Genomic DNA, 54,713 nt, shown 5'->3' on the forward strand with positions numbered 1-54,713 from the left:
TTCACTATGGGGAACCGATGTAGCTCCTATCTACTTCGTACATCCGCGACACAGGCGGCGAGGCCTTTTTCTAGAGTTGGCGAATTCGGAAGTCTGGATCGCAGGAAACAACCACTACAGTGGGGTCGTCGAAGATTTCTTTGAAAGCCTCATAACCGCCCTATCGTTTTGGTTATGGCAGATGTTCGAATCCAAATCGGTAGCGTTCATTGACTCGGTCGGCGAAAATCGGCAGATTTTCATAATGATCGAGATAGATGATCCAGAAAAGCTGGGGCAAGTCCTTGCAGGCGAGAGCGATGGAACTAGCGAGGATAGATCCTGGATTCGAGTTGTCGATGCTCAAGAAGGAAAAGTAAAGCTCGAAATACTATCGGATCTGTTCCGCGTCGATAGCTCTGACACCAACAGTGAGAAGTTCCTCGTTAAAGCCTTACTAGACGGGCTCAAGTTACACGTCGTAGATGGTGATCCAACTGACTTTGTCAATAGACTGTGTTCGCCGCCCCAGAAGAAGATGATGCGGACTGTCCCCCTTAACGATGTCAGGCGGTACCCCTCAGAGTCTTTCCCTCCGCGGCTTGTCCAAGAATACGATACCTCGGTCGCCATGGATGAACTAGCACACTGGTTATCCGAGCAGCAATATGACATTGGCCCTATTGCCTCTGAGAAACGCGTGGAGACCCTTGGCAAGGTCGTTGAATTCTATTTTGGCAAAGTTGTCGCATTGACCGCAGAGCTATCAGGGCGAGAAGCGCTGCAGAAGCTCCTCTCATTCCACGAGAGCCTGATCAACCAGTCCGCCGCGGTTACGGCCGATCTTCCCTATCAGATCGCGTGCTTCGGTGAATCAAGCATCAAATCCGAAGAGCTGGCTAAAAGGCGAAACAAGCTTACAGAATCGACAATTGCCATACGATTCCTCATCGAGTATGTTGCCGCAACCCAGCCAAAGGGAAATCTCGATCTGACCCTATCCAGGTTTGACCAATTGATGGCCATATCCGCCGAGCTGATCGCACGAGCATCACTATCAGACGCCATTTACCATGGTTTCGCCGAAAACGACCTTTCTATCTTACCCTCAGGCCGGCTAGGCGTGTCACGCGGAGACAGATTCGAGGCCGGAACGACCGCGCTAAGCAAGGCTATGGCCGAAGCCGCGAGAAGGATAGCCATCTCACCGCCCGGCACCGTGGGCACTCGTACACCTTCTACGGACTCCTTGGACGCGATCGACACAGCCATGCGTGCCGAGTTCGGATTCACACATTCGGATATCTCTGATGTTTTCGATGAACTCATCAACATCAGCATTGATGCAGGAGTTGGCACCGCCACATCCCTCCCCATGGAGGAAGTGATCGAACTAATGAATGAAAGGCTCGATTGGAATAGAAGCAAGTCCATTCATTTCTTCGGTCAGCTTGGCCTGAAGGCGCGCAAGAAATTTCTATCGGTTGGGTCAGATGCATGGCCTTGGCGCTACAATCGGGAATGGTCGTACCTCAGGAGACCATTTATTCTATTCAATCGAGACGATGGTAGCCACGACCTCTACTGGGGCGCCAGACACCTGATCGACTCGGCGGAATACTGGACTGGTTTGATCCGGACCGGGCGCGTGCGCGCGAAAAGCAAAGAGATGAAGATCTTGATGGGATCGATTCGCCAAGGTCAAAATCAGCAGTTTGAGACCGAGGTATCAGTGGCATTCGAGAATTCTGGTTGCACACCGGTACGCAGAGGCGTCACCAAGGTCGGCTCTAAGCGCATAACGTCAAAATCGGGTGAGGACCTGGGTGACATCGATGTCCTAGCATTCGACAAGAAGAAGCGAATTATTTTTGCAGTTGAAGCAAAGGATTTCGAGATCGCCCGCAATGCGACGGAGCTAGCAAATGAAGCCGACGATCTCGTTCGTGGTGAGAAAAGTGCCCTCAAGAAGCATCAGCGCCGGTCAGCCTGGCTGCAGGAGCACGTATCCCTAGTGCTTTCAACCTTTGGCCTCGCAGGAACAGGCTGGAAGATCGTGCCTCTGATAGTTACGAGCCGCGACCTAATAACACCGCGCGTGCTGGAAACTCCAGTTCCGATCGTCAATTTTGACTCATTGGAGGCCTGGATTCGCAACTTCAAGCCCGAGCGGAGGAAGGTCAAACGATAGCTAACACCTCATGTGAAGTAGACGTGGTCCGCACTTAATCCGTGGTCGATCCTCTTTCGAATGGATGAATGTACGGATAGAGTGTCCACTTTGTTGTGTTCTATCCAGAGAACTTCATTGCTTTCGACGCTCGTCCGGAGTGCACCACCTATAGCCCGGGCGCGGAAGCAGATAGAGAACTCTTGTCGAACCTCGCCGTCGTCGTAAGCTATGACGTGACTAGGATCGGAATATAGGCCGATCACACCCGTAATCTCGCAGTCGACGCCAGTCTCCTCGCAAACCTCGCGTACGGCAGCTTGAGCCAAGGTTTCGCCGAGTTCTAACTGGCCGCCAGGGATCGAGTACAGGTCGTTGTCCGTGCGCCTGATCATCAAGATCCGGCCATCATCGTCTTGGATGAACGCTGAGACGGCCACCGCAATGCTATTTGCCTTGGGCGCGTTCGGGTCGTTGTAGTAGTCGACTCGGGTCATGCTGCCTCCTAGAAGGTGGCTGGTTTGGCAAGGTTCCAGACTGACTCGAAGCTCTCCGAGTACGTCTCGAAGAGGTCCCCGGCGGAGAGCCGCCGCAAGTGGAGGGATGGGGCATGGGCCCCCTGGAACCCGTACACGTGCGTATTGATGATCATCTCGTCGTCGAACCGGAAGATCGAGTTGTACAGCGTCGTGTTGTGGAACCGCATCTCGATGCCTTCCACCCCGATCAGTGGCCGGTAGAACGCAAGGGCGTTGCGGATACGCGCCGGAAGCGTCCCGTCGCCAAGCTGCTCCTCCTCGCCGCGTAGCGCGACGCTGTCACCCTCCGGGTCACCAAAGGCCAGGCGGATCTTCGCGCCGGCCGCAGCCTTGGCCGTCAGGTCCTTGATGAAGCGCGGGCGCTCGACCAGGAACAGCGCGGCGTGCACCAGGACCTCAACTGTCTCCGACGCCTCCTTGATCAGCCGATCCCACAGCTCGACCGGGATGGCGTTACGGTGCGGGAAGACCCGCACGACTTCGGCGGCCGCCGTCTCGGCCTTGCGCTCCGGTGCGACCGAGTCCGGCCACAAGTACGTCTCTGACTCGCGCGCCATCGCCGCGATCTTGTGCCGGTGCTTCGGGTACGGCAGGCGCCCCTTGGTGATCCAGCGTTCAACGGTCTTCTGGTCGACGCCGACGGCCTTGGCGACCTGTTCCAAGGTCAGGCCGTTGCGCAGCAGCGCGTCACGCAGGCGTTCGTTCGGCATCAGCACCCCTTGGGACTTTTAGGGACGTCTTCGACCGTACCAGGGACGTCCCGAGATGTCCCGCCACGTGGTGATCATGTCCCGCCTTTTGCCGGAGATTGGAGGGCAGATTGCCGGGGTCCGCCCGGCGGCGAGGAGAGGAAGGCAGGCATGACGACTCGAAGCGTGGGGTCCGTGCTCGACGGCCGGTCGCGTGATGCGGGAACACGGGCGCTCCGCCGACCTGCGGCGTAGGCGCGACCGGCATGCGTGACACGGTCCAGATCCACGTCACGGCAGATCTCCCCATCCGGGTCCGCGCGCTCACGTACGCGAACCGAGCCGAAATCCGGTTCGGCAAGGCGTTCCCGGTAGTCCTGCTCGTGGATTCGGACGCCATTGCGGTGCTGAGCAGGGAACTCGAAGCGGTACGGGCCGCACTGAACTCGACAACGACACGAGTCGACGACCAGGCACCAGAAGCGACTGACTGAGAACACATCCAGGGAGCTAGCGAAATGGCTATCGCCAAGGGCTACAGGTTCGAAATTGCGTTTGACCAGGCGTTCCCGCAGGGGCTCGTCATGGTCGGAGAGGTTACGGCAGATACGGAGTACCAATCTCGCGAGGACCGGACGGCAGGCCGCCCGGCTCGGCAGCGAGTGGACGAGGTGACAGGCAAGCGGCAGTGGAAGGCGACGGTGACCGACCCGGACGAGACGAAGGCGAAGCGGGCATCGTTCGAGATCACCTTGCTGGCGGACGTCCAGCCGGTCCCGGCCACCTCCGAAGCGCTGCCGGGCATGCGTCCGATTGAGCTGGAGGGGCTGACGGCTGAGCCGAAGGTGGCGGGCCAGGGCGAGTTCAAGTACCAGTCCTACGTCTTCCGCGCGACGGGCTTCAAGGCAGCCGGGAGCGGTTCGAAGTCGGCGCGCTCCGCCACGGCTGGCGAAGCTGCGACCAAGGCGGCGTGAGCGGGATGAACGCGTCCGGGCCGGTTCGCGACGCTGCGGCGTTCAGTGAGCTGGTCCGGGCGTGGGAATCGGCGTACCGCGACTACATGGCGGCGTGGGAGCACAGCACGCGGGTCTTCTCCCCCACGTCGTCGCTCAACACGTCGAATGCGGCGCGGCGGGTGTCGCGGGCGTGGCATGAGCTGGCGCGCTCGCGGGGTCTGCCGTGGTGGTGCGTTGCGGCGTTGGAGTCGGCGGCCGAGGGGTTCGCCGAGCTGGCACGGGATTGGGCGAGTAAGGCAGACGGTGATGGTGGTTCGGGTCGACGGGTTCGGCGTGACGTGGAGGGTCGAGTCTCGGGATTCGGTGACGGTGGAGGAGACCGGGCCGCATCCGGCCAGTCCCCCGATGCTGGTCGTGACCGGAGCGACGTCGGTGGTCTCTCTCACGGTCCCGCAGGACGTGGAGCAGTGGCCGGCCTGCGTGGCATTCCTTCGCCAGCTCCGCGACGGGGTGGACGATCTGGCGGCGCTGCTGACGGCTCGCGCGGCGGCACCAGTCGGGTCTGATGGAGACGGTGACGGTGGTCAAGGCGCATGACGAGGCCGTGACGCTGGCTGATGCCCGGGAGGCGGTGTTCGTACTACGTCCCGAGGTCGACGCGAAGACCTCGGAGTGGGTGGCGTTCCACCGTGCGAACGCCGCGATGTACGAGCGGGTCGCGGAAACCGATCGGCACCACCACTGGGAAGCGCTGTACTGGGTCGGCTACGAAATGCGTCAGGTCGAGAAGCTGACCAGAAAGCCCGAATGGCGGTCGGGTTTCGGAGAAGAGAGGTGACTAGCGAGGTAGACCCGGCAGTCGTCATCGAGCTGGTCAAGCGTTATTCCGGCGGTGAGACAATTGAGTCTCTGGTGGCAGAGTATCCGTTCAGCTACCGAAAGGTGCGGACCACACTGATCAATGCCGGAGTTACGCTTCGGCCACCGAAGATCCGCCTGCCGCCGACTCCGCCGGGTCTGGTCAACGCGTACGAGCACGGCCGTTCGATCCGGCAAGTCGCCGCCCTGTATGGCATGAGCTACAACCAAACTCGCAACATCCTGCTCGCCGAGGGGGTCCAGCTCCGCTCACGCGGGCAGCCCAAGCAAGTCTGAGAAGAACAGAAGATCGAGCATTCCGCACGTGGGGACGTGTGGCGAACAAACGCGTCCCCACGTGCCCGAAAGTGTCCCTTTTAAAACGCAGAACCGGCCCTTGGCTACCAACCTGTTCCGGTTCTGCGTCTGTCCACTGGAGAAGTGAACAATGCAAACGATAAATGATGACAACCAACGCCAGTCAACCGGGGTCACCCGGATGCGCTGCGCAGAATGCAAGAAGTTCGCGCGCCTACTGCCCGGGGAGACCAAGTGCGCCCCGTGCCTGGGCATGCTCCCGCTGGTGCTTCGCACGGCCGGTGTGCGGGGTGGTCGCTGATGGACGCGCACGGCGTGATGACGCTGATGGCGGTCGGCGGCGGCCTGGCCGTTCTGCTGTGGGCGTTGGCGAAGATCGGTCGTGCTCTGGCCGGGCTGGCGGAGATGCTGGCCGCGCTCGCGGTCGTCGGGATGGTGCTCTGGGGTCTGGCACGGGCGATCGGCTGGGTTGTTCGGCAACTGGTGACGCACTGGCGGACCTGCCTCACCCTCGTAGCGGCCTGGGCCTGGTGCCGGTGGCTTGGCGGGCTCTCGCTCCTGGTGACCCTCGCCGTGCTCGGCCTGGTGCAGCTCGTCTGGTGGCGGCTGGACGCGGTGAGCTATGACCAGTGGTGCGGGCGGTGGGTGCGCTCGTGGTGGCTGCGCTGGGCGCTCTACGGCCGGAAGCTGGCCGGCTGGCTGACCGCCTGCGGCCTGGTGGTCCGGGACGCCTCGGTGCCGGTCGACGTCACGGTGTCACTGGTCGGTCGTCGACGGGGCCGAAACACCGTCTCCCGCAATCAGGACCGGTCGGCCGGGGTCGCGGTGCCCACGTTGCTGTCGGTCCGGTCCGGGGCCTCGTGGGATGAGGTCCGGGTGCGACTGGTGCCGGGACAGAAGCCGGAGGACTTCGACGAGGGTGCCCGCGCGCTGGCGGTCGCCCGGAAGGTCACCCGCTGCCAGATCCGGGAACTCGAGCCCGACGTCGTGTCGATCGACTTCATGCGCCGGGACCTGCTCGCCTCACCGGTCGCGTGCTTGCCGGTGCCGGAGATGGTCTCCGTGGACGGCACGGGTGTGGACTTGCGGGCGGTGTTCGCCGGGTCGACCGAGTACGGCAAGCCCTGGCAGCTCCCCCTCGTCGGCACCGGCGCTCACACCCTGGTCGCCGGGGCCACCGGGTCGGGCAAGAACTCGGTGATGTGGTGCCCGCTGGTCGCGGCGGCCTCGGCGATCCGGGCCGGTCTGGTGCGGGTGTCCGGGATCGATCCGAAGGCGATGGAGCTGTCCTACGGGCGCGGAATCTTCGCCCGCTACGGCCAGAGCGGGCAGGAGGCTGTCCAGGTCCTTGACGCGCTCTTGGACGAGCTGGACAGGCGCAAGCGTGAGTTCGCCGGGCACACCCGGCAGGTCCCGATCTCCACCGACTACCCGGTGGAGCTGCTGGAGTTCGACGAGATCGGCGCGCTGACCAAGTACACCGACCGCAAGACCCGCGACGCCATCGTGGAGAAGGTCGCAATCCTGACCACCCAAGGCCGAGCGCTCGGCTTCACCGTCCGGGGCTACGTGCAGGAGCCGACCAAGGACACGGTGCCGGTGCGGGAGCTGCTGCCCCGGCGGATCGCGATGCGGCTGACCTCGAAGACGCAGGTCCCGATGGTCCTCGGCGACGGCGCGTACGAGCGTGGCGCGTGGGCCAATCGCATCCCGGAATCGGCAGCCGGGGTCGGCTACGTCTGGGGCGAAGGCATCCGCGAACCCCTGCGCGTGCGGGCCGGGTGGGTGCCCGATCACACGATCAAGCAACTGGAGCACTACGTCACCAACGGCGGCGCCCAGGTGATCAGCCTGGCCGATCGACGCACGGGCGAAGGGAGGTCGGCATGACCACCACCAGCGAAGACCCGCAGTCGCAGGCGGTGCCGGCCACCCCGGTCGAGCGAATCCGCGGTGCCCTCTCCGCCGACGTCGTCAAGGCCACGGCAGAGAAGCACGGCGTGTGTACCCGGCCGTTCACGATGGAGGTCGGCGACACCGAAACCGGCGAAGTCCGCTATGTCCCCGTCCCCTGCGGCTCCACGGTGGAGTCGGTGTGCCTGCCGTGCGCCCGGAAGGCGAAGGCGCTGCGGCAGGCCCAGTGCCGGGAAGGGTGGCACCTGACCGAAGAGCCGGTGATCACCCGCGAGAAGCCCTCGGAGACCCAAACCGAGCTGCTGACCTACCGGGCCGACCTGGCGGCGCACTACCGCGACGTGATGGCGGCCGGGGACGAGGCAGAGGCCGAAGAGCTGCGGGCAGAGGTCGCGGGCGTGGACGCGGAACTGCGGGCCTCGGGCATGACCGGCCGCCTGCCTGCTCTCGACGTCCCGGAGCGCAAGGCCGTGAAGCGGTCGACCAGGCGGCGGCAGGACGCGCCGAACCTGCCTCGGCGCAAGGTCGCGAAGACGACGGTAGGGCGGGAGTTCGCGGGGAAGTTCCGGCCGTCAATGTTCGTCACGCTGACCTGCGACACCTACGGCCGTGTCCGGCCAGACGGGTCACCGGTCGACCCGGCGTCGTATGACTATCGTCGGGCGGCTCGGGATGCGGTGCACTTCGCGGCGCTGGTGGATCGGTGGTGGCAGAACCTCCGCCGCGTCGTCGGATGGGACGTGCAGTACTTCGCCACAGTCGAGCCGCAGCGACGGGCGGCCCCGCATCTGCACACGGCGTTGCGGGGCGCGATCTCGCACGAAACCATCCGGCTCGTCACCGAAGCGACCTACCACCAGGTGTGGTGGCCTGCTCACGATGAACTGGTCTATACGGATCGAAACCCTTTGTGGGATCCCGATTCCCGTTCCTTTGTGGACCCGGAGACGCGGGAGCCGTTGACGGCGTGGGATGACGCGGTGGCTGCCGTGGAGGAACCGGCTCATGTCGTGCGGTTCGGCACGCAGGTGCACTCGAAGGGCATCCTCGGCGGGACGGAGGAGGCCGGGCGGCACATCGGCTACCTGACCAAGTACCTCACGAAGTCGACCGGTGAGGTCGTCGACGCGGATACGGCCGGCCAGCGAGATCACCACGACATGCTGCACGCCCACCTGGCCGTGACGCCGTGCTCGCCGCGCTGTGCGGTGTGGCTGCTGTACGGGATCAACCCGAAGGGAGCCAACGGAAAGACCGTCCCAGGCCACTGCAAGGGACGGGCGCATCGCCGTTCGACGCTCGGGCTTCCGGGGCGGCGGGTGCTGGTGTCGCGCAAGTGGTCCGGCAAGACGGTCGCCGACCACAAGGCCGACCGCCGGGGCTTCGTGCTTTCCGCACTGGCGGCGGTCGGGATCAGCAAGCCGGAACCGGCTCCGGATCGGTTCGTGTGGCGCAAAGTCGAGCCCGGCGACACCCATTGCCCACCGAGGGACCAGCTGGTCATGCGCGCGATCTCAGAGCGCATCGCGTGGCAGGCGGAGTACTCCAGGGCAATGCTCGCTGCTGCCGGGCCGCCCGTCCAATTTACTTCGGCAACTTCGTCTCTGGCGGCCTGAGGGGGCAGACATGAGCGCACGGATCAAGGTGGTGAGCATCGAGGGCCTGTGGACGCCTGAGGACTTGGCCACCTTCCTCGGGATACCCGAGAAGACCCTGCGGGACTGGCGGTTCAAGAGCTACGGCCCCGCGTGGATTCGGATGGGCAAACACGTCCGGTACTCCCCCGAAGCGGTACGAGCTTGGATCGACCAGCTCAGCCATGACGGTGCCGCATAGAAGGTCTCGGCTACGAAACCCCATGCCCGATCAACCTCGGGCATGGGGTTAAGCCGCATCAAAACCAACTAGGATAGGAGAAAATAATGAAAGGCCACGTGCAAGACCGATGGTGGCGACAGAAGAAGGACGCGGAAGGCAAGCCGGTCTTCAATGCCAAGGGGCACCCGGTCCGCGAGAAGACCGAACTGTTCGGCAAGGGAGACCGGTACAAGGTCCGGTACTACGATCCCGAGGGCAACGAACGGAGCAAGTCCTTTCCGGACAAGCAACTTACGAAGGCCAAGACGTTCCTGACCAAGATGCAACACGACGTGCTGGCCGGTGAGTACATCTCGGCCGAGTCCGGCGAAGAGAAGTTCCGCGACTACACGGCCCAGTGGCGCAAGGGCCAGTCAGCCGACGCGGGGACGCGGCAGACCGTGAGCAACCACCCCAAGACCGGGATCTTCCCATTCCTCGGGGACAAGCCGCTCAAGGTAGCCGCGAAGACCGACACCATTCGCGATTGGCTCGACTGGCTGGAGCGGCCGAAGAGCGAAGGCGGACGCGGCCTGATGGCGTCCACCCGGGCGGTGCTGTTCGACACCGTTTCCGCGATCCTCCAGGCGGCCTACGACGACAAGAAGATCCGGACGAACCCGTGCCGGGCGAAGAGCGTCAAGCGGCCCAAGCCCGTCCAACGGAAGGTCATCCCGTGGCCGGACAGCCGGGTCCGCGCGGTGCGGCTCGCCCTGCCAGCCGAGTACACCGTCACGGTGCCGCTCGGGGCGGGCCTCGGGCTGCGGCAAATGGAGATCTTCGGGTTCGGCCCGGACGACGTCGACCGGGACGAGATGATCGTCAACGTTCAGCGTCAGATCCGGTGGATCGGCACTCAGCCGGTGTTCTCGCCTCCCAAGGGTGGCAAGACGCGGGTGGTGCCGCTCGGGCAAGGCGTGCTCGATGACATAGACGACTACATGGCCACCTTCGAGCCGGTCACGCTGACACTCCCCTGGCTCGAACCGGGTGGCCGGCCGGAGACCGTACGCGTGCTGATCAGCCGGTCAACAAAGCGCAGCGTCTACGCCGGGCAGCCGATCAGGAACGTGATCAAGGGCGCCAACTTCACGTACCACGTCTGGCGACCGGCCTTCGCGGGCGCTGGCCTGGAGTACGTCGAACGCCGAGACGGCATGCACGCCATGAGGCACTTCTTCGCGTCCACGATGCTCGCCAACGGCGTGTCGATCAAGGAGGTCGCCGAGTACCTCGGCCACCACGACCCCGGATACACGCTCCGCATCTACACCCACCTCGTCCCGTCGAGCCACAAGCGGGCTCGGGCGGCGACCAACCGCGTGTTCAAGCCCCGTCGGCCGCAGCAGACGGCCCAGGATTCCGAGACGGCCTGACGACGGCCTGACGGGGCCAGAAGCAACAAAACAGCAGGTCAGAGGCGTATCGGTTTCTTGTTCATGAACTCCTCGATCCCCAGCGGCCCCAGCTCGCGGCCGATGCCCGAGCGCTTGATGCCGCCGAACGGGAGGTCGGCCTCCGAGCCGCCGGACTTGTTGAGGTAGACCATGCCCGCCTCGATGGCGCGGGCGACGCGGGCCGCGCGTTCGCGGTTGGTGCTGAAGACGCTCGCGCCGAGGCCGAAGGGGGTGTCGTTGGCCAGTGCGATCGCCTCCTCCTCCGTCTCCGCGCGGAAGAGCAGGGCCACCGGGCCGAAGATCTCCTCGTGGTACGCCGCCATTTCCGGGGTCACGTCGGTGAGCACCGTCGCTTCCAGGTACGCGCCGGGGCCGGGGACGCGGTGGCCGCCCGCGCGCAGGGTCGCGCCGTCGCGGATCGCGCGTTCGACCTGGGCGGCCACCTCGTCCGCGGCGGCCGGTGAGGCCAGGGGCGGCAGCGTCGTCGCCGGGTCCGCCGGGTCGCCCGGGACGTAGTACGCCGCGACGCGCTTGGCGAACCGGTCGGCGAACTCGTCGTAGAGCTCGCCCAGGACGATGATCCGCTTGGGCGCGTTGCAGGACTGGCCGCAGTTGCGCATCCGGGCGGTCGCGGTCGTCTTGACCGTCTCGTCCAGGTCGTCGGTGTCCAGCACGATCAGCGGATCCGAGCCGCCGAGCTCGAGGACGCTCTTCTTGAGGTTGCGCCCGGCTTCGGCCGCGACCGCGATGCCGGCCTGCTCGCTGCCGGTCAGCGACACGCCCTGGATGCGCGGGTCGGCGAGGATCCACGGGACCTGACGGCTCGACGCGAAGACGTTCACGTACGCGTCTTCGGGCACGCCGGCGTCGCGCAGTACGCGCTCGATGGCGACCGCCGAGCGCGGGCAGATCGACGCGTGCTTGAGCAGGATCGTGTTGCCCAGCACCAGGTTCGGCGCGACGAACCGGGCGACCTGGTAACACGGGAAGTTCCACGGCATGACGCCGAGCAGCGGCCCGATCGGCTCCTTCGTCAGCACCGCCTCGCCGCCGCGGATCGGCAGCGGCTCGTCGGCCAGCAGCTCCGGGCCGCGCTCGCCGTAGTAGCGGAAGATGTCGGCGACGACGCCGACCTCGCCGCGGCCTTCGTTGATCCGCTTGCCCATTTCGAGGGTCATGATCGCGGCGAGCTCGTCGGCGCGTTCGGCGAACAGCTCGGCTGCGCGGCGCCCGATCGCGGCGCGCTCGGCGACGGGCCGGGCCCGCCAGCCCGCGTACCCGCGGTGCACCCGGCCGATGGCGGCGCGGACCTCCTCGTCGGTCGCGTTCGGGATCTCCTCGACCCGCTCCCCCGTCGCGGGGTCGGTGACTGAGTACATGGCGGCCTCCGTATCCGACGCGGCTACTGCATACTGTATACACTATCGGATCAGCGACCGACACCCGCGCGGCGGTACTCCTGGGCGCTTGATCGACTATCGTTTCCCCATGACGCTGGAGATCACCGGCGGCCACGAATTCGACGCACTGGCAACGGAAAGCGCTCGCTGGACCCGCCGCTACGCCGACGCCGAGGTGACTTTCGGCTGCCCCGCGCGCACGCCGGAACGCACCCCACGGGTCTGGAGCGGCCGCGGCCTCGGGCTGGCGGAAGCCGAGCTGCCCCGCTTCGCCCGGCAGCTCGCCCGCGTGATGAAGCACCCGGCCTACTGGGAGGCCCGGGTGCCGGGCGGGGTCCAGCGCTGGTCGCGTGGCCGCTACGACGACGAAGACGGCTTCGTGTACTTCCTGGGGCCGTGCACGCACGGCGACCCGTGGCCGGGGTACCGGCCCGCGCGGGCGTTCGCCGTCGCGCTCCCGCACGTGCGCGGGCTGCGGATCCGGGTCGCGGCGTACCTCGCGGCCGGCTGACGTCGCCCGGATGGCATGAAAGGGGCGTTCACCTCGCCTGACGACGTGAAAGGGGCGTTCACGACATCGCGCGCCGAGCCGGGCGGGGCTGGACCGACGACATGAAAGAGTCGTTCACCTCGCCTGACGACGTGAAAGGGGCGTTCATGACGTCGCGCCGCCGCCGGATCCGTCAGATCGTGCGGGCCGGGGCCGTTGCCGCCGTCGTGAGCGGGGTCCCGTCCACCGCGCACGCCCTCCTCACCGGGGGCGACCTCCTCGCCGCCACTCGCGCCGCGGGAACCATCCTCCCCGGCCGGCGCGACCGGCCCGGCGTCGCCGCCGGGCTGGTCGCGCACGTTCTCGTCGCCGCCGGGTGGACCGGGGTGCTCGCCGCGGCCGGTTGTCGCGGCGGTGCCCGGGGTGCGGTGGCCGGGCTGGCGATCGCCGCACTCGATCTCCGCGTCGCCAGCCGGGCCTTCCCCGCTGTGCAGGCGCTTCCCCGCGCCCCACAGCTGGCCGATCACCTCGTGTTCGGCGCCGTCATCGGCACTCTGCTCGACCGTCCACACCGGACGGATCAGGGCACGACCTCGACGACGTCACCCGGGTGCAAGGAGTTGTAGAACGTCACCGCGGCCGCGTGCGAAAGGTGCACGCACCCGTGGGACTTCACCTTCAGGCTGCCCTGGTGGAATGCGACCCCGGTGGTGGTGAAGAACACCGAGTACGGCATCGGCCCGTTGTACTGCTTGCTGTAGTGGTCGATGTCCTTGTACTGCACGTGGAACTTCCCCAGCGGGGTCGGGTACTTCGGCAGCCCCACGGTGATCGGGACGCCGCCGTAGGTGACGTTCCCGGCGCCGTCGGTCAACCACGCCGTATTCGAACTGCGCTGGACGCAGGCCTTCGCGTCGGCACTGCACGGCGTCGACGCCGCTTCGGCCGTTCCCGCGAACGCCACGGTCCCCGCCATCGCGGCGACCCCGCCCAGTAGTGCGATCATCCTCCGGTTCATCGCGTGCCTCCCGTTGTCGTTCGGCGACAGGAGGTAAGGTGCCCAGTTTTTGGATCTTCGAACCGGTCAGTTCCGCAGTTGCGAAAGCCGGAGGAATTCCTCCTGCTCGCGGTCGTACCGCTGGGTCAGGCCGTTCCCGTAGCGGTCCCACCAGTTCTGCGTGTGCCCGCCCTGCCGGGTGGTCGTGTCGCCGTAGATCTGGCGGTCGTATTCGACGCGGGCGTCGCGGAACTCCTGCTGGAACTGCTCCGGCGTCAGGCCCTGCACGTGCTGGATCGTCGCGTCGCTGAGCGTCCGCGAGCTGCGGACGATCTCGTCGCCGCCCATGTGGTTGAGGATCGCGCGCACGCCACCGGCACCGCGCATGTGCGCGCCGGACATGATCGCGGCCTGGGTGCCCGGGTCGGTGAAGTTGAGCGCGCCCGCCGTGCGCGCGTTCGCCGTCATCAGGTCCGAGACGACGGCGCGTTCCTCCGCGCTGCCGATGCCGTACTGCTCGCGTGCGGCGATGATCCGGTCGTAGCCGTTGTGCATGTTCTGCCGGAAGCCGTACGCCTCGGGCACGCCGCCCTGCTCGCCGGTCGCGCCTTCCGAGCGCATGATCGAGTCGACGACGCGCGGGTCCAGCTGCTGCGGCGCCGTCGCGGCCGCCGCTCCCCCGCCGCCGGCCTGGGCCTGGCCGCCGCCGTAGGCCTGCGCGACGTCGGAGTCGGCCGCGTTGTAGCGGTTCGCGGCCGTCTGGACGTTCTGGTTGACGTTCGTGATCAGGCTCAGGAACTTCTGCAGCGCGCTGCCCAGCGAGGAGTGCAGCGCCGAGTTCGCGGCGGCCACCCCGCTCCCGATCCCGGCGAACGACAACGCGTCGAGCACCAGGCTCTCCAGGTCTCGGGTCACCGAATGGAAGGACGACCCGACTTCTTCGACCGCCTTGGCGACCGTCCCCATTTCCGTGGTTTCGGCGCGGTAGGCCCCGGCACTCATGGTCTGCTCCCTCCGGACACCGGCTGTGCGGGTCGAGAATTCCGCACCGCGCGGCACCGCCCAACGGCCGAATTACCCACTGCGGTACCGGCGGGAGTGCCCACTCCGGCGCTACAGTCGGCTCATGACCACACCCGACCGCGACCCGAACGTCTTGGACGGCGAGATCGTCGACGACACCCCCACCGCCGCGATCGCGGTGCCCTCGCCACCTCTGCCGGAGCCGGACTACAGCGACGGCGGCGTGCCCAGCTTCGACTTCGTGCGCGACAAGATCGAGAACCGGTACACGACGTCGGTCGGTGCCGCCGAGGTCGCCGGGCTCGGCACCGAGCACACCGCGGACGCCCTCGACAAGAAGATCGCCGACCGCGACCAGGCGGCCAAGGACCGGCTGGCCGAGATCCGCCGGTCGATGCGCGGCGAGTAGCGCTCACCCGAAGATGGCCACCGGGTCGCCGGTGTACCAGGCGTTCTCGATGACGACCCGGCGCAGCACCCAGCGGTCGCCGTCGCGGACCAGGTCGGTGTCGTAGCGGTTCTTGAGCAGTGCGTGCGTGGCGTGGTCGGCGCTCAGCAGGTGCTGCGCCTCGACCAGCGCCGTGAGGTGCGCGGTGTCGCCGTCGACGGTGACGCGCGGGTTGGTCACCTGGTGGGTCGTGTCGACACGCCCGTCGAACAGCGCGAGGATCGTGTCGACGATCTCGTCGCGACCGGTCATCAACGGCGGCCGGGCACCCCACTTGGCGGCGGCGGGCCGGAAGTCCAGCTCGGCGTCGGCGGCGAACGAGGACGCGAACAGCGCCCGGTCCTTGAGGTCCTGGCCGAGGCCGAAGCGGTACAGCGCGTCCACGATCTCGTGCAGGTCGTTTCCGGTGGTCATGCCCCCCAGGCTGGCCCGCCCCGCGAAGCCGATCAACGCGGTTGTGTGCCACGATCGTTAAGCGAGAGTTGACGATGGGGGCGGGCATGCCGGAGTGGCGCGAGCTCGAGACGTTCCTGCGGCTGGCCGAGGAGCTGCACTTCGGCCGCACGGCGGAGCGGCTGCACGTCTCGACGGCGCAGGTCAGCCAGACGATCCGGAAGCTGGAACGGCGGATCGGCGTGCCGCTGTTCACCCGGACCAGCCGCCGCGTGGCGCTGACACCGGTGGGCCGGCAGCTCGTCGCCGACCTCGCCCCGGCTTTCTCGGCGGTCGGGGCGGCGCTGGACCGGGCGGTCGAGGCCGGTCGCGGGATCACCGGCACGCTGCGGGTCGCGTTCGGCGACGCGGCGGGCGGTCAGCTCCTGGCCGGCGTGGCCGAGCGGTTCCGTGAGCGGGAGCCCGGCTGCCGCGTCGAGTTCCGCGAGGTGCGACCGGCCGAGGTCCTGCCCTGGCTGCGCGAAGGCGAGGTGGACGTCGTGCTGGCCGGGCTCCCGCTGGCGGCGCCGGACCTGGTCACCGGCCCGGTGCTGGTGCGGGAGCCGCGCTTCCTCGCGGTCGCGGCGGGCCACCCGTTCGCCCGGCACGGCTCGGTGACGGTCGCGGACCTGGCGCGCGTCCCGGTGCTGCGCTGCGCGCTGCCGGACCCGTGGCTCGACGAGCACGCCCCGGCCGCCGCGATCCGGCCGCGGGCCGGGCTGCAGGAGCTGCTCACCCTGGCCGGCGCGGGCGAGGGCGCGCTGCCGGTCGGGGCCCACATCCGGCGGTACTACCCGCGGCCCGACGTGGCTTACGTGCCGATCACCGACGCGCCCCGCCTCGAGTGGGGCCTCGTCTGGCCGGCCGCCACGGCGACGGCCCGGGTACGGGGCTTCGCGGAGGCGGCGGCCGAGCTGGTGCGCGAGCCTGCTTGACGCGGCCGCGGCGGCAGCACACGTGCGCCCGCACCGAAGCCGAAGGGTCGGGGCGGGGCCACGAAAACCATGCGTCACAACACAAGCCACCGCCGAACCCCGGCGAAATTCCGCCCGGCGACACGAAAACCCGCGCGCGACCGCTCCCCTCAGCTGGGCAGCCAGCGCATCTCCGTCGGCTGGTACGCGGCGATCGCCGCCAGCCGGTGCGGGAAGAGGGGGACCCGTCCGGTCAGTCCGGCGAGCCGGATCACCCGCTCCACCGCGCTGCCCGGCGTGGCGATCAGGCAGCCCGAAATCCCCCGCTCCCAGCACAGCTCGAACGCCCGCAGCAGACCGCGGATCCCGCGGACGGAAAGGAATTCCAGCTGCCCGAGGTCGAGTACCAGCAGGTGCGGCCCCGGCAGTTCGCAGATGGTGTCCTCGATCACCTTCGTCCACTGCCCCACGGTGTCGATGTCGAGCTCGCCGGACACCTCGACGACCAATACCCCGCTGGTCCGTTCGGGGGCGATCCCCTCGTGGTCGCGCATCGCGCGCCTCCTCGGGGCCGTGTCGGAGGCCGGCCCCGGACCATCGTCCCACCGCCGTCCGGTCGCGTCGCGCCGAAGCGCGGGGAGAGTCCCGTTTTCCTGACATCCGGGCGAACCCGGCACCGCCGTCCGGTCTAGAGTCCACTGTGGAGGGTCAGGTGGGCCCGCCCGCTCCCGCGGCAGCGCCACCTCGCGCAGGCGGGCGACACCACCAGGCACTATCATCGGTATCAACCAGGTGATACCACCGTTCCAGTGACGTCAGCCTTCCGTAACACCGGCGTGGAATCATCAGTGGCCGACGAAAGTTGTACCTGCCGGAAGCACCGCACGAAGAGAAGGAGTGACGCCGTGACCACGTCAACCGAAAGGGCCGTCCTGGCCGGCGGCTGCTTCTGGGGCATGCAGGAGCTGTTCCGCCGCCTGCCCGGGGTCGTTTCGACCCGGGTCGGTTACAGCGGCGGCGACGTCCCCAACGCCACCTACCGCAACCACGGCACGCACGCCGAGGCCATCGAGGTGGTCTACGACCCCGCACGGACGACGTTCCGCGACCTGCTCGAGTTCTTCTTCCAGGTGCACGACCCGACGACGAAGAACCGCCAGGGCAACGACATCGGCCTGAGTTACCGTTCGGCGATCTTCTTCGAGGACGACGAGCAGCGGCGGGTCGCCGAGGACACCATCGCCGACGTCGACGCGTCGGGCCTGTGGCCGGGCAAGGTCGTCACCGAGCTCAGCCCGGTGGGTGACTTCTGGGAGGCGGAACCGGAGCACCAGGACTACCTGCAGCGCATTCCGAACGGGTACACCTGCCACTTCGTGCGCCCGGGCTGGAAGCTCCCGAAGCGCGAGACGACCGCCTGACGGTCCGCAGCACCGAGAGGCCCCTTCGCCGATCCCCGGCGGAGGGGCCTTTCGCCGTTTCCGCGGCGGCAAAGATCACCCGAACGGCGGTGATCCCCCTCCGGTCCTGAGTGGACGGACCGGAATCGCATCCCAATGGCGGGAAATGTCCTTTTTGGGAAGTATTGCGTCCGGTAGATAAGACCGTACGTTAGTCGCTTGTTCACGAGCCTTCGGCGCCGGATCCTGATTTCCGCCAAGCAGCACCGTTTTTCCCGTCCCCCGTTCTCGGCCCGGCCTGCACCGGGCCGAGATCGCCCTGCCCGGAGGAGATCCTTCGATGCACCTGAGACGTCCCATCGTCTTGGCCGCGAGCGGCGCGCTGATAGCCGCGATGTGCACGACCACCGCCGCCCAGGCCCAGCCCGCCACCCCGAACGCCACCGCCGACGCCCAGACCCTGGCCGTCAACGCGGCGGCCGGCCTGGTCGCCAGCAAGCCGGCCGCGCTGCACGCCAGCGCGGACGACGTTTTCCTCGCCCAGAAAGCGATTTCCTCGACCAACGGGCTCAAGTACGTCCCCTACGAGCGCAGCTACAAGGGCCTGCCGGTCGTCGGCGGCGACTTCGTCGTGGCGACCGACTCGACGGGCCAGGTGCTCGGCACCTCCGTCGCGCAGGACCAGACCATCGACCTCGCCTCCACCACCGCCAAGGTGTCGAAGGCCGCGGCCGAGGCGACCGCGCGGCAGCAGCTGTCCGCGGTGGACAGCGCGAGCCCGGCGCAGCAAGTCGTCTACGCGCTCGGCACGCCCACCCTCGCGTGGAAGAGCACCGTCGTCGGCCGCGACGCCGAGGGCCCGAGCCGGCTCGACGTCATCGTCGACGCCACCACCGGCAAGGTGCTCAAGACGCAGGAGCACGTCCTCAACGGTGACGGCACCAGCGCGTGGAACGGCCCGAACCCGGTGCACCTCGACACCACCCACTCGGGCAGCACCTACACGCTGAAGGACCCGACGATCACCAACACGTCCTGCCAGGACGCGGCCAACAACACCACGTTCAGCGGGCCGGACGACCTCTGGGGCAACGGCACCGCCAGCAACCGCGAGACCGGCTGCGTCGACGCGCTGTTCGCCGCCCAGACCGAGAACAAGATGCTCTCGCAGTGGCTGGGCCGCAACAGCTTCGACGGCAGCGGCGGCGGCTGGCCGATCCGCGTCGGCCTGAACGACCAGAACGCCTACTACGACGGCACCCAGGTCCAGATCGGCAAGAACACCGCCGGCGGCTGGATCGGCTCGATCGACGTCGTCGCGCACGAGCACGGCCACGGCATCGACGACCACACCCCGGGCGGCATCTCCGGCGCGGGCACGCAGGAGTTCGTCGCGGACGTCTTCGGCGCCTCCACCGAGTGGTTCGCGAACGAGCCGTCGCCGTACGACGTGCCGGACTTCCTCGTCGGCGAGCAGGTCAACCTCGTCGGCTCCGGCCCGATCCGCAACATGTACAACCCGTCGGCGCTGGGCGACAAGAACTGCTACGACAGCTCCGTCCCCAACGGTGAGGTGCACGCGGCCGCCGGCCCCGGCAACCACTGGTTCTACCTGCTGGCCGAAGGCACCAACCCGACCAACGGGCAGCCGACCAGCACGACGTGCAACAGCTCCACGGTCACCGGTCTCGGCGTGCAGACCGCGCTGAAGATCTTCTACAACGCGATGCTGCTCAAGACCACCAGCAGCTCGTACCTGAAGTACCGCACCTGGACGCTGACCGCGGCGAAGAACCTGTTCCCGGGCAGCTGCACCGAGTTCAACACCGTCAAGGCGGCGTGGGACGCGATCAGCGTGCCGGCCCAGTCGGCCGACCCGACCTGCTCGGCGACCGGCACGGTCACCGTTTCCAACCCGGGCAACCAGTCCACCACGACCGGCGGTTCGGTGAACCTGCCGCTGTCGGCCAGCGGTGGCACCGCGCCGTACACCTGGTCGGCCACCGGTCTCCCGGCCGGCCTGTCCATCAACGCCTCCACCGGCACGATCTCGGGCACCGCGACCACCGCGGGCACCTCGAACGTCACGGTGACGGCGAAGGACGCGGCCAACAAGACCGGCACGGCGTCGTTCACGTGGACCGTCGGCACCACCGGCGGCTGCTCCGGCCAGAAGATCGTCAACGGCGGCTTCGAATCCGGCAGCGGCAGCTGGACCGGCACCACCGGCGCCATCGGCCAGTGGAGCTCGCAGGGTGAGGCGGCGCACGGCGGCACGTACAGCGCCTGGCTGGACGGCTACGGCTCGACCCACACCGAGTCCGTCGCGCAGTCGGTGAGCATCCCGGCGGGCTGCCACGCCAGCCTGACGTTCTACGTGCACATCGACACCGCGGAAACGACCACCACCACCGCCTACGACAAGCTGACCGTCACCAACGGCAGCACGACGCTGGGCAGCTACTCCAACCTGAACAAGGCGTCCGGGTACGCGCTCAAGACGATCGACGTCTCGTCGGCCGCCGGCAGCACCCTCGCGCTGAAGTTCACCGGCACCGAGGACAGCTCGCTGCAGACCTCGTTCGTCATCGACGACGTGGCCGTGACCCTGAGCTGACGCTGAACCGCTGAAGCGGGGGGACCGGGAATTCCCGGTCCCCCCGCTTCTCCGTTTTCCGGGGCAGAATCGGCCCATGGACACCGAAGAACTGCGCGCGACCCAGGCCCCGCTCAAGGACAAGTACCGCGAAGACCCGGAAAGCGCGGTCGTCACGCTGCACGCCGACGCCGAACTGGACGGCCTGGGCATCTCCTGCAAGGTCGAAACCGGCCGCGCGGTCGTGGAGGCCGGCCTGCACCCCGCGACGGGCGGCGACGGCACCCTCGCCTGTTCGGGCGACATGCTGCTCGAAGCGCTCGTCGCGTGCGCCGGGGTGACGCTGCGGGCGGTGGCGACGTCGCTGGGCCTCGAGGTCCGCGGCGGCCGCGTCCGCGCCGAGGGCGACCTGGACTTCCGCGGCACGCTGGCCGTCGCGAAGGACGCGCCGGTGGGCTTCCGCGCGATCCGGCTGTCGTTCGACCTCGACACCGGCGCTTCCGAAGCCGAGCTCGCCACGCTCAAGAAGCTGACCGAGCGCTACTGCGTGGTGTTCCAGTCGTTGCGGACCCCGCCGGAGTTCGCGGTCACGCTTTCGGCGAAGTAATTGTCCTCCGGGAGAAACCCGGAGGACAAAGCGGACAATGTGGCCTAGCTTGTCGGTGTCATCGGAAGGGGAGCCGAAATGCCACAGCCGGAACCGGACGTCGCCGTCCAGGTACGCGGGCTCGTGAAGACCTACGGTTCGACGCGCGCGCTCGACGGCGTCGACCTCGACATCCCGGCCGGGCGCGTGCTCGGCCTGCTGGGCCCGAACGGGGCCGGGAAGACCACCACCGTCCGCATCCTGACCACGTTGCTGCGGCCGGACTCGGGCGAGGCGCGCGTGGCGGGCTACGACGTCCTGACCCAGCCCGACGAGGTCCGCCGGCGGATCGGGCTGTCCGGCCAGTACGCGGCCGTCGACGAGAACCTCACCGGGTTCGAGAACCTCTACATGGTCGGGCGGCTCTACGGCAGGCGGAAGGCGGCGGCCCGGTCCCGCGCCCGGGAGCTGCTCGCGCGGTTCGCCCTCGAGGAGGCCGCCGACCGGCCGGCGAAGGGGTATTCCGGCGGCATGCGGCGGCGGCTCGACCTCGCCGGCGCGCTGGTCGCGGAGCCCACCGTCGTCGTCCTCGACGAGCCGACGACCGGCCTCGACCCGGGCGGGCGCCTCGACACCTGGGGCGTCATCAAGGAGCTGGTCGCCGACGGCACGACCGTGCTGCTGACCACCCAGTACCTCGAAGAGGCCGACCAGCTCGCCGACTCGATCGTGGTCATCGACCACGGCCGGGTGATCGCCCGCGGCACGGCCGACGAGCTCAAGGCGCAGATCGGCGGCGAACGCCTGGAGCTGGTCGTCGCCTCCCCCGCCGACCTGCCGGCCACCCTCGAGGTGCTGCGCGAGGTCGGCACCGGCGACCCCTCGGGTGACGACCACACGCGGCGCGCGGAGATCCTCGTCGACACCGGCCCCAAGGCGCTCATCGAGGCCCTCCGGCGGCTCGACGCCCAGGGCATCGCCGTCCAGGACGTCGCCCTGCACCGGCCGACGCTGGACGACGTCTTCCTGTCCCTGACCGGTCACGGCGCCGAGGAGGCCGCGAAGTGAACGCGCTCGCGAAGGGCATCTCGGACGGCGGCATCATCACCTGGCGCAACCTGGTGAACGTCCGCCGCAACCCGGACTGGCTGATGGCCGCGACCCTGCAGCCGATCATGTTCGTGCTGCTGTTCGCCTACGTCTTCGGCAACGCGATCGGCGGCGACGCGGGCGGCGCGGCGTACCGCGAGTTCCTCATCGCGGGGATCTTCGCCCAGACGGTGGCGTTCAACTCGGCGTTCACCGTCATCGGCTTCGCGAACGACCTGCAGAAGGGCATCATCGACCGGTTCCGCTCGCTGCCGATGTCCCGGATCGCGGTGATCCTCGGCCGCACGACGTCGGACCTCGTGGTCAGCGTGGTGGCGCTCGTGGTGATGTCGCTGTGCGGGCTGATCGTCGGCTGGCGCATCCGCGGCAGCTTCTGGGACGCGCTGCTCGGCTACCTGGTGATGCTGATGTTCGCCTGGGCGCTGTCGTGGGTCGGCGCGCTGATCGGCCTCGCGGCGCGCAGCGTCGAGGTCGCGCAGAGCGCCGGGCTGATCTGGATGTTCCCGCTGAGCTTCATCTCCTCGGCGTTCGTCCCGACCCAGACCCTCCCGGGCTTCCTCAAGGCGATCGCGGACTGGAACCCGTTCACGGCGGTGATCAACGCGACCAGGGACCTGTTCGGCAACCGGTTCGGCGCCCCGCCGACGGGCTGGCCGGCCGAGCACGCGGCGCTGTACTCGATCGTGTGCTGCGTGGCGATCATCGCGGTCTTCGCCCCGCTGGCCACGGCCCGCTACCGGCGGGTGGCGAGCAAGTAGGACCGTCCGAAGAGGACCGCGTCAGTCCTCTTCGGACAGTTCGACGATCGGGATGACCCGGCGGGCCTGCCGGGCTTTCTCCCGGTGCTCGGCCAGGAACGGGTAGTGCTGCTCCAGCTCCGCCCACGTCCGCACGTAGTCCGCGCCCAGCAGCGGCAGCGCCTCGCCCGCGAACTCGCGGCCGTCGACCTCGACCCGCACCCGCGGGTCGTCGGCGAGGTTCAGGTACCAGTCCGGGTGCGCCGGCGCGCCGATGTTGGAGGCCACCACCAGCAGCCGGTCGCCGTCGCGGTGGACCATCATCGGGACCGTGCGGGGCTCGCCCGTGCGGCGGCCCGTCGTGGTCAGCAGCACCAGGCGCTCGCGGTGCATGCCCTCCACTTCGCCGCCCGCGCGGAACTGCCGGATCACGCGGCGGTTCGTCTCCTGGACGTCCATCAGCGGTCGTAGTACCGGGTCGGCGGCTCCTGCTGCGTCCACTGCTGCTGCGTCGGCGGCGGTGGCGTGTTCTTCTGGCTGCGCCGCCGGTGCAGGGTCCGGGCGCTGGCCGCCATGCTGTTCACCACCGCGGCGATGGCCAGGCCGAGCACCAGGTTGATCACGGCCGTCGCGATCTTCGCACTCGGGGCCACCGTGAGGGTCAGCGGCAGCACCACGGCGATCAGCGTGACGAGCACCATGATCCAGCCGAAGAACTGGGACGGCGCCGGTGTCGCCACGCTCAGCAGGTGCATCAGCCCGGTGGCGAGCAGGGCCACCGCGGCGGCGACCAGCGCGTACGTCGTGGTGCTCGCGTTGCCCCAGACGCCTTCGCCTTTTGGGGCGAGCACTTCGACCTCGAAGATGCCCCGCGCGATCAGCAGCCCGACCACCGCGAGCAGGGCCGCGACCACCGCCGTCGCGACGCCGCCCGCCCACAGCCGGCGCGCGTCGATCCCCGGACGGACGTCCTGGGGCTGGTTCCCGTAGTAGTCGGCCATCAGAGCCTTCCTAGGTCGGCTGCGCCTCTCCCGTCGATTGTCCCCCGTTTCGGCCCCGGCCGCGATCTGCGCCGCAACGGCCGTGGATTTCGTGATCTTCCGACGTTTGCCGTTCACGCGTCCGGGGTACTTGGCGCCCGTGGCCGACGAAGCCGGGAGAACGGGGCGCCCGACGGCGGGCAGCTCGGACGACGTCACGTGCGCGCGCTACGCGCTGGGTGATTTCACCACCGCCCCGCGCCGGGCGCCGGACGACGAGCTGCCGCCGGGCCTGCTGGCCGGCCGCTACGAGGTCGGCAGGCTGATCGGCAGCGGCGGCACGGCACGCGTCTACCGGGCCTACGACGTCCGGCTGGACCGCGAGGTCGCCGTCAAGATCTACGACGGGGACGCGCTCCCGGTGGACCAGCGGCGGCGGCTGCGCGAGACGACCATCCAGGCCAGCATCAGCCACCCCGGCGTGGTGGCGCTGCTCGACAGCGGCAGCGAGCACGGCCGGACCTTCCTGGTGATGCAGCTGGTGGAGGGCGAAAACCTGGCGGAGCGCCTCCTCGGCGGCCCGATGCCGGTGGCGGAGGTGACGGCACTGGCGGACGGCCTCGCCGAGGCACTGGCCCACGTCCACGCGCGCCGCATCGTCCACCGCGACCTGAAGCCGGCCAACGTGTTCCTGTCCGCGGCCGGCCCGCTGATCGGCGACTTCGGCATCGCGCACGCCCTCGACACGACGCACATCACGGGCACGGGCGTGGTCCCGGGCACGGCGGCCTACCTGGCCCCGGAGCAGGTCAGCGGCGAACCGGCGGGCCCACCGGCGGACGTGTACGCACTGGGCCTGATCCTCCTGGAGTGCCTGACGGGCGAGCGCGAGTACGCGGGCACGATGGTCGAGGCGGCGATGGCGAGGCTCACCCGGCCCCCGCGGATCCCGGCGGACGTGCCGGACTCGCTGGCCCACACGCTGCGCCGGATGACCCGCCGCGAGCCGTCCGACCGCCCGACGGCGGAGGAGGTCCGGCGGCTACTGCACGCCCCGGCGCCGGTGACCGCGCTGCGCCGGCCGCGGTGGCGGCGCCGGCTGGCGGCAGTGGCGCCTGCAGAGGCCTTCGCGGCGGGTGCCGGTTCGGCCGTCGATGCGGGAGGCAGCGACCGGTCGGGCGTCGCGCAGCCCGACCATGGCACCGCCGACGCCGGGCCGGCCGCCAAGGCGGGAGCGCCCGCCGACACGACGGGCGGCAGCCACGACCCAGGCGCCCAGCTCCACCACCGCGCCGCCGACGCCGGCCTGGCCGCCGACTCGGCGCAAGGCAGCCAGCAGCCGAGCGGCGCCCCACCTCACCACCGCACCGCCGACGCCGGGCTGGCCGCTGCCGCAGCGCAAGGCACCCACCAGCCGAGCAGCGCCCAACCCCACCACCGCACCACCGACACCGGGCCAGCCGCCGATGCCGCGCAAGGCGGCCACCACCCGAGCAGCGCCCAGCCCCACCACTCCGCCACCGGGAGCAGCGCGGCCGCGGGGTCCGCGCACCTCAAGACCGCCGTCCTCGCCAAGCCGGCTGCCGATCCCCGGCCCGCACGGCGCCGTCGGCTGGCCGTCGCCGGGGTGCTGGCCGTGCTCACCGTCGCCGGTCTCTCCGCCGCTCTGCTCACCACGGACGGCGCCGAAACCACCACCCCCGCCCAGCCGCCCGCACCCGTGGCGACCTCGCCGTCCCCCACCTCCGCTCCGCTCGCCGACCGGGGCAGCCCCGATCCGCAGCCGCCCGCGTCGTCGGTCGGGTCGCCGTCGCTCGAGCCGGCCGCCGTCACCCGCGAGACGCCCACCCGCCCGGCTCCGCCCACCACCAAGCCCGGCAAGACCGGGAAGGGCGAGACCCGGGGCAAGGGGAAGGGTCCCGGCGGCCACGACGACACCTGAGCGGGACCTCCGGCGCGCGGATCCGGGCCGAACGGCCCTGGTGCCGAAAAGCGTCCGAAACAACGACGAAGCGCCTTTCGTGAATTCGGACTCGAAGCAATAACGACCGGTAACCGCGACGCCTCCCACCTCGACACATCCGGTGTGCCGAACGAGCGGGCACCATCGCCGGGAATCCCCGTCCCGGCCGGTTCGACGAAATTCCGGAGGTCTGGATGACTGTCCACGCTGCCCTCGCGCGGCCCGTTTCCCACACCCCGCGCGGGCGGCACGCCAAGCCGCGTCCGCGGTGGCACCGGGTCACCGTCCGGGCGGTTTTCGCGGCCGCGGTGCTGATCACCGCCGGGGTCATCTGGCCGCCGGCGGTGCTCGCCGTGCTCGTGCTGCTCGGGGCGGGCGCAAAACTGCGGACCGCCGGCCGGAAGATCGACACCATCTTCGCCGAAGAACTGGGCCCCGTGGAAACAGTTTCCGAAATCGCCGACCGCGTCGAGATTTCTTGACCGATCACCATTTCACGAGTCGCCACAAAACTGCTCCTCGGCAAAAGGATGACCTCTCTGGTGACCATCGCCGCGGCCGGAGTACAACCGGTCGAGCACGGCCACCGCCGCGTGAGGCGTCGAAGATTGGGGAGTCATCATGGCCGATCCCGGAACCCCCGCGTCACCGGTCGAACTGGACCGGGTCCGCACCGAGCTCGCCGCGCAGGGCCATCCCTGGGTCACGGGCGAGAACTCCATGACCATCCTCGAAGAAGACCAGCGCCGCCACCGGCTGGGGGTCCCGCTGCCGCCGGAATCCGAACGGCGTGAACTCGAATCGGCGGCGAAATCCCTCGCCCAGGGTGAAGCCGCCCGCGCCACCGCCGTTTCCGGGGCCGGCGCCGCCGCGCAGTTCGACAGCCGCAACGCGGGCGGCAGCAACTACGTCACCCCGGTCAAGGACCAGGGCGACTGCGGTTCCTGCGTTTCCTTCGGCACCGCCGCCACCATCGAGACGGTCGCCGCGTTCACCCGCGGGCAGCCCGGCCTGCAGCTCGACCTGTCCGAAGCGCACCTGTTCTACACCCACGGCGCGAACGACGGCGCGACCTGCGACACCGGCTGGATGCCCGAGCGGGCGCTGAAGTTCTGCCACGACGTCGGCATCACCTACGAGGACTACTTCCCGTACAGCCCGCGCAACCGCTCCGGCGCCAAGCTGAACGCCGACTGGCCGAACCGGCTCGCGACCACGCCGTCGTACACGTCGCTGACCGGCAACCCCGCGGCGATGAAGGAGCAGCTGGCGGCCCGCGGCGCGCTCGTCGCGTGCTTCCTGGTGTACCAGGACTTCTTCTCCTACAAGAGCGGCGTCTACCGGCACGTCACCGGCTCGCTCGCCGGCGGCCACTGCGTGACGCTCGTCGGCTACGACGACAGCCAGGGCTGCTGGATCGCGAAGAACAGCTGGAGCACCAACTGGGGCGACGGCGGCTTCTTCCGGATCGCCTACGGCGAATGCGGCATCGAGACCTGGCAGGTCGAGCAGGTCGGCGCGGTGAACCTGCGCTCGTGGACCGGCTCGACGTCGGTGCTCGGCCTGTGGAGCAACGACCAGGACCGCAACACCTGGGCGTACCTGCAGAACATGGGCTGGCTGCACCTGGCCGCCGACGACGAAGTGATCAACAAGGCGATGCTGATCGAGCTGATCGCCGCGAAGCAGGGTGGCCGTCCGGTCAACGCGTTCAACAACAACGGCACGATCATCGAGACCTACGTCTTCTAGGAGCCCGCGATGGCCGCATCGACCAGCCCGTCCAGCGCTCCCGCGGCGGTGGCCCCGGCCGCCAGCCCGGACAACGCGCCCCAGCCCCTCACCCCCGACCAGCTCAACGCGGCGACCACCACCGTCACCGCCGAGCCGGCCGCCGAACCGGCGCTGAGCCCGCCGGGTGCCCCGCAGACCGCGGCTCCGATCACCACCGCCGCGGCCTGGCAGTCGAACAAGAAGGTGCTCGCCCTCTGGACCAACAACGCCGACCGCAACGGCTACGCCTTCGTCGACGGTGTCGGCTGGAAACGCCTCGCGACGAACAGCGACAGCGTGCACGAGGCGCTGCTGATGCTCGCCACGTCGGCGAAACTGGGCGGCTCGGTCACCTACCCCGAGGCCGCCGACGGCCGGATCCACGAGATCTACCTGTGGTGAGCCCGTGCGGGTGATCACGCTCGAAGCCGACGGCGCGGCGGCGGACGTCGCGCCCGGCGAGCGGCTGGAGCTGCGCCTGCCCGAGAACGCGGGTACCGGCTACCAGTGGGTGCTCGATGGCCCGGAACCGCCGCTGCGAGTGGTCGAAGAGACCCTCCACCCGGTGGCGGACCGGGCCGGCGGCACCGGCGAACACCGGTTCGTGCTGCACGCGGACGGGCCGGGTGAGACGACGCTGGTCGCCCGGCACGCGCGGTCGTGGGCACCGGACAGCGAGCTGCGCCGCTTCCGGATCACCGTCCGGGTCCGCTAACCGGCGTCCTGCCAGGGCTCGAAGCTGCGCAGGAGCAGCCGGACCTGGGCGGGGTCCGTGATGACGGCTTCGACGCCGCGCGGCATCGCGATGATCAGCTGGGTCTCGCGGGCGGCGCAGCCCGCCGCCGTCGCGGCCAGGACCGCGATGCCGCCGCCGTCGACGGCCGTCGCCTGCACGAGGTCCACGACCACGCGGCGGACGTCCGCGGCGAAAGCGTCTTCGATCGCCTGGTGGTAGGTGGGGGCCAAACCGCCGTCGAAGATCCCGTCGACGGACAGGATGACCTCGTCTCCGAGGAGAACGCTGCGAAGTGTCATCGTGACCTCCTGCCGACCGGGTTTTTCCCCACCGGGTCCGGGTTCGGTCATCAAAGGTTACGTCAGGACACCGGGCGGGCGCAGGCTGAGCGGGCCGGAAGAGCACACCGGAAGCAGCACGATCGGAAGTCGAAGAGGACACGCGCGTCCCTCTCCCCATTCAACTGTATAGCGGACACCGGGGCTTGCGGCAAGGCCAGGGCGCGGGTCCACAATTCGGGCTCACCATTTTCCAGTGAGGGGAATTCTCCATGCGCGTGCTGCTGTCCACGATCGGCTCGCGGGGCGAAGTGCAGCCGGTGGTGGCGCTGGCCTCGGAACTGAGAGCCCTCGGGCAGGACGTCCGGCTGTGCGTGCCGCCCGACTTCCGGGACTGGCTCGACGAGCTCGGGTTCGACGTCGTGCCGATCGGCCCGCCCCTGCGCGGAACCGCGTCGGAGCACCGGGTTCCGCCGACGCCGGACCAGATCCGCACGGCGGCCGAGGACACCGTGACGACCCAGTTCGAGACGATCGGAGCGGCGGCCGAGGGCTGCGACGTCCTGGTCGCCGCCGGTGCCCTGCAGTTCGCCGCCCGCTCGGTCGCCGAGCGGCGCGGCGCCGCTTACGTCTACGCGAGTTTCTGCCCGATCACCCTGCCGTCGGATTCGCACGCGCCGCCGCCGATGCCGTGGCGGTCGCCCGGAAAGGCGGAAAACCGCGCCCTTTGGGCCGAAGACGCGGACCGCTGGAACACGTTCTTCGGCCGCCGGGTCGACGAACACCGCGCGGCGGCCGGCCAGCCGCCCGTCGCCGACCTGCCGGCGCACGTGTTCTCCGGCCGGCCCTGGCTCGCGGCCGACGCGGCGCTGGCACCGTGGCCCGAGCCGGGCGACGCCCACGTCGTCCAGACGGGCGCGTGGACCTGGCCGGACGAACGGCCGCTGCCGCCCGGGCTGGCGGAGTTCCTCGACGCGGGCGAGCCGCCGGTGTACTTCGGGTTCGGCAGCATGCGCGCCCCGGGCGAGCTCGCCGAGGCGATGCTGGCGTCGGCCCGCGCGCACGGCCGCCGCGCGGTCATCGCCCGCGGCTGGGCGGACCTCGCCGCGCCCGCCGGGCACCCGGACTGCTTCGGCGTCGGCGAGGTCAACCAGCAGGCGCTGTTCCGCCGGGTGGCGGCGGTCGTCCACCACGGCGGCGCGGGCACGACCACGACGGCGGCCCGCGCGGGCGCGCCGCAGGTGGTGGTGCCCCAGATGTACGACCAGCACTACTTCGCCGGCCGCGTCCGCACCCTGGGCCTCGGCGCGGCGACGGAACCGGGCGTGCCGACCACTTCGGCGCTGACTTCGGCGCTGGAGGTCGCGCTGCGCCCGGCGGTGGCCGCCCGCGCGCGCCGGTTCGCGGGCGAGGTCCGCACGGACGGCGCGAGCGTGGCGGCGAGCCACCTGCTGGCCACGGCGCCGCTCACGTCCGCCTGAGGGTGTCGGTTTCCCGGGGCGCCGTTCGTCGGCCGGACGAACACGGCGGTGCCCGCGCGGTCGAGGCCGGCCGGCGCGCGGTGCGCCGGGTTACGCCTTCCGCAGCCGCAACGCCAACGCCGGGCACGCGGCCGCCGCGCGGCGGGCCTCCGCCGCCAGTTCCGGGGGTAGGGGTCCGTTCGCCAGTACCGGGTACCCCCACTCGTCGAGCCGGACGACCTCCGGCAGCAGGTCCGCGCACAAGCCGTGCCCGCGGCAGCCGATCGGATCCACCGTGAGCTTCACGCCACTCCCTCCAGCACCCGGCACCGGCCGCCGGCCTGGTGCGTGGTCACGTCCGCGCCGAACGTGCGCAGCGCGCTCGCCGCCAGGCGGGCCGCGCCGTCCGGGTGGGCGCACGCGCCGCGGCCGGTGAGCAGCGGGAGGCGGTGGGCCAGCCGGTGCACCGACGGGCCGCCCCGGACCAGCTCCGCGAAGTCCGCCGCGATCGACGGCAGGCCGAACATGCACGGGCCGCACTGCCGGGCCGACTCCGCCGCGAGGAACGCCAGCACCTTCGCCGTGTACTCGAGGCCGCACGCGCTGGCCGGCAGCGCGTAGACCGCCGGGATCCCCGACAGCCCGAGGCGCAGGTCGGTCGTCCAGGTACCGCCGTAGCCGCCGACGAGCACCGCCTGCACCGGCTCGGTTTCGCCGCCGGCCGCGGCCAGCACCGCCGTCAGGGACGGCCCCGCGGGCAGCTCGACGACACCCGGCTGCCGGACCGCGCCGGTCACCGTGACCAGGTCCGTGCGCGCGGCGCGGTAGTGGTGCGGGCCGAGCAGCACCACCGAAGCGAGCTGCGCCAGGGTTTCGACGTTGTCCACCAGCGTCGGGCGGCCGCGCACCCCGCGCTCGGCGGGCCGCGGCTCCTTGCCGAGCGGCCGCGCGTCGCCGGAGGTCAGGTAGTGGACGAGCGCGCTCTCCTCGCTGGCGACGTACCGGCGCGGGACCTCCGCGATCCGCACCGGCACGTGGTCGTCGCGCTCGGCCAGCGCCGCGGTCACGCTCGGCAGCACCGGACTGCCCGCGTGCACGCACAGCACGGTTTCGGTGGCGCCGACGGCGTGCGCGGCGAGCTGCAGGCCGTCCAGGACGAGGTGTGGCGCGAGAGTCAGCAGCGCCGCGTCCTTCCGGCTCAGCGGGTCGCCTTCGCAGCCGTTCGCGACGACGATCGAGCGCCGCGACCGGGCCGCGCGCAGCTTCACCGCCGTCGGGAAGCCACCGCCGCCCCGGCCGCGCAAGCCGGCCGCTTCGACGGCTTCCACCAGCCGGTCGCGGCCGTCGTCGCCGTGGTAGGCGACCCACGGGACGACGCCGTTGCGGCGCCGGTGCCCGGCCAGGTCGAGCCGGTGCGGGGGCAGGATGCTCATCGGGTGCCTCCCAGCGGCGAGAGCTTGCGGGTTTCGGTGTCGGCGTGCTTCACGCCGGCGCGGTAGGCGACGGCGCCGAGCACGGCCACCGCGCACAGCACGTCGAGCGCGACGATCCAGCCGCGCGCGGCGTCGTCCTCGGCCATGCCGATGCCGTGCACCAGTGCGACCGGCCAGCACAGGTAGGCCAGCCAGTGCACGGCGCGCCACACGCGGGCGGGCAGGCGGGTCCGGACCAGGCTGGTGACGACGATCGCGAGCAGCAGGTCGATCGCGACGGCGCCGAGGCCCACCCAGAACGGCTGGTAGCCCGCGCCGAACGGGAGCACGACGTCCAGCCAGCTCAGCGAGACGTAGCCGTCGAGGATCGCCGTCGCGATGTGCGCGGCGAGGAAGGCGAGACTGGTCAGCGCGAGGTTCCGGTGCACCGCGGCGATCGTGAACCGCGGCCACGCGGGCGTCGCGAACCGGCCGGCGCCGAGCGCGCCGAGCACGACGACGCCGGTGAAGAGCACCAGCGAGACGAGCCCGGTCGCGCGGCTGAAGTACCAGACGGCGGCGCTCACGACGGCCACCCCGGAGTGGTGACGACGTCGCCGCCGAGGCCGACGAGCCGCGCGGGGAGCCGCCGCCGTGCCAGCCACTCCGGCGCGCCGGTCCCGAGGACGACGGCCGCGGTGGCGGCGGTGTTGGCGTCCACAGTGGACTTCGCGGCGACGGTCACGGTGCGCCAGCGGGGTTCCGGCACGTCCCCGGTGCGCGGGTCGACGATGTGGTGCACCGTCCGGCCGCCCCGCCGCCAGCGCCGCCGGGTGATCCCGGAACTGGCCAGGGCGAAGTCCCGGTGCAGCGCGACGGTGGCGTCCGGGCGGGCGACGGCCCCGGCGTGGTCGTCGGCCAGCGCGACCTGCCACCCCCCGGCCGGCCCGCGCCCGGCGGCACGCAGGTCCCCGCCGAGGTTGACGAGGGTGCCGCAGCCGACGACGGAGTGGATCCGCCGCGCGGCCCGGTCGGCGGCGAGGGCTTTCGCGGTGGCGCCGAGGTCCAGGCGCACGCCGCGGGGCAGGACGACGAGGCGCTGCCCGGGGTCGAAGAGGACGCGGTGCCAGCCGGGCGCGGGGGTGGGCGGGGCGAAGTCACCGGTGTCCGCGGCGGGTTCGCCGGAGCGGGCCTGCCCGGCCGAACCCGGCTCGCCGATCGCGGCGGCGAGGTCGCGGCCGGAATCGCGGTCCTGCGAACACCCGGCCGCAGCGAACCCACCAGCGAAGCCGAACTCACACCCGGCGGCCTCGACCACGTCGAGATCGTACGAACGCCCGGCCGCGGCAAGCCCGCCGGCCGAACCGGGATCGTGCCCGGCCGAGCCGCCGTCCTGCGAACGCCCGGTCGCAGCGAAGCCGAACTCACGCCCCGCCACCTCGGCGAAGTCGCGGTCGTACCCCAGCTCCCGCACCGCCGCCCCCACCGTGGGGTCGACCAGCCCGTCGCTCACCCGGGCCGCCCGCAGTGCCACGCCCAGTGCCTCCGCCAGCAGCGGACCCACCCGCACCTGGCGGCCCGCGGTCTCGTGCAGCCGTGAGATCTCCGAGTCCGCGCGGAACCGGCTGCACGCCAGGTCGATCGCCGCCAGTTCCTCGTGCAGCAGCTCGGCCGCGGTGCTCAGCCGGGCCGGGTCCGTCACCACGACCTCCGCCGTGGTGCCCAGCGCACGGAACGCCGTCGCCGCGGTCGTCACGAGGCACCCGATCCCGTGTGCGCGGAACCGGAACCCGAACCGGAGCTCAGGCCGCTGTCCGGGGCCTGCAGCTGGTCCTGGTCACCGGAGGTCGTCGTGGTGGTCGTCGTGTCCTGCACGGTGTCCGCGTTCGCCGACGACAGGCCGAAGCCGATCGCGCCGGCGGCGGCCGCGCCCAGGAGCGCGGCCGCGGCCGTGGCCAGGGCGGCCTTGCGGCGGCCCCGTTCCCGGTGGGCGGTCCTGGCGTTCGTCGAGGGGTCCATGGGAACGAGTTTCGGCCGCGTTCCTTTGAGCGAGCTGGGAACGACCTGTCAACTCCCTGACCGGCCATTGTGGACACCTACCAAAGGAGGTTGACACCGGAAAGCCATTAACCCACTCTTTCCGTTGTCCGCCGAAGGTTCCCTGGTGTTCACCAACCGGACCACGACACGGCACGCAGCAGCCCTCCGGCGTGAGCATCATGAGGCGCCCGCACCCACCACACGCTGGAGGACCCATGATCCGCAAGCGGATCGTCGCCGTGTTCGCCACCGCCGCGCTCGTCACCGCAGGCGCGGTCACGGCCGCGGTCGTCACCCGGACGGCGGAGCCCGCCGTGCAGCCGGCCGCGGCGGCCGTGCCGGCGTTCGACCACATCGTCCTGGTGATGTTCGAGAACAAGAAGTACTCCTCGATCAACGGCAGTTCCAGCGCGCCCTACTTCAACACCCTCGCCTCGCAGAGCGCGAAGTTCACCAGTTCCTTCGCGATCACCCACCCGAGCCAGCCCAACTACGTCGCCCTCTTCTCGGGCGCGACGCAGGGCGTCACCGACGACAGCTGCCCCGCCAACCTCGGCGCGAAGGCCAACCTCGGCGAGCAGCTGATCGGCGCGGGCAAGACGTTCAAGGGCTACTCGGAAGCCATGCCCTCCGACGGCTACACCGGCTGTTCGAGCGGCACCTACCGCCGGAAGCACAACAGCTGGGTCGACTTCTCGAACGTCCCCGCCGCCAGCAATGTCCGGTTCTCGAGCTTCCCGACGGACTTCACCCAGCTGCCGACCGTTTCGTTCGTTACGCCCGATATGTGCAACGACATGCACGACTGCAGCATCGGCACCGGTGACACCTGGCTGAAGAACCACCTCGACGCGTACGCGCAGTGGGCCAAGACCCACAACAGCCTGCTGATCACCACCTTCGACGAGGACAGCGGCACGTCGGTCAACCAGATCTTCACCAGCTTCACCGGCGCGCACGTCAAGGTCGGCAGCTACAGCGAATCGATCAACCACTACACCGTGCTGCGCACGATCGAGGCGTCCTACGGCCTGCCGGGCATCGGCGGCGCCGCGAGCAAGTCGCCGATCCTCGACGTCTGGCAGTAACCCGCGTGTACCTCTCCACCGTCGGCCGCCGAGAGCACGCCGCGAAGGGCAAGCTCTCGGCGGTCGGCGCGAACGTCTTCGCGCTCGGCGCGGTCAGCCTGGTCACCGACGTGTCCTCGGAGATGGTCACCGCGGTCCTGCCGGTCTACCTGGTGCTCGGCCTGGACCTCAGCCCCGCCGCGTACGGGCTGTTCGACGGCCTCTACACCGGCGCGACGGCGGTGCTGCGGATCGTCGGCGGGTACGTCGCCGACCGGGTCCGGCGGCGCAAGGTGGTGGCCGGCACGGGGTACGCGCTGTCCGCGGTCGCGAAGCTCGGTCTGCTCGCGGCCGGGGCGTCGGCGGCCGCGATCGGCGCGGTCATCACCCTCGACCGCACCGGCAAGGGCCTGCGGACAGCGCCGCGCGACGCGCTGATCACGTTGTCCGCGCCCGAACCGCTGCTCGGCCGGGCGTTCGGCGTGCACCGCGCGATGGACAGCGTGGGCGCGTTCGCCGGCCCGCTGGTCGCGCTCGCCGTGCTCGCCGCGGTCGGGGCCGCCGACCCCGGAGCCTTCGACGCCGTGTTCGTCGTCAGCTTCTGCATCGCCGCGATCGGCGTGCTGCTGCTGGTGCTGTTCGTCCGCGACCACCGGACCCCGCGGGCCGACCCGAAGGCGGTCTCGCCGCGCGCGGCGGTGGCCCTGCTGCGCGGCAGCGGCGTGCGGCGGCTGCTGGTGGCGGCGTGCGTGCTCGGGCTGGCCACGGTCGGCGACGGGTTCGTCTACCTGCTCCTGCAGCACGAGGAAGACATCGCCACCGGCTGGTTCCCGCTGCTGGCGGTCGGCACGAACCTCAGCTACCTGCTGCTCGCCGCGCCGCTGGGCGCGCTCGCCGACCGGATCGGGCGGCTACCGGTGGTGCTCGGCGGCTACGGCGCGCTGGCCGTCGTCTACCTGCTGCTGGCCGGGCCGGTGTCCGGGTGGCCGCTGATCGCCGCGGCGCTGGCGTTGTACGGCGCGTTCTACGCGGCGACCGACGGCGTGCTGATGGCGCTGGCCGGCCCGCTGCTGCCGGAGTCGTTGCGCACCACGGGGATCTCGCTCGTGCAGACCGTCCAGGCGCTCGCGTACTTCACCTCGTCCGTCCTCTTCGGACTGGCGTGGCAGTTCTGGGGCGCCGAGCTCGCGATCGGCGTCGCCGCGGGCGGGGCCGTGGTCGCGATCGGCGTGACGTTCGCCGTCCTCTCGCCCCGGAAGGCCACCGCATGAAGGTCCGGATCCTGATCGCCGTCGCCGGCGTGCTCGTGCTGGCCGGCGCGGCGGTCGCGTACGTCGGGTTCGCGAGCGCGCGCGGCCACGACGTCGCCGCGACCGGCGCGGTCAGCCTCTCCCCCGGCCCGCGGCTGCTCTTCCGCAGCACGGCCGACGCCGACCGCGGGCACGTCGCCACGGTGTCCGCCACCGACCCGGGCGGCCCGCGGACGGTCTCGCCGCTGGCGTGCTCGCGGGTGTACGCCGCCGGCGGCACCGGGCTCTGCCTGCGCCCGGACGGCGACCTGACCACCTACCAGCTGGTGGTGCTCGACGCGCGGCTGGCGTCGCAGCGGGAGATCCCGCTGGTCGGGCTGCCGAACCGGGCGCGGGTGTCGGCGGACGGGCGGATGCTCGCGTGGACGGTGTTCGTCACCGGGGATTCGTACAACGGCGGCATGTTCTCCACCCGCGCCGGCATCCTGGACACCGCGACCGGCGACCTGGCCGGCACGCTCGAGGACTACGCGGTGACCCTCGACGGCAAGCCGTACCAGGCGGCCGACCTCAACTTCTGGGGCGTCACGTTCACCGCCGACGACCGCCACTTCTACGCGACCATGTCGTCCGCCGGCCACCGCTACCTGGTCGCGGGCGACTTCGCCGCGCACACGATCCGCACGGTCCGGGAGAACGTCGAATGCCCGTCGCTGTCCCCGGACGGCACGCGGGTGGCGTTCAAGTCCGCCGTGGAAGGTGACCCGGCCCGCGGCTGGCGGCTGTCGGTGCTGGACCTGGCGGCCGCGAAGGTGACGCCGCTGGCGGAAACCCGCAGCGTCGACGACCAGCCGGCCTGGCTCGACGACCACACGATCGGCTACGGCGTGGCGCGGGCGCCGGGCCACTCGGACGTCTGGTCGGTCCCGGCGGACGGCACGGGCGCGCCCCGCCTGCTGATCCCGGAGGCGGAGTCGCCGGCCGCGCTCGGGCCGTAGCGGTCAGTCCAGCTTGCGGAGGCCGTCCAGGATGCGCCGCATGAGGTCGCTGTCCGGGGCCGCGAAGGCCAGCTGCGGGACCAGCTTGCGGCCCGCCGGGCGCGGGGGCGGGAGGGTGCGGGGCACCCGCCACGGCAGCCCGTCCAGCGACGACTCGCGACCCGTCTGCCGCGGGATCGGCAGGGTCGGCAGCGCGATCGTGCCCGCCTCCGCCAGCCGGCGCGCCGCCTGCTCGAAGCGCAGCCGCGCCTGGATGCCGGCCACCGTCCAGTCCGGCTCTTCGTCCGGCTCGTCGGGGCCGCGGAGCGGGCGCCGCTCGAGCGCGATCGCCCAGGCCGCGGCGGCCAGCGCGGGCAGCAGGAGGCCGGCCACGATGGCGAGGCCGGGCAGGTCCGCGGCCATCAGGTGGCCCCGGCGACGGGTAGCAGCATGGCGTTCACTTCCGGATGGACGGTTCTTCCGAAGCATGGCCGGCACCTGGCTATTCGACGTGAACGGATTTCGCGGACCCCGGGACACATCATGAACGAGGGGGCGACGCTGCCGCAAGCGGCCGGACGGGGTGGTCCGTCCGGCGGCGTAACCGCAGGTCAGAACCGGTTTCGGGGTAGCCGGAGAGAGCCCCTCACCCAGTAGTACGGACGCACGGGGCAACCGGTTCAGTTTTGTTTGTACGGCCCGTGTACACCCGCTCGGCAAACTCGCGGAATGCGCATTTCGACCTGGCTCGTGGCCGCCGCGCTCGCGCTCACCGGCCTCGCCCCCGCGTCCCCGGCCGTCGCCGCCGACGGCAACCCCCTCGAGAAGACGAACGGCTTCTATGTCGACCCGGACTCCAACCCGGCGGTGTGGGTCCGCGACCACCCGGCCGACAGCCTCGCGGGCCCGATCCGGACGTCGATCGCGACCAAGCCCGGCGCCCGCTGGTTCGGCAACTGGAGCGGCGACATCCGCGCCGCGGTCGACAGCTACACCTACGCCGCCGACGTCGCCGACAAGCTGCCGGTCCTGGTCGCCTACAACATCCCCGGCCGCGACTGCGGCGGCGAGTCGACCGGCGGCGCGGGCAGCCCGCAGGCCTACCGCGACTGGATCTCGGCGTTCGCCGACGGCATCGGCGGCAAGCCGGCGATCGTCGTCCTCGAGCCGGACGCGCTCGCCCAGCTCGACTGCCTGACCGGCACCGCCCGCACCGACCGCGTCGACCTGCTGAAGTACGCCGCGACCCAGTTCGCCCAGAAGGCGCCCAACACCTGGGCGTACCTGGACGGCGGCAACGCCACCTGGATCCCGGCGGCCACGATGGCCTCGCGGCTGAAGCAGGTGGGCGTCCAGTCGATCCACGGCTTCGTGCTCAACGTGTCGAACTTCTACACGACGGCCGAGTCGACCACCTACGGCAAGGCGGTCGGCTCGGCCCTCGGCTACGCGGCCCCGTTCGTGATCGACTCCAGCCGCAACGGCAACGGCCACGGCACCGACTCCGAGTGGTGCAACCCCCCGAAGCGCAAGCTGGGCGCGACGTCCCAGCTCGGCGGCGGCCCGGAGATGCAGCTGTGGATCAAGGTCCCCGGCGACTCCGACGGCAGCTGCGGCTACGGCACGGGCGTCCCGGCGGGCACGTTCAGCCCGGCACTGGCCAACCACCTGATCAAGGGCGACTGACCGGTCAACCCAGGTCGCACGAGGTCGCCAGCTCCGCCGGGGTCGCTCCGGCGGGGCGGGCGATCGTCGCCGACGCCGGTGGGCGCACCCCGTGCAGCCAGCCCGTCAGCGCGTCGAACGCCGTGCGGAAGCACGGGCCCAGCGGCCGCAGGCGGTCCGGGTACTGGTCCACCAGTCCGTCGACGTGGTTGCCGCCCTCGACGCGGTAGTAGCGGTGCAGTGCGCCGCGGCCCGACGACGTGATCATCCGGTCGTAGACGTCGGAGTCGCGGGTGATCGGCAGCAGCGTGTCCAGCGTGCCGTGCAGCGTCAGCAGCGGCTTGCCGATCCGGCCCGTCAGCGAGATCCGCTCCACCGCCCGTGCCACCGAAGCGGGCCGGGCCGAGTAAGCGTAGTCCGCGTCGCACGACGGCGTTCCCGAGGCGCAGAACGGGGTTCCGGCGGCCAGCGGGCCGTCGAACGCCGGGTCGACCTCCTCGCGGTAGATCCGCTGGGTGAGGTCCCAGTAGACGCGGTAGTGGTAGTCCCACAGGAACTCCGACCCCGGCGCGAACCCGGCGTCCAAAATGGACTGGTGTGCCGCCGCCGAACCCGCCGCGTACGCCGGGTAAGCCCGGAGCGCCGGCGGCAGGAACGTGAACAGGTTCGGTCCATCGGCGCGCCACAGCGTTCCCTCCCAGTCGACGCCGCCGTCGTAGAGCCACGGCCGGTTCTCCAGCTGCCACCGCACCAGGTACCCGCCGTTGGACAGCCCGGCGGCGAGGGTCCGCGCGGGCGGGCGCCCGTAGTGGCGGGTCAGCGCGCCCTTCGCGGCCAGCGTCAGCTGCGTGACCCGCGTGTTCCACTCGGCCAGCGCGTCGCCCGGCCGGACGCCGTCGGCGTAGAACGCCGCGCCGGTGTTGCCCTTGTCGGTCGAGGCGAAGGCGTAGCCCTCGGCCAGTGCCTGGTCGCCGATCGCGCGGTCGTTGGCGTACTGGCGGCGCACGCCGGGCGCGCCGGTGACGACGAGGCCGCCGTTCCAGCGGTCGGGCAGCCGCAGCACGAACTGGGAGTCGTGGTTCCAGCCGTTGTTCGCGTTCGACGTCGAGGAGTCCGGGAAGTACCCGTCGACCTGGACGCCGGGGACGCGGCCCGGCACCGGCAGTCCCGCCGACGTCAGCCCGGCCCAGTCGGCCTCGACGGTGTGGCCCGACGCGAGCGTGCCCGTCGTCGTCAGGTCGTCGAGGCACCCGGCGACGGACTTCTCCGCGCCCGGCACGTCCACCCGGCAGTGCCCGGCCGAAGCCGACGCCGGCGCGGGCAGCGCCGCCGCGAGCGCACCCGCCAGTACCCAGGTCAGCCAACCCCGCACGGTCCACCTCCGGTCTCGTCGATGGGACAGAACTCAAGCGCGTGCGCGGCCGGAGAGCCATCCCGCCGGTCACCATGAATCCGCCTGCCGATGTGGTGGACGGCCACATGGCCTGAACCGCGGAGCCGTCTTAGCGTCGCTGGAAACCCTCTCAACGACGAGAAGGACTTCACCATGCGCAAGCTCGCCTTCGCCGGACTGGCCGCGATCGCCGCCGCCGCACTCACCACGACCGGGCTGGCCTCGGCCGCCGATCCGCCCGCCGCGTCCCTGGTCCAGGTGTCGGACTTCGGCACCAACCCGGGCGCGCTGGCGATGTACACCTACACCCCCGCCGGGCTCGAGACCGGCCGCCCGGTCGTCGTGGCCCTGCACGGGTGCACGCAGAGCGCCGCGGACTACTACGCCCACTCGGGCTGGCCCGCGCTGGCCGACCGGTGGCGGTTCGAGGTGGTGTTCCCGCAGACGTCGACCGCGAACAACTCGCTGAAGTGCTTCACCTGGTTCGACCCCAACGACGACACTCGGGGCAAGGGCGAGGCGGCGTCGGTGAAGTCCATGGTGGACAAGGCGGTCGCCGACCACGGCTCGGACACCTCGCGCGTGTTCGTCACGGGGCTGTCGGCGGGCGGCGCGATGGCCGCGGACCTGCTCGCCGCGTACCCGGACGTCTTCGCCGGCGGCGGGATCAACGCCGGGATCCCCGCGCAGTGCGCCACGAGCATCACGCAGGCGTCGGGCTGCCAGCAGAACAACCAGAACCTGAGCCCGGCGCAGTGGGCCGCGAAGGTCACGGCGCAGAACCCCGGCTACGGCGGGCCGTGGCCGCGCGTGGCGATCTGGCAGGGCACCGGCGACTACACCGTCTACCCGGTCAACGGCACCGAGCTGCGCGACCAGTGGACCGCGGTGCACGGCGTCTCCCAGACGCCGACGAGCACCCAGTCCCTGCCCGGCGGCACGACGCTGACGAACTACGCCGACAAGGTGCAGCTGTACTCCATCGCGGGCATGGGCCACGGCACCGCCGTCGACCCGGGCACCGGCACGACGCAGTGCGGCAGCACCGGCGCGTACTTCCTCGCCGGGATCTGCTCCAGCTACTACACCGGCGTGTTCTGGGGGCTGGACAAGGGATCCGGGTCCACGACGACGGCCGCGCCGCCGACCACCACCACGACGAGCGCCCCGCCGTCGGGGACGTGCGTGAGCGCCAGCAACTACGCCCACACGCAGGCGGGCCGCGCGCACCAGAGCGGCGGCCAGACGTACGCGAACGGCTCGAACCAGGCCATGGGGCTGTGGAACACCTTCACGACGCACGCGCTGAAGGAGACGTCACCCGGCTACTGGGTCATCGCCGACGGCCAGTGCTAGAGGAAGATCCGCATCGGGTTGAGGTCGTCGTAGCCGTGCGGCTCGGTCAGCCGGCCGAGCCGCACGGGCACGTCGTAGAGGCGGCCCGGTGCGAACCGCCCCCAGAAGCCCCGCAGGCCGGGCACGATCACCTTGACCACGGGCAGGCCGATGTCGGGCCGCGTCTGGTCGAGCACGAACACCTCGAGCCCGGCGTCCTCCAGCCGTCGCCGCACCAGGTTCACGTCCGCGAGCAGGTCGGGCGAGGAGGCGTCGGGTCTGAGCACCGGGCGCCCCGGGGCGGGCAGCAGGTACGGCTCGGTGGCCACGGTCGCGTCGCGCAGCCACCGCACCGCGTCCGGGTCGTCGCCGCCGTCCCAGCCGTCGAGGACCGCGGGCATCATCTGGTTCAGCTCGGTCAACGCGCGCCGCAGCGCGACGGCCGGGTCGAGGTGCGCGCCGAACCCGAGCATGATCGCCTCGCGGGGCCCGCCGACGTGCCGGGAGACCGCGGCCAGCGCGGGCACCCCGAGGTCGGAAGTGACGTCGAGGACCCAGAGTTCGCGCCCCAGCCCGGCGTACACCTCGCACAGCTCGGCGATCCAGGGGTCGCCGGACGCGGCCAGGTCGACCGCCGGCTGCCGGGTGCGGTTGTACCACCACAGCGCGACGGCGTCGCGTTCCACGACCTCCAGCATCCCTTGCAGCACCGCGTCTTCCAGGGTGCCGCCCGCGGCGTTGCCGTTGGAGTCGGCGAGCACGGACGGCGGCCCGGGCGCGTCGAAGTACAGCAGGGCGGTCGGGAACAGCCGGTGCTCGCCGCGGGTCAGCGACCACACCGGCGTCCAGTCCAGCACTTCGTCGTCGTCGAACGGCTCGCCGACGAACTGGAACGGCCCGTGCCGCGCGTTGAGCCGAGCCCGGTCGGCGAACTGCCGTTCGTGGAACAACTGGCACGTGTCGGGGTGCACGGCCTTGTCGCCCAGCGAACGGAAGCTGGCGCGCACCCGTTCCTCGTCGCCGTCGTAGTGCCCGCTGTGCCGTTCGAGGGCTTCGCACAGCGCGCCGACCTCGGCCTGGATCGGGGTGACGCCCTTGCCGCCGTTCTCACTCCGCAACGCCGTGCGCAGCCGCTCGGCACCACGCCGGCCCAGCGCGGTGTTCGGCCCGGAGCGGAAGGACGCGAACAAGGCCGGGCCCCGCGTGTCGCGGCGCAGTTCCTTCACGACACCGGTCAGCGGGCTGACCAGGTGCCGGTACTCCTCGAGCACCTGCTCCGGCGGCAGCGCGCGGTGCCCGCCGCCGTCGGTGCGGGACTTCGGCCGGGACGCCGGCACCACGGGACGGCGCGTCCGGTCGCGCACCAGGTCCGGGTTCCCGCACGACGCGCATTGTGGCCGGGCGCGGACTTCGTGCCGTTCGCCGGTCAGGTCCCGGCTGTCGAACGTCCACAGTGCCCGCTGGCCCGGGTACCGCTGCCCGGCCAGCCACTTGACCGCTTCGAGGGCGACCAGGTTGAGCGCGACGGCGGTCAGCGGGGCGAGGGCGACCGGCGGGCGCGGCACGGGACCGGGCAAGCCGAGCGCGTCCCGCACGTGGGCTTCGGCGGGCCGGTTGCCCCACAGCCGGGCGGCCAGGCAGTGCCAGCACGGGCCGTCGCCGGGGGTGAAGAACGGGCCGAGCCACACCCGCGCCCCGAGTGGCTTGGCGAGCAGCCACGGCCGCCCGGTCCGGCGGTGCTCCGCGTCCACATCGGACAGATGATCGGCGAGGTAGTCATCGCACAGCACGAGGGAGAGGTCCGCGTCTTCGGCCACGGTGAGCCCGGCCGCGCGCAGGACGTCCGTCGTGGCGGGATCCGCGCCGAGCACCGCGACCCGGCCGCGTCCGGCTTCGCCGTCCACGGCGTCCCAATACGCCGATTCGGCGTCGGATACCCCGGGCCGCAGGCCGATCAGCCCGGCTTCGGCGAGCCGCGTCAGCACCGCGGCGGCCTCGTCGGCGGGGATGCCGGCGGGAAGTTCCCGGCGCAGGGCCGCGAAGTCCCTGGTGCCGTCGAGCAACGGGACCAGGGACTCCAGGTGCGGCCCGCGCAGGGCTGTCGCGCCTTCTTCGGAGAGCACGTACACCGCATCGCCGGGCACCACTGCGGTACCGAGGTGCCGCTTGAACCCGACGACCGGCGGTACGGGTTCGGTCACCTACAGGGGCTGACCGATGGGCGAACCGGGTCCGCCACCCAGGTGTAGCACAGCCGCGCCGGGGACCCGGTGGACCGGCTGCCGTCGAGCCGGTCGATCGCCAGCCCGGCCGGTTCCGCCGGGACGACGTCGAACGCCGCCGCGAGCGCGCTTTCGAATTCCTTCACGAGAACCCCCATCGTCTCGGTATCCGTCGCCTTCCACGGTGCCCGGTGGCGGCGCGTCCCGCTAGGGCCGCCCGGCGCAATCGGCTCTGGTGGCAGCACGCTGGGAGAAATCACCGCGTGCCGAGGCGGTGCAGGCGCAGGGCCAGCTGGATCTCCAGCGCGCGGTCCGGCGCCTGCCAGTCCTCGCCCAGCAGCGACGCCACCCGCTCCAGCCGCTGCACCACGGTGTTCACGTGGACGTGCAGGACGTCCTTCGTGCGCGCGAGCTGGGCCCCGTTCGCGAAGTACGCCCGCAGCGTCGCGACGAGCTCGGTGCCGCGGCGCTCGTCGTAGTCCAGGACCGGGCCGAGCGTCTGCCGGACGAACGCGTCGAGGTCCGCGCGGTCGCCGAGCAGCTGGCCGAGGAACCCGAGCCCGGCCATCGCCGCGCCTTCGCCGGTCCGGCCGAGCGCGAGCAGGGCGCGGACGCAGCGGGCCGCTTCGGCGTGGGCGTCGGCGATCGCCGACGGGCCGCCCGCCGGGCCGGCCGCGCCCACCGTGACCGGACGGCCGGTCACCGCGCCGAGGTCGGCGGCCACCCGCCGGGCCAGTTCGTCCGGGTCGCCCTCGCCGAGCAGCACGACCTCCTCCGCGTGCACGCCGACCAGCGTCGCGTGCCGGGCGGCCGCGCTCGCCACCCGCCGCCGCGAGCCGCCGTCGGCGTGCGCGACCAGCACCGCGTGCGGCGCCGACAGGTCGATGCCCAGCCGGCGGCCGCGGGCCAGCAGCGCTCGCGGGTTGCGGTCGGGCGCGGTCAGCAGGTCGGTGAGCAGCTCGCCGCGGACCTCGTCCTCGGCCCGCACCACCGACCGCCGGAGCATCAGCAGCAGCGCCGTCACGACGCCGGCGCGTTCGAACAGCCGCCGGTCGGGGTCGGTGAGCCCGGCGCGGCCGGTCAGCACGAGGCTGCCGAGCAGCTCGGGCCCGGCCTGCACCGCGCACACCCAGCAGTCCTTCGTGGACACCGCGCGGCCGGCGGCGCGGGCCGCGGCGAGCGCGCCCGGGTCCAGCGCGACCGGGGCCGCCGAACTGGCCAGGAGCGTGCCGTCGGCGTCGTACACCGTGAGGTCGCCGTGCAGCACGCCGGCGACGGCCGCGGCGACGTCCGGCAGGTCACCACCGCGCAGCACCAGGTCGGTGAGCCGGTCGTGGGCGTCCTCGGCGCGTTCCATCGCCTCGTTCTGCGCCCGGATCGTCGCGTTGGCCTCGTTGAGCTCGGCGACCGCACGGCGCGTCTGGTCGAGGAGGTTCGCGCTGTCCAGCGCGATGGCCGCGTGGTCGGCCAGCGACGACAGCAGGGCCACTTCGTCCGCGGTGAACTCCCGCGCGGCGCGGTCGGAGGCGAAGAGCACGCCGAGCACCTTGGGGCCGATCGCGAGCGGGACGCCGAGGATCGCGGTCAGGCCTTCGTCCTTGACGCCGGAGTCGATGTGCCGGGTGTGCTTGAAGCGGTCGTCGTTGAAGTAGTCCGAAGTCGCGTACGGGCGGGCGGTCTGCGCGACCAGCCCGCCGAGGCCCTCCCCCATGCCGAGCACGATCTGCTGGAACTCCGCCGACACCGACCCGTCGCTGACCCGGACGTAGGTCTTGTTCTCCGTCTCGCGGTTCAGCGACAGGTAGGAGACGTCGACGCCGAGCAGCGCCCGGGCGCGGCGGACGATCGAGCGCAGCACGGTGTCCGGATCGGACAGCGCGGCGAGCTCGCTCGCGGTGGCGAACAACGCGCCGACCTGGGCTTCGCGCCGCCGGTGCTCCTCCAGCGTCTCGCGGATCCGCAGCGCCAGCTCGCCCGCGCTGGCCAGTGCGGCCAGGTCGCCCGCGCCGAGGGTGCCTTCGGCGCGGGCGGCCACGACGACGTGCGCCAGCTGCTCGGTGCTCGCCCCGGAGGCGAGGAGGTCGAGCAGCCGGCGCAACGCGTCGGAAGGTGCGGTCACGGCGGTCATGCTAGGGCGAAACGGTCTCCTGTTCCGCCTGAACGCCGTCGTCGTGCAGCGACCGGCCGCGGGTCTCGCGGGACGCCAGCAGCGCGATCACGGTGAGCAGGCACATCGCCGCGACGTACAGCGACACCGGCACGGTGCTGCCCCAGGCCGAGAACAGCGCCACGGCGATCAGCGGCGCGACGGCCCCGGCGGCGATCGAGGACAGCTGACCGCCGACCGACAGCCCGGTGTAGCGGACGCGGGTCGGGAACTGCTCGGCGAAGAAGGCCGCCTGCGGCCCGTACATCGCGCCGTGCAGCACCAGCCCGACGGTGGTGGCCAGGACGATCACCGCCGACGACTTCGTGTCCAGCAGCGCGAAGAACGCAAAGCCCCACACGGCCATCCCGATCGCGCCGAACAGGTAGACCGGGCGGCGGCCGACGCGGTCGGACAGCGCGCCCCAGACCGGGATGGTCACGAAGTGCACGGCCGAGCCGATCAGGACCGCGGTCAGGCCCACGCCCTTCGGCAGGTGCAGCCCGGTCGTGACGTACACCAGGATGAACGCGGTGATCACGTAGTACGACACGTTCTCGGCCATCCGGGCGCCGATGGTGACCAGCACTTCGCGCCAGTTGTGGCGGAAGACGTCGACGACGGGGACGTGCTTCTCCTCGCGCGCCTCGGCCTGCCGCTGGGCGGCGAGGAACACCGGCGACTCGGAGACGGCCAGCCGGATCCACAGCCCGATCAGCAGCAGCACCGCGGAGAGCAGGAACGGGATCCGCCAGCCCCAGGACAGGAAGGCCGCGTCGGACTGCGTCGCGGACAGGATCGCCAGCACCGCCGTGGCCAGCAGGTTGCCGCCCGGGGCGCCGCACTGCGGCCAGCTCGCCCAGAACCCGCGGCGGCGGTCGTCGCCGTGCTCGGAGACGATCAGGACCGCGCCACCCCATTCCCCGCCGAGCGCGAAGCCCTGGACGAGGCGGAGCAGTGTCAGCAGCAAGGGAGCCACGACACCCGCCGACGCGTACGTCGGCAGCACGCCCATGAGCGCCGTCGAACCACCCATCAGCGACAGGCTGACGATGAGCAGCTTCTTCCGCCCGAGCCGGTCGCCGAAGTGCCCGAACACCAGGCCGCCGATCGGGCGGGCGAGGAACCCGACCGCGTAGGTCAGGAACGCCAGCAGCGTGCCGGTGAGCGGGTCCGCCGTCGGGAAGAACAGCTTGTTGAACACCAGCGCGGCGGCCGAGGTGTAGAGGAAGAAGTCGTACCACTCGATGGTGGTGCCGATCAGGCTCGCGCCGACGATCTTGGCGATCGCCGACCGGTGGGGTTGGCTCACTGCGGGCTCCGCTTCCTTGTGGTTTGGCGGGATCTAGGCGGCGGTCCAGCCGCCGTCGAGCGGGATGGACGCCCCGGTGATGTGGCCGGCGCGCGGGGAGCACAGCCACACCACCAGGGAAGCGACGTCGTCGGGTTCGATGAGCTTCTTGATCGCGGCGCGCTTGAGGAGGACCTCGGCGACGACGTCCTCGCGCGGGATGTCGTGCTCGGCGGCCTGCGCGTCGATCTGGCCGTCGACCAGCGGGGTGCGGACGTACCCGGGGTTCACGCAGTTGCTGGTGACCCCGTGCTCGGCCCCTTCGAGGGCGGCGACCTTGGAAAGTCCTTCGAGCCCGTGCTTGGCGGCGACGTACGCGGCCTTGTAGGCGGAGGCGCGCAGCCCGTGGACGCTCGACATGTTGACGATCCGGCCCCAGCCCCGGGCGTACATCGAGGGCAGCGCGTGCCGGATGAGCAGGAAGGGCGCGGTGACCATCAGCGCCTGGATGCGCGCGAAGACGTCCGGGGGGAAGTCCTCGATCGGCGCGACGTGCTGGATGCCGGCGTTGTTCACGAGGATGTCGACCTCGGCGGGCAGCGCGCCGATGGCCGCGGGGTCGGTCAGGTCGGCGGCGTGCGCCCAGCCCCCGACTTCGGTGGCGGCGGCTTCGGCGCGTTCGGCGTCCACGTCGACGACGTGCACCTTGGCCCCGGCCGCCGCGAGAGCGCGGACGCAGGCGAGGCCGATGCCCCCGGCCCCGCCGGTCACGAGGGCGGTGCGCCCGTCCAGATCGCTGGTCATGGACGGGAACGGTAAGCGTGACCCGCGTCGCGGGCCATGTGTGCGGCGGCTACAAGTCGCGAAGATCCCGTGGTGCCGCCGCACACCTTCTCAGCGCGTCAGCATCGCCACGTAGTGCGCGTTGGTCATCACGCCGAGGACGTTGCCGAACGGGTCGACGACCGACGCCGTCACGAACCCCGGCCCGCGCTCGGTGATCGGCTCGTACTCCTTCGCGCCCAGCTCGTGGAGGCGGGCGACGGTCGCCTCGAGGTCGTCGACGTGCCAGTAGACGATCTCGCCACTCGCCCCGCCCATGCTCGCCGGGACGTACTTCCGGTCGATCAGCCCGAGTTCGTGCTGGTGGTCGCCGATGCGGAACTCGGCGTACCCGGGCCGCTGGAAGTACGGCTCGATGCCGAGGAACTCCGCGTACCACTCCTTCGCGGCCTCGTGGTCGTCGGCGAAGTACGAAACGGTGGCCATTCCTCGCAGCATGACTGCTCCTCTCAAGCGGTGGTGGAGCCATCATGCGGGGTAAAAGTGTGCAGGGAGTGAGCACTTTTCCTGCGACACTTCTCCCATGCGCGCCGACCGACTCGTGGCCACCCTCCTGCTGATGCAGACCCGCGGCCGCGTCACCGCGGGCGAGCTGGCCGAAGAGCTGGAGATCTCCGTGGCCACCGCCCGCCGCGACCTCGAAGCCCTCTCGGCCGCCGGGGTGCCGGTCTACCCGCAGCCCGGCCGCGGCGGCGGGTGGCAGCTCGTCGGCGGGGCGCGCACCGACCTCTCCGGCTTGAGCGCCCGCGAAGCGCAGGCGCTGTTCCTCCTGGCCGGCCCGGCCGCGGCCGCCGCGCCGGAGGTCAAGTCGGCGCTGCGCAAGCTCATGGGCGCGCTGCCCGGCACGTTCCGGGCGGACGCCGAAGCGGCGGCGGACGCGGTCGTCGTCGACCGGACCGGCTGGGGCGAGCGCCCGAAGGACCGGCCGCCGATGGTCGAGCTGCTGCGGGACGCCGTCATCGCCCGCCGCCGCCTCCGCTTGACCTACGCCGGCCGCGAGCGGTCGGACCGGCTGGTCGACCCGTGGGGCCTGGTCGACAAGGACGACGTCTGGTACCTGGTCGCGGGCACGGCCGAGGGCCGCCGGACGTTCCGCGTCGACCGGATCGCCGCCGCCACCGCCACCGGGGAGACGGCGGACCGGCCGACGGACCTGGAGCCGGCGAAGGTGTGGGAGGAGGTCGTCGAGGAGGTCGAGAAGCGCCGTTCGCCGCTGGCCGCGGACGTGGTGCTGGCCCGGCGCCACCTCGGCGTCATGCGGGACCGGTTCGGGCGGCACTGCGAGCTCGTCGCCGAGCTGCCGGGTGACCGCGTTCGGGTGCGGGTCGCGGCCCCCGCGCCGATCATGATCGCGCAGGAGCTGGCGGGCTGGGGTGCGCTCGTCGACGTCGAAGGCCCGGAGTCGGTGCGGGCCGAGCTGGCCCGCCTGGGCGCGGAGCTGGTTGCCCGTTATGCCCGGTAATCCCGGACGGCCCCGAACACGGGCCGTATCAGGCCTGCTCACGCCATCGGCGGCCCCGGCGGCTCGCCGGTGAACGCCGTTTGCCCGCTATGCTCGGTGAACGCCGTTAATCGGTCTACTGTGGACATTAGGAAGACCTACTACGAGTGTCCGTTACTCACCGGTATCTGGCCGTTCGGAGTATCCGTGATCACCCGTTTGCTGTTACTGTGACGCCTCCGTGACCTGAACGTGTGTTCGGTGACACTTCGGTGAGGGCAGACGATGCGTGACGATGTGGTCGAGGCGAGTGCCGTGGTCGGGCACACGCCGGACGTGGTGTGGCAGATCGTCGGATCGCCGGAGTGGTACGCGCGGTTCGTCCCGGAGATCAGCTGGTGCGAGGTCCAGGAACCGGCCTCGCGCGGCCGCGGGCCGAAGGGCGTGATCCGGATCGTCCCGGAACGCGGGCCGATGCTGGAGGCCCAGGTGCAGGCCGTCGTGTACCGGCCGGGCGAGCACGTGGTGTGGTGCGGCGTCCCGGACGAGGGCACGTGGGTCTCCCTGGAGCTGAGACCCCTGGCGGGCGGCAAGACCGAGCTGTTCGTCCGGATGATGCTGCCGCCGGCGTACCTGGACCTGGTCTCGTCGATCAAGAAGGACGTCCGCGCGCTGGCCCGGCGGCTCGACCTGCACCTGGCCGGGCAGTACGACCCCGACGCCGACCGCGACGGCAACAAGGCGACCAAGCTGCGCACCACGAGCGTGCTGCTGCGCGCCGGCGTGCTCAGCCCGGCCCGGCCGGACAAGCTGGCCCGCCAGCTCCAATCCCTCGCGCAGTGGGGCGCCACCGTCGCGGGCGGCTACCAGGCCGCCGCGGGCCGCGTCCCCGACGAACCGGCACTGCACGACGAGCGCAACCTCCGCACCTTCCGCCAGGTCCAGGAGCGCAGCAACCGGCTCGCCAACGCGCTGAGCGAGCTCGGCGTCGCCGAACGCGACCGGATCGCGCTGATGTGCCGCAACCACTCCGCGATGGTCGAGTCGTTCGTCGCGGCCAGCAAGCTCGGCGCCGACGTCGTCCTGCTGAACACCGGCCTGTCCGCGGCTTCGGTCAAGGACGTGCTCGCCGAGCACAAGCCGTCCGCCGTGCTGGCCGACGACGAGTTCGCGCAGACCATCGCGAACGTCCCCGGCGACTTCGCCCGGATCAGCACCTGGCCGGACGCCGACGCCGGCTACCCGACCGTCGACGAGCTGATCCACGCCGCGCCCGCCGACCCGCCGAAGCCGGTCGAGCGGCCGGGCCGGCTGGTCGTGCTCACCTCCGGCACCACCGGGACGCCGAAGGGTGCCCGCCGTCCCACGCCGAAGGGACTGGGGTCCGCCGCGGCGATCCTCGACCGCATCCCGCTGCGCGCCTCGGACCGGATCCTCGTCGCGGCGCCGTTGTTCCACAGCTGGGGCCTCGCCGCGATGCAGCTCGGCATGGCGCTGCGGGCGTCGCTGGCGCTGACCCGCAAGTTCGACGCCGAAGAGACGCTGCGGACGATCGCCGAGCAGAAGTGCGACGCGCTGTTCGTCGTGCCGATCATGCTGCAGCGGATCATGGACCTGCCCGAACGCGTCCGCGCGCGCTACGACCTGTCGTCGCTGCGGATCGTGGCGAGCAGCGGCTCGGCGATGTCCGGCGCGTTCGTGACGTCGTTCATGGACACCTTCGGCGACGTCCTCTACAACTTCTACGGCTCGACCGAGGTGTCCTGGGCGAGCATCGCCGACCCCGCCGACCTGCGCGCGGCCCCGACCACGGCCGGCCGCTGCCTGCTCGGCACCCGCCTGGCCATCCTCGACGAGGACCGCAAGCCGGTGCCACCGGGCGGCGAGGGCCAGATCTTCGTCGGCAACGACATGCTCTTCGACGGCTACACCAACGGCACCGACCCGGCGCGCGCGGCGGACTTGATGGCCACCGGCGACGTCGGCTACCTCGACGCGGCGGGCCGCCTGTTCGTCACCGGCCGGGCCGACGAAATGATCGTGTCCGGTGGCGAGAACGTCTTCCCGCGCCCGGTCGAGGAGGCACTGGTCGCGCTGCCCGGCGTCCACGACGCGGCGGTGGTCGGGGTGGCGGACGCGGAGTGGGGCCAGCGCCTGGCGGCGTACGTCGTGCCGCGGCGCGGCGCTTCCCTGCACGCCGAGGACATCCGGGCGTACATCCACCAGCGGCTGGCGCGGTTCGCCGTGCCGCGGGACGTCTACTTCGTGCCGGACCTCCCCCGCAACGCGACGGGCAAGATCCTCAAGCGCCTCCTGCACGACGACACCTGGCCGGCGACCTCCGAGTACTGATGCCCGAGCACACGCCCGACGGCCGGTACATCGTGGTGAACGGCCGCCGCTGGCGCGCGACGGACCCGGAGATCCCGGCCGACGTCCGCGACCGGCTGCAGAAGCACCTGATGGCGGCCCGGCGCGTCCAGGACCGCGAGCGCACCCAGCTCGCGAAGGTGGCGCTGGGCGAGCGCGGCGAACCGTGGTGGGAGCAGACTTCCGCGCAGCGGCGGGAGCGCTGGGAGCGGGGACTCGCCGCGCTGGATCAGCCCACCGGCTGACGCAGCACGGTCTTGAGCTTCTCGGGCGCCACCCGGCGCGGATCGCCGAGGTAGACCTCGTGGTGCAACCCGGTCGGCCGCAATCCCCGCCGCTCGAGGAATTCGCCGTGCAGCTGCGCCAGCAACGGGCCCTCGTCGTCGTACGAACCGACGTGCAGCGCCTGCGCGCAACGACCCTCGTGCAGCTTCTCGAACCGGACCGGCGCGTCGATCTTCTTCTTGCGCCGCACGGTTTCCCGGGCCTCCTCCACGGCGTCCTCGCCGATCCACGGCGGCTGCGCGATCAGCATCGTCCACTGCCAGGTGTCCTTGGCCCGCACGGTGAAGGCCGCGTAGTCGTCCGCCCACCACAGGCCTTCCAGCGGGCCGACCACGAAGTCCTGACCGGCGCGCTTCGCCGTCATCTTGATCGTGTACGCGAAGGCGTACAGCGCTTCGACGGCTGTCTTGTAGCTCTCGGCCGCGTTCGGGTTGCCGCGGCCGTCGATCGCGAGGAACCGCTGCTCCGGCACGTCGAGCAGCGCCCAGCCGGTGTTCTTGGGCGCGTAGAGCTGCTTCAGCTCTTTCTTGAGGTCGTACGGCATCAGGACATCCCCTCCAGCCACGCGGCTTCCGCTTCGAGCTGCGCGATCGAGTAGTCGAAGATCGCCCGGACGAACGGCGGCGCGTCCGGCTGGGCCGCGGCGGCGCGCCGGACCTCGGCCAGCCGCTCCCCGACCGCTTCGGCCCGCCGGGCCAGCGCCGCGGCGACCCGGCCGGGCGCCACGACCGGGCTGTTCGCCAGGCCGACGAGCAGCGGCGGGTGCACCGGGCGCAGTTCGGCGATGGCGGCTTCCGCCGCGGCCGCGCACGCTTTCCGGCCCGCGTCCGTCGCCGTGTAGGTCTTCTTCGCCTTGGCGTGCGCGCGGTCCTGCTCGACCTCGGCGACCAGGCCGCGGTCGCGGAGTTTGCCGAGCACGTAGTAGATCGAGCTGAAGCCGAGCGCCGTCCACTCGCGCATGCCGCGTTCGGACACGACTTCGTCGAGTTCGTAGCCGTGCCTCGGCCGCTCAACCACCAGGCCGAGCACCGTCAGTTCCGCGTCGGTGAGCACGGGCTTATTCTAGTACTGGAATAGGCCCGTTCGTCAACGCTTCCGGAAATTGTCGGTGGGTGCTGGCATGCTTCAGCGAGTACCGGAAAGCGAGGGAGCACAGTGGGGGGACAGGTGGTGACGGCGGTGCCGTGGACCGCGGAGCGCGTGACCGGGCTGGCGCCGGATCCCGCGTCGGAGAAGGCGGGCCGGGCGCTCGCGGCGCCGGCGAAGTGGTCCGGCGCGGGCGCGTCCGAAGACGCCGTGTGGGGCTTCTGCCAGGGCAGTGGCAAGAAGCCGTACCAGACGTGCGTCGAGCTCGCCGAGCCCGCGTTCCGGTGTTCCTGTCCCAGCCGGAAGTTCCCGTGCAAGCACGCGCTGGGACTGCTGCTGCTGTGGGCGGCCGGGCGGATCGACGCCGGACCCGCGCCGGAGTGGGTGCACACGTGGCTGGCCGAACGCGCCGACCGCGCCCGTCGGGCGGAGAAGCGCGCGGAGGCGGCCGGGCCGAAGGACGAAGAGGCCGCTGCTCGCCGCGCGGGGGAACGTGCCGCGCGCGTCGAAGGTGGTGTGGCCGAGCTGAAGGTCTGGCTGACCGACCGGATCGGCGCCGGGTTCGCGGGTTTCGACCGCAACGGCGGCGAAGAGCTGCGCACGGTCGCGGCCCGGATGGTCGACGCACAGGCGTCCGGGCTGGCGGGCGGCCTGCGCCGGGCGGCCGCCACCGTCGGCCGCCGCGACTGGCCGGAGGCGCTGCTCTCCGAGCTGTCACTGCTGTACTTGCTGGCGGACGCGGCCGGCCGGCTGGATTCGCTGCCGCCGCCCCTGGCGGAGACCGTCCGGACCCGGCTCGGCTTCTCGGTGGAGACGGCCCGGGTCCTGGAGACCGGCGAGCGCGTGTCGGACGAATGGCTGATCACCGGCGCGGCCGACGAGGAGAACGACCGGCTGCTCACCCGCCGCACGTGGCTGCGCGGCCGCGGCACGGGCCGGGACGCGCTGGTGCTGTCGTTCGCGCCACCGGGCCGCCCACTGGACGCGTCGCTGCCACCGGGTCACCTGCTCACGGCGGAGCTGGCGTTCTACCCGGGCGCGGCGCCACTGCGGGCCCTGGTGGTGGAGCGCGGCATCCCGCTCGCGGCCCCGGCCGCCGAGGGCGGTTCCATTTCGGACGCGCTGGCGGCGTACGCGGAGGCCATGGCCGCCGACCCCTGGCTGGAACGCTGGCCGGTCCTCCTGTCGGCGGTCACCCCGGCCGAACACCCGGGCGGCTGGTGCCTGTCCGAAAAGGACGGAACAGCACTCCCCCTGGTCCCGTACGCGTTCCCGTGGCCCCTGCTGGCGATGTCAGCGGGCCGGCCACTGACGGTGGCGGGCGAGTGGAGCCAAGCCGGCCTGCGCCCGTTGACGTGCTGGCACGAAGACCGGGCGGTGCGGCTGTGAACCTGTCCCGGACCCACGGCACGCTCGCCCTCTCCGCCCGGCCGGCCGCCGAGCTTCTCCCTGCAACCGGCGCCCGCCACCGCACCCTCGACCCCGCCAGCCGACAACCGGCCACCCAGCCACCCGGCCACCCCCCTCCGACCGGCGCCCACCACCACACCCTCGACCCCGCCAGCCGACAACCGGCCACCCAGCCACCCGGCCACCCCCCTCCGACCGGCGCCCACCGCCACACCCTCGACCCCGCCAGCCGACGACCGGCCACCCGGCCACCCGGCCACCCCCGTCCGACCGGCGCCCACCACCACACCCTCGACCCCGCCAGCCGACGACCGGCCACCCGGCCACCCACCAACCACCTCCCTGCAACCGGCGCCCCGAACCCGACCGGCACCTCCTCCTCGGCACGCGCCGCAGCCCCGACCTCGCCGGCCCACCACCTCTCTCCGACCGGCCGCACCCGGACCCACTCACTCCAGAAGGCGGTGAAACCGTGAAAGC

The 54,713-nt window shown here is 71.0% G+C and carries 59 protein-coding genes (2 of these 59 running past the window's edge); 34 read left to right on the top strand and 25 right to left on the bottom strand.

Annotated elements, in window-relative coordinates; translation table 11 throughout:
- Positions 1 to 2,170: the 3' portion of a hypothetical protein gene (locus AB5J73_RS43460; RefSeq protein WP_370965216.1), read on the top strand. 1,073 nt of this gene lie to the left of the window's left edge; the window shows 2,170 of its 3,243 coding nt (coding positions 1,074-3,243); its start codon lies off the left edge, out of view; its stop codon occupies positions 2,168 to 2,170.
- Between the two features lie 8 nt (positions 2,171 to 2,178).
- On the opposite strand, the gene AB5J73_RS43465 is transcribed toward AB5J73_RS43460, so the two are convergent.
- Entirely contained in the window at positions 2,179 to 2,646 is a 468-nt protein-coding gene (locus tag AB5J73_RS43465) for an NUDIX hydrolase (RefSeq protein WP_370965218.1), read from the bottom strand.
- An 8-nt stretch (positions 2,647 to 2,654) separates the two neighbouring features.
- The gene (locus tag AB5J73_RS43470) at positions 2,655 to 3,398 is read right to left on the bottom strand and encodes a helix-turn-helix domain-containing protein (protein ID WP_285993145.1); all 744 of its coding nucleotides are present in this window, start codon (positions 3,396 to 3,398) and stop codon (positions 2,655 to 2,657) included.
- Between the two features lie 245 nt (positions 3,399 to 3,643).
- Here AB5J73_RS43470 and AB5J73_RS43475 point away from each other — a divergent pair, with 245 nt between their 5' ends.
- The 8 genes from AB5J73_RS43475 (at position 3,644) to AB5J73_RS43510 (ending at position 10,656) form a co-directional block, all read left to right on the top strand.
- Positions 3,644 to 3,871, top strand: a complete 228-nt coding sequence (locus tag AB5J73_RS43475) for a hypothetical protein (protein WP_285993146.1) — start codon at positions 3,644 to 3,646, stop codon at positions 3,869 to 3,871.
- 24 nt (positions 3,872 to 3,895) lie between these two features.
- Entirely contained in the window at positions 3,896 to 4,351 is a 456-nt protein-coding gene (locus tag AB5J73_RS43480) for a hypothetical protein (protein ID WP_285993147.1), read from the top strand.
- A gap of 547 nt (positions 4,352 to 4,898) precedes the next feature.
- Positions 4,899 to 5,171, top strand: a complete 273-nt coding sequence (locus tag AB5J73_RS43485; protein WP_285993148.1) for an AMED_5909 family protein — start codon at positions 4,899 to 4,901, stop codon at positions 5,169 to 5,171.
- Complete coding sequence (locus AB5J73_RS43490; RefSeq protein ID WP_370965221.1) at positions 5,168 to 5,488, top strand: helix-turn-helix domain-containing protein; 321 nt, start codon at positions 5,168 to 5,170, stop codon at positions 5,486 to 5,488. The genes AB5J73_RS43485 and AB5J73_RS43490 overlap by 4 nt, the downstream gene beginning before the upstream one ends.
- A gap of 321 nt (positions 5,489 to 5,809) precedes the next feature.
- Complete coding sequence (locus AB5J73_RS43495; protein WP_285993150.1) at positions 5,810 to 7,399, top strand: FtsK/SpoIIIE domain-containing protein; 1,590 nt, start codon at positions 5,810 to 5,812, stop codon at positions 7,397 to 7,399.
- On the top strand, positions 7,396 to 9,039 hold the full coding sequence (locus AB5J73_RS43500; protein WP_370965223.1) for a replication initiator: 1,644 nt from the start codon (positions 7,396 to 7,398) through the stop codon (positions 9,037 to 9,039). Before AB5J73_RS43495 ends, AB5J73_RS43500 begins: the two co-directional genes overlap by 4 nt.
- 10 nt (positions 9,040 to 9,049) lie before the next feature.
- Positions 9,050 to 9,259, top strand: a complete 210-nt coding sequence (locus AB5J73_RS43505) for a helix-turn-helix domain-containing protein (protein WP_285993152.1) — start codon at positions 9,050 to 9,052, stop codon at positions 9,257 to 9,259.
- An 86-nt stretch (positions 9,260 to 9,345) separates the two neighbouring features.
- Positions 9,346 to 10,656, top strand: coding sequence for a tyrosine-type recombinase/integrase (locus tag AB5J73_RS43510; protein WP_370965225.1), 1,311 nt, complete (start codon positions 9,346 to 9,348; stop codon positions 10,654 to 10,656).
- 38 nt (positions 10,657 to 10,694) lie between these two features.
- Here the strand turns inward: AB5J73_RS43510 and AB5J73_RS43515 are convergent, their stop codons facing one another.
- Positions 10,695 to 12,056 carry an NAD-dependent succinate-semialdehyde dehydrogenase gene (locus AB5J73_RS43515; RefSeq protein ID WP_370965227.1) on the bottom strand — a complete coding sequence of 454 codons (1,362 nt, stop codon included), beginning with the start codon at positions 12,054 to 12,056 and terminating at the stop codon, positions 10,695 to 10,697.
- Positions 12,057 to 12,165: 109 nt separating this feature from the next.
- On the opposite strand from AB5J73_RS43515, the gene AB5J73_RS43520 reads away from it, so the two are divergent.
- The gene (locus AB5J73_RS43520; RefSeq protein WP_370965229.1) at positions 12,166 to 12,588 is read left to right on the top strand and encodes a hypothetical protein; all 423 of its coding nucleotides are present in this window, start codon (positions 12,166 to 12,168) and stop codon (positions 12,586 to 12,588) included.
- Between the two features lie 146 nt (positions 12,589 to 12,734).
- Entirely contained in the window at positions 12,735 to 13,193 is a 459-nt protein-coding gene (locus AB5J73_RS43525; RefSeq protein ID WP_370965231.1) for a hypothetical protein, read from the top strand.
- On the opposite strand, the gene AB5J73_RS43530 is transcribed toward AB5J73_RS43525, so the two are convergent.
- Both AB5J73_RS43530 and AB5J73_RS43535 read right to left on the bottom strand, forming a co-directional pair.
- Positions 13,148 to 13,585 (bottom strand): L,D-transpeptidase, encoded by a 438-nt coding sequence (locus tag AB5J73_RS43530; protein ID WP_370965233.1) that lies wholly within the window; start codon positions 13,583 to 13,585, stop codon positions 13,148 to 13,150. The genes AB5J73_RS43525 and AB5J73_RS43530 overlap by 46 nt on opposite strands.
- Positions 13,586 to 13,651: 66 nt before the next feature.
- On the bottom strand, positions 13,652 to 14,566 hold the full coding sequence (locus tag AB5J73_RS43535; RefSeq protein ID WP_370965235.1) for a hypothetical protein: 915 nt from the start codon (positions 14,564 to 14,566) through the stop codon (positions 13,652 to 13,654).
- A gap of 124 nt (positions 14,567 to 14,690) precedes the next feature.
- Between AB5J73_RS43535 and AB5J73_RS43540 the strand changes: the two genes are divergently transcribed.
- Entirely contained in the window at positions 14,691 to 14,996 is a 306-nt protein-coding gene (locus AB5J73_RS43540) for a PspA/IM30 family protein (protein ID WP_370965237.1), read from the top strand.
- 3 nt (positions 14,997 to 14,999) lie between these two features.
- On the opposite strand, the gene AB5J73_RS43545 is transcribed toward AB5J73_RS43540, so the two are convergent.
- Positions 15,000 to 15,449: a nuclear transport factor 2 family protein gene (locus tag AB5J73_RS43545; protein WP_370965239.1), complete on the bottom strand. Its 450-nt coding sequence runs from the start codon at positions 15,447 to 15,449 to the stop codon at positions 15,000 to 15,002.
- A gap of 86 nt (positions 15,450 to 15,535) precedes the next feature.
- On the opposite strand from AB5J73_RS43545, the gene AB5J73_RS43550 reads away from it, so the two are divergent.
- The gene (locus tag AB5J73_RS43550; RefSeq protein ID WP_370965241.1) at positions 15,536 to 16,402 is read left to right on the top strand and encodes a LysR family transcriptional regulator; all 867 of its coding nucleotides are present in this window, start codon (positions 15,536 to 15,538) and stop codon (positions 16,400 to 16,402) included.
- A gap of 149 nt (positions 16,403 to 16,551) precedes the next feature.
- On the opposite strand, the gene AB5J73_RS43555 is transcribed toward AB5J73_RS43550, so the two are convergent.
- Positions 16,552 to 16,935: an STAS domain-containing protein gene (locus AB5J73_RS43555; RefSeq protein WP_370965243.1), complete on the bottom strand. Its 384-nt coding sequence runs from the start codon at positions 16,933 to 16,935 to the stop codon at positions 16,552 to 16,554.
- Positions 16,936 to 17,286: 351 nt separating this feature from the next.
- Between AB5J73_RS43555 and msrA the strand changes: the two genes are divergently transcribed.
- From msrA to AB5J73_RS43580, 5 genes are all read left to right on the top strand, one after another.
- A complete protein-coding gene (msrA, locus tag AB5J73_RS43560; RefSeq protein ID WP_370965245.1) occupies positions 17,287 to 17,802 on the top strand; it encodes a peptide-methionine (S)-S-oxide reductase MsrA in 516 nt (171 codons plus the stop codon).
- A gap of 319 nt (positions 17,803 to 18,121) precedes the next feature.
- A complete protein-coding gene (locus AB5J73_RS43565; RefSeq protein ID WP_370965247.1) occupies positions 18,122 to 20,398 on the top strand; it encodes a M4 family metallopeptidase in 2,277 nt (758 codons plus the stop codon).
- A 76-nt stretch (positions 20,399 to 20,474) separates the two neighbouring features.
- Complete coding sequence (locus AB5J73_RS43570; RefSeq protein ID WP_370965249.1) at positions 20,475 to 20,984, top strand: OsmC family protein; 510 nt, start codon at positions 20,475 to 20,477, stop codon at positions 20,982 to 20,984.
- A 78-nt stretch (positions 20,985 to 21,062) separates the two neighbouring features.
- Entirely contained in the window at positions 21,063 to 22,031 is a 969-nt protein-coding gene (locus AB5J73_RS43575; protein WP_370965251.1) for an ATP-binding cassette domain-containing protein, read from the top strand.
- Positions 22,028 to 22,831 carry an ABC transporter permease gene (locus AB5J73_RS43580; RefSeq protein WP_370965253.1) on the top strand — a complete coding sequence of 268 codons (804 nt, stop codon included), beginning with the start codon at positions 22,028 to 22,030 and terminating at the stop codon, positions 22,829 to 22,831. The genes AB5J73_RS43575 and AB5J73_RS43580 overlap by 4 nt, the downstream gene beginning before the upstream one ends.
- Positions 22,832 to 22,852: 21 nt before the next feature.
- On the opposite strand, the gene AB5J73_RS43585 is transcribed toward AB5J73_RS43580, so the two are convergent.
- Together AB5J73_RS43585 and AB5J73_RS43590 are read right to left on the bottom strand one after the other, a co-directional pair.
- Positions 22,853 to 23,311 carry a nitroreductase/quinone reductase family protein gene (locus tag AB5J73_RS43585; protein WP_370965255.1) on the bottom strand — a complete coding sequence of 153 codons (459 nt, stop codon included), beginning with the start codon at positions 23,309 to 23,311 and terminating at the stop codon, positions 22,853 to 22,855.
- The gene (locus tag AB5J73_RS43590) at positions 23,269 to 23,811 is read right to left on the bottom strand and encodes a DUF6069 family protein (RefSeq protein ID WP_370965257.1); all 543 of its coding nucleotides are present in this window, start codon (positions 23,809 to 23,811) and stop codon (positions 23,269 to 23,271) included. The genes AB5J73_RS43585 and AB5J73_RS43590 overlap by 43 nt, the downstream gene beginning before the upstream one ends.
- Positions 23,812 to 23,950: 139 nt before the next feature.
- Here AB5J73_RS43590 and AB5J73_RS43595 point away from each other — a divergent pair, with 139 nt between their 5' ends.
- From AB5J73_RS43595 to AB5J73_RS43615, 5 genes are all read left to right on the top strand, one after another.
- Complete coding sequence (locus tag AB5J73_RS43595; RefSeq protein WP_370965259.1) at positions 23,951 to 25,732, top strand: protein kinase; 1,782 nt, start codon at positions 23,951 to 23,953, stop codon at positions 25,730 to 25,732.
- 215 nt (positions 25,733 to 25,947) lie between these two features.
- A complete protein-coding gene (locus tag AB5J73_RS43600; protein ID WP_370965261.1) occupies positions 25,948 to 26,235 on the top strand; it encodes a hypothetical protein in 288 nt (95 codons plus the stop codon).
- 139 nt (positions 26,236 to 26,374) lie between these two features.
- Positions 26,375 to 27,505 (top strand): C1 family peptidase, encoded by a 1,131-nt coding sequence (locus tag AB5J73_RS43605; RefSeq protein ID WP_370965263.1) that lies wholly within the window; start codon positions 26,375 to 26,377, stop codon positions 27,503 to 27,505.
- A gap of 9 nt (positions 27,506 to 27,514) precedes the next feature.
- Positions 27,515 to 27,928: a hypothetical protein gene (locus tag AB5J73_RS43610; RefSeq protein WP_370965265.1), complete on the top strand. Its 414-nt coding sequence runs from the start codon at positions 27,515 to 27,517 to the stop codon at positions 27,926 to 27,928.
- Between the two features lie 4 nt (positions 27,929 to 27,932).
- Complete coding sequence (locus AB5J73_RS43615) at positions 27,933 to 28,241, top strand: protease inhibitor I42 family protein (RefSeq protein WP_370965267.1); 309 nt, start codon at positions 27,933 to 27,935, stop codon at positions 28,239 to 28,241.
- Here AB5J73_RS43615 and AB5J73_RS43620 read toward each other — a convergent pair.
- A complete protein-coding gene (locus AB5J73_RS43620; RefSeq protein ID WP_370965269.1) occupies positions 28,238 to 28,561 on the bottom strand; it encodes an STAS domain-containing protein in 324 nt (107 codons plus the stop codon). The two genes, AB5J73_RS43615 and AB5J73_RS43620, sit on opposite strands and share 4 nt — an antisense overlap.
- 251 nt (positions 28,562 to 28,812) lie before the next feature.
- Between AB5J73_RS43620 and AB5J73_RS43625 the strand changes: the two genes are divergently transcribed.
- Positions 28,813 to 30,021 carry a glycosyltransferase gene (locus tag AB5J73_RS43625; protein WP_370965271.1) on the top strand — a complete coding sequence of 403 codons (1,209 nt, stop codon included), beginning with the start codon at positions 28,813 to 28,815 and terminating at the stop codon, positions 30,019 to 30,021.
- A 90-nt stretch (positions 30,022 to 30,111) separates the two neighbouring features.
- Here AB5J73_RS43625 and AB5J73_RS43630 read toward each other — a convergent pair whose 3' ends face one another.
- The 5 genes from AB5J73_RS43630 to AB5J73_RS43650 are packed head-to-tail and all read right to left on the bottom strand — an operon-like array spanning position 30,112 to position 33,431.
- On the bottom strand, positions 30,112 to 30,306 hold the full coding sequence (locus tag AB5J73_RS43630) for a ferredoxin (protein WP_370965273.1): 195 nt from the start codon (positions 30,304 to 30,306) through the stop codon (positions 30,112 to 30,114).
- Entirely contained in the window at positions 30,303 to 31,433 is a 1,131-nt protein-coding gene (locus AB5J73_RS43635; RefSeq protein WP_370965275.1) for an NADH-ubiquinone oxidoreductase-F iron-sulfur binding region domain-containing protein, read from the bottom strand. The genes AB5J73_RS43630 and AB5J73_RS43635 overlap by 4 nt, the downstream gene beginning before the upstream one ends.
- Positions 31,430 to 31,999 (bottom strand): ferric reductase-like transmembrane domain-containing protein, encoded by a 570-nt coding sequence (locus AB5J73_RS43640; RefSeq protein WP_370965277.1) that lies wholly within the window; start codon positions 31,997 to 31,999, stop codon positions 31,430 to 31,432. The genes AB5J73_RS43635 and AB5J73_RS43640 overlap by 4 nt, the downstream gene beginning before the upstream one ends.
- Positions 31,996 to 33,168, bottom strand: a complete 1,173-nt coding sequence (locus AB5J73_RS43645; protein WP_370965279.1) for an FAD:protein FMN transferase — start codon at positions 33,166 to 33,168, stop codon at positions 31,996 to 31,998. Before AB5J73_RS43645 ends, AB5J73_RS43640 begins: the two co-directional genes overlap by 4 nt.
- Positions 33,165 to 33,431: a hypothetical protein gene (locus AB5J73_RS43650; RefSeq protein ID WP_370965281.1), complete on the bottom strand. Its 267-nt coding sequence runs from the start codon at positions 33,429 to 33,431 to the stop codon at positions 33,165 to 33,167. The genes AB5J73_RS43645 and AB5J73_RS43650 overlap by 4 nt, the downstream gene beginning before the upstream one ends.
- Before the next feature lie 236 nt (positions 33,432 to 33,667).
- On the opposite strand from AB5J73_RS43650, the gene AB5J73_RS43655 reads away from it, so the two are divergent.
- The 3 genes from AB5J73_RS43655 to AB5J73_RS43665 are packed head-to-tail and all read left to right on the top strand — an operon-like array spanning position 33,668 to position 36,767.
- Positions 33,668 to 34,540, top strand: a complete 873-nt coding sequence (locus tag AB5J73_RS43655) for an alkaline phosphatase family protein (RefSeq protein ID WP_370965283.1) — start codon at positions 33,668 to 33,670, stop codon at positions 34,538 to 34,540.
- Between the two features lie 5 nt (positions 34,541 to 34,545).
- On the top strand, positions 34,546 to 35,790 hold the full coding sequence (locus tag AB5J73_RS43660; RefSeq protein ID WP_370965285.1) for an MFS transporter: 1,245 nt from the start codon (positions 34,546 to 34,548) through the stop codon (positions 35,788 to 35,790).
- Complete coding sequence (locus AB5J73_RS43665) at positions 35,787 to 36,767, top strand: hypothetical protein (RefSeq protein WP_370965287.1); 981 nt, start codon at positions 35,787 to 35,789, stop codon at positions 36,765 to 36,767. The genes AB5J73_RS43660 and AB5J73_RS43665 overlap by 4 nt, the downstream gene beginning before the upstream one ends.
- Positions 36,768 to 36,770: 3 nt before the next feature.
- On the opposite strand, the gene AB5J73_RS43670 is transcribed toward AB5J73_RS43665, so the two are convergent.
- Positions 36,771 to 37,169 (bottom strand): hypothetical protein, encoded by a 399-nt coding sequence (locus AB5J73_RS43670; RefSeq protein ID WP_370965289.1) that lies wholly within the window; start codon positions 37,167 to 37,169, stop codon positions 36,771 to 36,773.
- Positions 37,170 to 37,475: 306 nt separating this feature from the next.
- On the opposite strand from AB5J73_RS43670, the gene AB5J73_RS43675 reads away from it, so the two are divergent.
- Positions 37,476 to 38,432 (top strand): glycoside hydrolase family 6 protein, encoded by a 957-nt coding sequence (locus AB5J73_RS43675; protein ID WP_370965291.1) that lies wholly within the window; start codon positions 37,476 to 37,478, stop codon positions 38,430 to 38,432.
- A gap of 4 nt (positions 38,433 to 38,436) precedes the next feature.
- On the opposite strand, the gene AB5J73_RS43680 is transcribed toward AB5J73_RS43675, so the two are convergent.
- Complete coding sequence (locus AB5J73_RS43680; RefSeq protein WP_370965293.1) at positions 38,437 to 39,783, bottom strand: tannase/feruloyl esterase family alpha/beta hydrolase; 1,347 nt, start codon at positions 39,781 to 39,783, stop codon at positions 38,437 to 38,439.
- A gap of 174 nt (positions 39,784 to 39,957) precedes the next feature.
- Here AB5J73_RS43680 and AB5J73_RS43685 point away from each other — a divergent pair, with 174 nt between their 5' ends.
- Entirely contained in the window at positions 39,958 to 41,160 is a 1,203-nt protein-coding gene (locus AB5J73_RS43685; RefSeq protein ID WP_370965295.1) for a PHB depolymerase family esterase, read from the top strand.
- Here AB5J73_RS43685 and AB5J73_RS43690 read toward each other — a convergent pair.
- The 6 genes from AB5J73_RS43690 to AB5J73_RS43715 form a co-directional block, all read right to left on the bottom strand.
- Positions 41,157 to 43,340, bottom strand: a complete 2,184-nt coding sequence (locus tag AB5J73_RS43690) for a TOMM precursor leader peptide-binding protein (RefSeq protein WP_370965297.1) — start codon at positions 43,338 to 43,340, stop codon at positions 41,157 to 41,159. The two genes, AB5J73_RS43685 and AB5J73_RS43690, sit on opposite strands and share 4 nt — an antisense overlap.
- A complete protein-coding gene (locus tag AB5J73_RS43695) occupies positions 43,337 to 43,507 on the bottom strand; it encodes a hypothetical protein (protein ID WP_370965299.1) in 171 nt (56 codons plus the stop codon). Before AB5J73_RS43695 ends, AB5J73_RS43690 begins: the two co-directional genes overlap by 4 nt.
- Positions 43,508 to 43,617: 110 nt before the next feature.
- On the bottom strand, positions 43,618 to 45,489 hold the full coding sequence (locus tag AB5J73_RS43700) for a helix-turn-helix domain-containing protein (RefSeq protein WP_370965301.1): 1,872 nt from the start codon (positions 45,487 to 45,489) through the stop codon (positions 43,618 to 43,620).
- A gap of 1 nt (position 45,490) precedes the next feature.
- On the bottom strand, positions 45,491 to 46,819 hold the full coding sequence (locus tag AB5J73_RS43705; RefSeq protein WP_370965303.1) for an MFS transporter: 1,329 nt from the start codon (positions 46,817 to 46,819) through the stop codon (positions 45,491 to 45,493).
- 33 nt (positions 46,820 to 46,852) lie between these two features.
- Positions 46,853 to 47,602, bottom strand: a complete 750-nt coding sequence (locus AB5J73_RS43710; RefSeq protein ID WP_370965305.1) for a 3-hydroxybutyrate dehydrogenase — start codon at positions 47,600 to 47,602, stop codon at positions 46,853 to 46,855.
- A gap of 90 nt (positions 47,603 to 47,692) precedes the next feature.
- Entirely contained in the window at positions 47,693 to 48,079 is a 387-nt protein-coding gene (locus AB5J73_RS43715; RefSeq protein WP_370965307.1) for a VOC family protein, read from the bottom strand.
- 85 nt (positions 48,080 to 48,164) lie between these two features.
- Here AB5J73_RS43715 and AB5J73_RS43720 point away from each other — a divergent pair, with 85 nt between their 5' ends.
- The 3 genes from AB5J73_RS43720 (at position 48,165) to AB5J73_RS43730 (ending at position 51,697) form a co-directional block, all read left to right on the top strand.
- The gene (locus tag AB5J73_RS43720) at positions 48,165 to 49,103 is read left to right on the top strand and encodes a helix-turn-helix transcriptional regulator (protein ID WP_370965309.1); all 939 of its coding nucleotides are present in this window, start codon (positions 48,165 to 48,167) and stop codon (positions 49,101 to 49,103) included.
- A gap of 264 nt (positions 49,104 to 49,367) precedes the next feature.
- On the top strand, positions 49,368 to 51,434 hold the full coding sequence (locus AB5J73_RS43725) for an AMP-binding protein (RefSeq protein WP_370965311.1): 2,067 nt from the start codon (positions 49,368 to 49,370) through the stop codon (positions 51,432 to 51,434).
- Positions 51,434 to 51,697 (top strand): hypothetical protein, encoded by a 264-nt coding sequence (locus AB5J73_RS43730; RefSeq protein ID WP_370965313.1) that lies wholly within the window; start codon positions 51,434 to 51,436, stop codon positions 51,695 to 51,697. Before AB5J73_RS43725 ends, AB5J73_RS43730 begins: the two co-directional genes overlap by 1 nt.
- Here AB5J73_RS43730 and AB5J73_RS43735 read toward each other — a convergent pair.
- Together AB5J73_RS43735 and AB5J73_RS43740 are read right to left on the bottom strand one after the other, a co-directional pair.
- Complete coding sequence (locus AB5J73_RS43735; protein ID WP_370965315.1) at positions 51,682 to 52,281, bottom strand: GyrI-like domain-containing protein; 600 nt, start codon at positions 52,279 to 52,281, stop codon at positions 51,682 to 51,684. The genes AB5J73_RS43730 and AB5J73_RS43735 overlap by 16 nt on opposite strands.
- On the bottom strand, positions 52,281 to 52,790 hold the full coding sequence (locus AB5J73_RS43740) for a PadR family transcriptional regulator (RefSeq protein WP_370965317.1): 510 nt from the start codon (positions 52,788 to 52,790) through the stop codon (positions 52,281 to 52,283). Before AB5J73_RS43740 ends, AB5J73_RS43735 begins: the two co-directional genes overlap by 1 nt.
- 114 nt (positions 52,791 to 52,904) lie before the next feature.
- Between AB5J73_RS43740 and AB5J73_RS43745 the strand changes: the two genes are divergently transcribed.
- Positions 52,905 to 54,212: an SWIM zinc finger family protein gene (locus tag AB5J73_RS43745; RefSeq protein WP_370973500.1), complete on the top strand. Its 1,308-nt coding sequence runs from the start codon at positions 52,905 to 52,907 to the stop codon at positions 54,210 to 54,212.
- Between the two features lie 493 nt (positions 54,213 to 54,705).
- Positions 54,706 to 54,713, top strand: the start of a protein-coding gene (locus AB5J73_RS43750; protein WP_370965319.1) for a DUF5691 domain-containing protein. Its footprint extends 1,384 nt past the window's final position; the window shows 8 of its 1,392 coding nt (coding positions 1-8); it begins with the start codon at positions 54,706 to 54,708; its stop codon lies beyond the right edge, outside the window.

It is taken from the genome of Amycolatopsis sp. cg9, from assembly GCF_041346945.1.
In the GTDB taxonomy this organism is placed as follows: Bacteria; Actinomycetota; Actinomycetes; order Mycobacteriales; family Pseudonocardiaceae; genus Amycolatopsis.

Bases quoted from the DNA above. Each gene is read 5' to 3' on its own strand.
- AB5J73_RS43465 (WP_370965218.1), bottom strand. From the start codon at position 2,646: ATGACCCGAGTCGACTACTACAACGACCCGAACGCGCCCAAGGCAAAT.
- AB5J73_RS43470 (WP_285993145.1), bottom strand. From the start codon at position 3,398: ATGCCGAACGAACGCCTGCGTGACGCGCTGCTGCGCAACGGCCTGACC.
- AB5J73_RS43475 (WP_285993146.1), top strand. From the start codon at position 3,644: ATGCGTGACACGGTCCAGATCCACGTCACGGCAGATCTCCCCATCCGG.
- AB5J73_RS43480 (WP_285993147.1), top strand. From the start codon at position 3,896: ATGGCTATCGCCAAGGGCTACAGGTTCGAAATTGCGTTTGACCAGGCG.
- AB5J73_RS43485 (WP_285993148.1), top strand. From the start codon at position 4,899: ATGGAGACGGTGACGGTGGTCAAGGCGCATGACGAGGCCGTGACGCTG.
- AB5J73_RS43495 (WP_285993150.1), top strand. From the start codon at position 5,810: ATGGACGCGCACGGCGTGATGACGCTGATGGCGGTCGGCGGCGGCCTG.
- AB5J73_RS43500 (WP_370965223.1), top strand. From the start codon at position 7,396: ATGACCACCACCAGCGAAGACCCGCAGTCGCAGGCGGTGCCGGCCACC.
- AB5J73_RS43505 (WP_285993152.1), top strand. From the start codon at position 9,050: ATGAGCGCACGGATCAAGGTGGTGAGCATCGAGGGCCTGTGGACGCCT.
- AB5J73_RS43510 (WP_370965225.1), top strand. From the start codon at position 9,346: ATGAAAGGCCACGTGCAAGACCGATGGTGGCGACAGAAGAAGGACGCG.
- AB5J73_RS43515 (WP_370965227.1), bottom strand. From the start codon at position 12,056: ATGTACTCAGTCACCGACCCCGCGACGGGGGAGCGGGTCGAGGAGATC.
- AB5J73_RS43520 (WP_370965229.1), top strand. From the start codon at position 12,166: ATGACGCTGGAGATCACCGGCGGCCACGAATTCGACGCACTGGCAACG.
- AB5J73_RS43525 (WP_370965231.1), top strand. From the start codon at position 12,735: ATGACGTCGCGCCGCCGCCGGATCCGTCAGATCGTGCGGGCCGGGGCC.
- AB5J73_RS43530 (WP_370965233.1), bottom strand. From the start codon at position 13,585: ATGAACCGGAGGATGATCGCACTACTGGGCGGGGTCGCCGCGATGGCG.
- AB5J73_RS43535 (WP_370965235.1), bottom strand. From the start codon at position 14,566: ATGAGTGCCGGGGCCTACCGCGCCGAAACCACGGAAATGGGGACGGTC.
- AB5J73_RS43540 (WP_370965237.1), top strand. From the start codon at position 14,691: ATGACCACACCCGACCGCGACCCGAACGTCTTGGACGGCGAGATCGTC.
- AB5J73_RS43545 (WP_370965239.1), bottom strand. From the start codon at position 15,449: ATGACCACCGGAAACGACCTGCACGAGATCGTGGACGCGCTGTACCGC.
- AB5J73_RS43550 (WP_370965241.1), top strand. From the start codon at position 15,536: ATGCCGGAGTGGCGCGAGCTCGAGACGTTCCTGCGGCTGGCCGAGGAG.
- AB5J73_RS43555 (WP_370965243.1), bottom strand. From the start codon at position 16,935: ATGCGCGACCACGAGGGGATCGCCCCCGAACGGACCAGCGGGGTATTG.
- AB5J73_RS43565 (WP_370965247.1), top strand. From the start codon at position 18,122: ATGCACCTGAGACGTCCCATCGTCTTGGCCGCGAGCGGCGCGCTGATA.
- AB5J73_RS43570 (WP_370965249.1), top strand. From the start codon at position 20,475: ATGGACACCGAAGAACTGCGCGCGACCCAGGCCCCGCTCAAGGACAAG.
- AB5J73_RS43575 (WP_370965251.1), top strand. From the start codon at position 21,063: ATGCCACAGCCGGAACCGGACGTCGCCGTCCAGGTACGCGGGCTCGTG.
- AB5J73_RS43590 (WP_370965257.1), bottom strand. From the start codon at position 23,811: ATGGCCGACTACTACGGGAACCAGCCCCAGGACGTCCGTCCGGGGATC.
- AB5J73_RS43600 (WP_370965261.1), top strand. From the start codon at position 25,948: ATGACTGTCCACGCTGCCCTCGCGCGGCCCGTTTCCCACACCCCGCGC.
- AB5J73_RS43605 (WP_370965263.1), top strand. From the start codon at position 26,375: ATGGCCGATCCCGGAACCCCCGCGTCACCGGTCGAACTGGACCGGGTC.
- AB5J73_RS43610 (WP_370965265.1), top strand. From the start codon at position 27,515: ATGGCCGCATCGACCAGCCCGTCCAGCGCTCCCGCGGCGGTGGCCCCG.
- AB5J73_RS43620 (WP_370965269.1), bottom strand. From the start codon at position 28,561: ATGACACTTCGCAGCGTTCTCCTCGGAGACGAGGTCATCCTGTCCGTC.
- AB5J73_RS43625 (WP_370965271.1), top strand. From the start codon at position 28,813: ATGCGCGTGCTGCTGTCCACGATCGGCTCGCGGGGCGAAGTGCAGCCG.
- AB5J73_RS43635 (WP_370965275.1), bottom strand. From the start codon at position 31,433: ATGAGCATCCTGCCCCCGCACCGGCTCGACCTGGCCGGGCACCGGCGC.
- AB5J73_RS43650 (WP_370965281.1), bottom strand. From the start codon at position 33,431: ATGGACCCCTCGACGAACGCCAGGACCGCCCACCGGGAACGGGGCCGC.
- AB5J73_RS43655 (WP_370965283.1), top strand. From the start codon at position 33,668: ATGATCCGCAAGCGGATCGTCGCCGTGTTCGCCACCGCCGCGCTCGTC.
- AB5J73_RS43665 (WP_370965287.1), top strand. From the start codon at position 35,787: ATGAAGGTCCGGATCCTGATCGCCGTCGCCGGCGTGCTCGTGCTGGCC.
- AB5J73_RS43670 (WP_370965289.1), bottom strand. From the start codon at position 37,169: ATGGCCGCGGACCTGCCCGGCCTCGCCATCGTGGCCGGCCTCCTGCTG.
- AB5J73_RS43675 (WP_370965291.1), top strand. From the start codon at position 37,476: ATGCGCATTTCGACCTGGCTCGTGGCCGCCGCGCTCGCGCTCACCGGC.
- AB5J73_RS43685 (WP_370965295.1), top strand. From the start codon at position 39,958: ATGCGCAAGCTCGCCTTCGCCGGACTGGCCGCGATCGCCGCCGCCGCA.
- AB5J73_RS43700 (WP_370965301.1), bottom strand. From the start codon at position 45,489: ATGACCGCCGTGACCGCACCTTCCGACGCGTTGCGCCGGCTGCTCGAC.
- AB5J73_RS43710 (WP_370965305.1), bottom strand. From the start codon at position 47,602: ATGACCAGCGATCTGGACGGGCGCACCGCCCTCGTGACCGGCGGGGCC.
- AB5J73_RS43715 (WP_370965307.1), bottom strand. From the start codon at position 48,079: ATGCTGCGAGGAATGGCCACCGTTTCGTACTTCGCCGACGACCACGAG.
- AB5J73_RS43720 (WP_370965309.1), top strand. From the start codon at position 48,165: ATGCGCGCCGACCGACTCGTGGCCACCCTCCTGCTGATGCAGACCCGC.
- AB5J73_RS43725 (WP_370965311.1), top strand. From the start codon at position 49,368: ATGCGTGACGATGTGGTCGAGGCGAGTGCCGTGGTCGGGCACACGCCG.
- AB5J73_RS43730 (WP_370965313.1), top strand. From the start codon at position 51,434: ATGCCCGAGCACACGCCCGACGGCCGGTACATCGTGGTGAACGGCCGC.
- AB5J73_RS43735 (WP_370965315.1), bottom strand. From the start codon at position 52,281: ATGCCGTACGACCTCAAGAAAGAGCTGAAGCAGCTCTACGCGCCCAAG.